Below are 57,671 nucleotides of genomic sequence, written 5' to 3'. Positions count from 1 at the left end.
GCTTAATTGTCCAATTGGTAAAATATTATCTCCAACTTTATACATTAATTGTTCTTCCTGCTTATCATAAAACACTTCGTGACCTTCTGTATCTTCCATAATATCCATAAATTTCGCTACAACCTGTTTTACAGCTTCATACTCAGCAATTTTCTTTTCCTTCTTCCATTCAACCATTTCCATTTTCATACACCAATTTAAAAGCAATTTGGTATTTGATGCATCTATCAATGCATCTGTATAACCGATAGTTCTGAAATATTGTTTTCTAAATATATTTTCAGTTCTTTCTCTTCTTTGAGACCATACTCTACTCGCACTTAAATATACCAATATAGGAAATTCAGTATTACTATCTTCTGACATTTTTTCTGCTTTTTTACATATATCACGAGGTTGTGTTGTACTTCTCGCCGCTTTGATACTACTCTTACCTCTTGTCCATCTATACTCTTCTCCATCTAGAATTGCATCTATTGTTACCTCTAACGGCATAACATTTGTTTTATTATAAGAACCATCTCCGGTTTTTTCATAAATATTTCTAACTTCATCTGCCGAAAAATGTCTTGTTGTAACATCAGGCAAGCCTGCTACAAAACCACCCAGGCCAACAGCAATAGCTTCAAGTATTGATGTTTTTCCTGTACCATTAATACCTTTTATCAAATTGAAACCCGGTTTAAATTTTATTTCTTTTTCTGCTATCCCTTTAAAATTCTTAATACAGACCTTCTCTAGCTGCATGCCATAGCACCTCCTGACCTACTATTTTTATTATATCCAATTTAATTTGAACTTTACGCATCCTTGTTAAAGTATAACTATTATTATTGTATCATATCGCAGCTTATTTTCCAACAGTTGAGTATTTTAATATCTCAAACTTTTCTCATATACTATAAAAATGCTCCACCCATACTTGCATATGAGTGAAGCATTTTCTAGTTTAAATTAATTTAATTACTTTTTAATTCAGGTATTACATCATACCCATTCCTGCACCACCTGCTGGCATTGCAGGAGCATCTTCTTTAATACTTGCAACAACTGATTCTGTTGTTAATAATGTAGATGCAACGCTTGTGGCATTCTGTAATGCACTTCGTGTAACCTTAGCAGGATCAAGGATACCTGCATCAACCATGCTTACATATTCTTCATGTAATGCATCAAAGCCCATTCCGACTTCTGATTCTCTTACTTTATTAACGATAACTGAGCCTTCAAGTCCTGCGTTCTTAGCTATTGTATATAATGGAGCTTCAAGTGCTTTAAGGATAATGTTTGCACCTGTCTTTTCATCGCCTTCAAGTGTTGCAACTAATTTAGCAACTTCTTTAGATGCGTGAATGTATGCAGAACCACCACCTGAGATAATACCCTCTTCAACAGCAGCTCTTGTAGCATTTAAAGCATCTTCCATACGGAGTTTGCCTTCTTTCATCTCTGTTTCTGTTGCAGCACCAACTCTGATTACAGCTACACCACCTGCAAGTTTAGCAAGTCTCTCCTGTAATTTCTCTCTATCGAAATCTGATGTTGTTTCTTCAATCTGTGTTCTAATCTGGGCAACTCTTGCCTGAATATCTTCTTTCTTGCCTTCGCCATCAACGATAACTGTATTCTCTTTCTGAACTTTAACAGATTTAGCTCTGCCAAGCATATCCATTGTTGTATCTTTAAGTTCTAAGCCGAGTTCTTCTGAAATTACCTGACCACCTGTTAATATAGCAATATCTTTAAGCATTTCTTTACGTCTGTCACCGTATCCAGGAGCTTTAACAGCTACTACATTGAATGTACCTCTTAATTTATTAACAATTAATGTTGTAAGGGCTTCACCTTCAACATCTTCAGCGATAATTAATAATTTAGCACCTGACTGTACAATCTGCTCAAGTATAGGTAAAATGTCCTGAATATTTGTTATCTTCTTATCTGTAATAAGAATATATGGATTGTCAAGTTCAGCTTCCATCTTATCCATATCTGTTGCCATATAAGCTGAAATGTAACCACGGTCAAACTGCATACCTTCAACTAAATCTAATTCTGTCATCATAGTCTTAGATTCTTCGATTGTGATTACACCATCATTAGATACTTTTTCCATAGCATCTGCAACCATATTACCTACTTCTTCATCACCTGCTGAAATAGCTGCGACTTTAGCAATCTGGTCTTTGCCATTAACTTTGCTGCTCATCTTAGAAATAGCTTTAACAGCTTCCTCTGTCGCTTTCTTCATACCTTTTCTTAAGATAATTGGATTAGCACCTGCTGCAAGGTTCTTCATACCTTCATTAATCATTGCCTGTGCAAGAACTGTAGCTGTAGTAGTACCATCACCTGCTACATCATTAGTCTTTGTTGCAACTTCTTTAACTAACTGTGCACCCATATTTTCAAATGGATCTTCGAGTTCAATTTCTTTTGCAATTGTAACACCATCATTTGTAATTAATGGTGCACCAAATGATTTATCAAGTACAACGTTTCTTCCTTTTGGTCCAAGTGTAACTTTTACTGTATCTGCTAACTGGTTAACACCTGCTTCTAATGCTTTACGAGCTTCTGCTCCGTATTTAATTTCCTTTGCCATAATCTGATTCCTCCTATTATTCTACTATTGCAAGAATATCATTCTGTCTAACAATTATATATTCTTCTTCGTCAATTTTAACTTCTGTTCCTGAATATTTAGAGTAAATAACTTTATCTCCAACTTTAACTTCCATTTTAACTTCTTTACCATCAACCATTCCGCCAGGTCCTACTGCTACAACCTCTGCCTGCTGTGGCTTTTCTTTTGCCTGACCAGGTAATACGATACCCGATTTTGTAGTTTCTTCAGCTACTAACTGTTTTAATACAACTCTGTCATTTAATGGTACTAATTTCATTATAATTCCTCCATTCTGCTACTATATAATTATGTTTTTATTTCCTTAGTGGTTATTAGCACTCTTTATGCTTGAGTGCTAATTTCTGCCTATTATATTAAGTCTAAGACCTCTATTCTGCAAGTTTAACAGTTTTTCTATTTCTTTCTGTTTTCTTGTATATCTCTTATTTTCTTTAATTTTCTTTAATTTTCTTATTTTTTCATTTTTTTAATATATTTTATAGGTTTAACCTTAAAAGTTTTTTAATTACTAAACTTATCATTTTCCGAGTCCGTTTTCTCTGGCATAATAGAACAGATATTGCTGTGCATACCCACCATATTCACCGAATTTATCTTTTGCAAAGCTCATTATCTCATTATTAGGTGTCTCTTTATGAAAATACATAGATTCCATTATTCGCTTAATCCACACGTCAACTGGAAATGCATTTCTGAAACCTAACGAGAATAAAAGCACGCAGTTTGCAACCTTTTCGCCTACACCTTTTATCTTGATTAACTCGTTTTTAGCATCTCCGTATGACATTTTACTTAGTATTTCATCTGTAAATTTCTCATCACTAGTGATTCTGTCTGCTGCTGATTTCAAATATGCTGCCCTGAAGCCTGTTTTACATTCTCTGTAGTCGTCTTCGCTAATATGTTCCAATGTTCTTTTATCCGGAAATGAATAGAACTTCTTATCACCTATGTTTCCAAGATATTCACCATATTTTTCAGAAATATCACTAACTATCTTCTTTATATGCGGAATCTGCTTATTCTGTGAAATTATAAACGACATCAGTGTCTCTATGAATTCCTGATTAAGTATTCTCACACCATAATTCACATTAATGGCTTCTTTTAGTCTGTTATCAGCAATAATCAGATGTTCTTTTATACTTCCATAATCTCTTTCAAGATCAAAATATCTTACCCATTTTTTTACAAATGTGCTTTCGTCAATGTCAAAACAGGTAATGCAGTCTTTATCCTGCTTTATATGAAGAAGATTTCTGCCATTTACCACTCCATATTCGTCTTCTGCAATTTTATCAAAGTGAAAACACTGCCCACACTCTAATGTCTGTGAAACATTGAAATCTTTGACATCCTCTAATATTATATTCCTGTCCTTAGTTATTATTCTCATTAAAATTGTACCTCGTTAGATTAATCCAAACCTTTCTAATGCATTTTTTATGCCGCCTTTATCGTAATCCTCGGTTGTATACTTCATTTCTTTTTTTAATTTCTCCGAAGCATTCCCCATAGCCACGCCATAATTAACATATTTAAGCATCTCGTAGTCATTCATACTGTCACCAAATGCATAAGTATTCTCCCATGGAATATCTAAATATTTAATCATTTTTTCGATTCCATATGCCTTTGAATATCCCTTAGGAATCATTTCCACATAATCTTCGTCATGATTAACAAGAGTAAATCTATCTGCATATTCCTTTTTAAAATCCTTCATATCACTTACATTAATGGCTGCACCACTTAACTTTGATGCTGATATTTCATCTATATTCTCAATGTTACCTATATGATTTCCTGGTGTCTTAATATATATGTCATATACTGATTTATACTTTTCAGGCATTCTTTCAAGGTCAAAGCATACACATTCAATTCCCTCTGCGATTGCCATTATATTGTGTTTCTTCATTGCATCTACTGTTTCATTAAGTAAATCCTTATCAAGCACATAACGATATATTTCCTCACCGTTATATTCTGCATAAGTGCCGGCACCTGCTATAATTCCATCGAATCCGATGTTCAATATCTCCGAAAATACTATTGATTTGGTTCGTCCTGTACATATAACTGCGATATGCCCATTCTCTCTTAATTGCTTTATTGCCTGTATTGTATCCTTAGGAATTCCTTTATTATACATATATATCGTACCGTCGATATCAAAAAATACTATTTTTCTGTCTTTTGTCATTTCTATTTCTCCATTCTGAATAAGATCCATATATCATATAATAGAATATCATCTTAATTTTTTTTTAACAAGAAGTAACATAAAACTTAATATAAAATTTCTGAATTTTTTATTATTAAGCCTTTATTTTTTGTGCTAAACGTATTACAATATATACATCAATATTGGCCGCTTACAAACTTATAATTATATATTTTTTCTATAATTATGAATTTCGTAACTGCCTGAATTATAATAAATTTTTGAAAGGAGTATTGAACATATGGCTAAAAAATTCGGTAAAGCTCTGATATTTACTGCTGTTGCAGGTGCTATCGCAGCAGGAGGAGTTGCTCTTTATAACAAATATAAGGCTTCATCAGATGATTTTGATGATGATAGTCTTGACTTTGATGATGAAGATGATGATTTCGATGATGACACAGAAGATGATGATTTTGACACAGACGAGGATGATGTAAAATCATCTGACAGAGAATATGTTTCTATTCCAAGAGATAATTCTAAAGAAGAAGCTGCTTCTGATTATAAAGTTAATGTCGATGTATCAATTGATACTACAGGTTTTAAGGCTGATGATGATACTGATTCAGAAGATGATGTTGAAGCTGAAGATACTGTTAATGATGTTGAAGCTAAAGATACTAGTGTTAAAGAAGCTGTTGCTAAGGCTGATACAGAAGAATAATCCGGTATAGAATGAATAAAGAATGTTGCTTGCGACATTCTCCGCTTGCGGCGGAGCGTTTTTTACTTACCAGGACAATTCCAACGAAATTTCCTGGTAAGTAATAACACCTTTCCTTATAGTCAAGGCTTTAAAACCTTATTATAACGGAAAGGTGTTTTTACTACATATTTCCCTCATCTGTAACTGTTTTAGTTATAGCTCTTGGAAGCGCATCTTTAGAATTCTTCCATGGCTCATCCTTATGTCTATAATCAAACTTATCTATGAACCATTCTAAATCATCTGTTACTCTCTTCATGTTCTCCAGATATATTCTATTGGTAGCATCTATAAAACCATCTAAAGCAGCTCCACTAAGATTATCTTTTGCCTGAACTAAAAGTGCCTCATAATGTTTAGTGCAAAATCCTTTTGAACTCTCATATTTTCTTTTGAAACTATCCTCTTTATCCCAGAGATAATGTACAGTTCTAATATATCTTTTGAAAGTTTCTTCAATCTTATTACATACATAGCAGGAATTATTAAGATTATTAAGATAATCTGTTAACGGTGATATGTCCTTTTTCTTAAATAATGTACTTGCCTTACCACCCTGCGACAACTTTTCTATATCTTTATTTGTCTTTACCATATGAGAATGTAGTATAAGCGAAATTCCCAACTTATTCTCCATTTTAAGCAGTTTCTTAACATGTTCAGTACAGAAACCGATTTTATCAGTAACCTCCCTAATATCGTCTTCCATATAACTAGGTCCCATAGTGAATTCCACTGCATTTTTCTCAAGTTCTTTATACATTTCACATATTGGACATTCACAATCCTTTGCAAATGCATCATTTACCGGAATTGTATACAACTGTTCTTTCATACTTTGCTTCTCCTTATATTTTGTTTTTCATTAATTTTTATTATGCCTGAGTCAAAAGTTCTAAGGCCATACAAACATGCTCATAGGCAGGTAAAAGACCTCAGGACACGCCCCGATACTCGCATATCTTACTTAATCAACCATGCTTTTTTTAATTTCTTCACACCTTTTATTATCTCATCTTCGCTCAGGTTTGCAAATCCTAGAATTATTGTTCCTTTATAGAAATGTGGTTTCTCAATATAATATTCCGATAATCCATGCACACATATTCCCTCGTTCCTAGCTCTTGTAATAAGTTTTTCTTCGCTCATTGAATTATTAACATTAATAAGGATATGAAGTCCTGAATTTTCTCCGGAAATCTTTATTACATCTTTATTTTCTTTAAATAATGATATTAATAAATCGTGTTTTGATTTATATACAGAACGCATTTTATTAAGATGTCTTTCAAAATATCCACCTTTAATAAACTCATTTATAATAAGCTGGTCCATTTTCGATACTGTCTGTGAATAAAATGACATATTTCTGTTAAAATCATCTAGTAACTTGTCAGGTAATATCATATAACTCATTCTTATGGACGGTGCAATTGACTTCGAAAATGTTCCCATATATATTACTTTATCCGAACCATCTACACCCTGAAGTGCTGGTATCGGTTTGCCTTTATATCTGAATTCACTGTCATAATCATCTTCTATTATATATCTGTCATCTGTCTCATTAGTCCATTCTAACAATTCTATGCGTCTTTTAATCGGCATAACTGTGCCCATTGGAAACTGATGCGATGGCATAACATACGCAATATTGGCATTTGATTTCCGAAGTTCCCTGGCCATCATGCCATTTTTATCCATTGTTATTGGAATTATCTGGTTACCATTCTTCTTAAATACGCTATATGCCTGTAAGTATGTCGGATTCTCCATTGCTATGACAGGTTTCATTTCCATAAGCTGGTTAAGTAACATTAACAGATATTCATTACCAGCACCTAATATTATCTTATCAGGGCTGCAATGTACACCCCTGGCTTCATATAGATATGAGGCAAGTGTCTTCCTAAGTTCAAATTCTCCTCTCGAATTACCTGCCACAAATAAATTTTTATTATTAGAGCTAAGCAGATTCTTAGATATCTTTCTCCACGTATTAAACGGAAAATTATCTAAATCAATTCCCCATGGTGAGAAATCAATTACATCTGTCTTGTCCTCTTCTTCATCTTTAATATCAATCTTTTCATCTGTACCCCTGAAATTATATAACAGCGATACTTCTGACACATAATATCCCTTGTATGGTACTGATTCTATATAGCCCTCAGATATAAGTTGAGTGTAAGCCATATCGACCGTACTTCTGCTTATCTGTAAATGTTCTGCAAGCGCTCTGGTAGATGGTAATTTGGTCTTACACTCAATTCTTCTGCTCTTTATCTCTTCTTTAATAAATTCATAAATCTGTTCATACAAGGGTGACTTACTGTTTAAATCTATAGTTAATTCATACATCGTTATCTCCATCATAAAAAATTCTATGATTTTATTGATATAATTTGCCACCTTGACTTTATATCTTCATTTATATAACATTTTATATAATTTAATTCTATCTCTTTAATTCCTGCTTAATTAAGTCTCTTACTTCTCTTGCTCTTTCTTTAACTTTAGCTGATGCACCTCTGGAAGTGATTATCTGCGACAATAATTTAGCTGATGTCTCATAATCTTTGCATCTTCTCGCTAAATCAGCCGTAACATATGTGTATGTATATTCATCCATTCCACATATTGGAAACAGCTCCTTACTCATAGCTGAAACAAATCCGTCATATGCGCTTGTGATAAATTCTTTCTCTAAGTCTCTTAATTCAGCTAACTTAGTATCATAATCAATTTCTGACATATCAAGGTTCTCAGCTTCTCCTCTGTATAACCATGCTATCTTAAGACAAGTATAAGCTCTTTCACTTATCCTGCCCTTTTTAATCACTGCATTAGCAAGCGCTAATTGATATCTTAGAACTGCTTCGTCATATGAATAGATGTTTTCATCTTCATATTCTATTGCTTTAAATTTAGATGATATATTTTCCTGAATAGCTTTTCTCTGCTGACTTGTTACACCATTAAAGAATCTGGTCAATGCACTATATCCACATTTATCACACACAACCACATCATATTTTATGCAATCAATCCCTTGATACTTTGGACGTAAATCTGTATCTATAGATACTAACTTAGCCTTACCTGACATCACAGCTTTACTCTTAAACTGTCTGTCACATACCGGACATCTATATGTCTTGTCAAATATCATTTCACTTTCTTCCGGAAAATGTGGAGCCTTAGGTTCTACAATTTTTTTTTCAGTTTTCTCTTCTTCTTTCTCATATATTTCTGTATCTTTCATACCTGTCAGTCCAAATTTCTCCAGACCTGAAAATAAACTACTCATCGTAACCTCGTTTCTGCGTCTACCCGCTTTTACTTCTATATTTATATTAATTTACAGGCTCTAATTTGTTGGTTATAACTTTATACCCTGCAAGTTACCAAGCCTGCAAATTTAAAATACCTTCTGTTTACTATTAGAATATTTCTTACTGTGCAGGAAGCTTAAATGAACTCTTTAACGAAACTATTCTGTTAAATACAAGTTTATCATCTGTTGTATCTTTATAATCCACGCAGAAATATCCCTGTCTTACGAACTGGAAACTATCCTCTTTCTTAGCATTCTTAATACTTTCTTCTATATAGCAATTCTTGAGAACAGTTAATGAATTAGGATTAAGATTGAGTGTTCCATCCTCATTGAGTTTGCCTTTTTCTTCGTCAATAATATTCTCATATAATCTGACTTCTGCATTAACAGCATGGGCTGCACTTACCCAGTGAATGGTTCCTTTAACTTTTCTTCCTGTGAAGCCGCTTCCGCTTCTTGTCTCCGGATCATATGTGCAATGAATCTCTGTTACTTTACCATTCTCATCCTTAATAAAGCTCTCACATTTAACAAAATATGCATTCATAAGTCTTACTTCATTGCCAGGAAATAATCTGAAATATTTCTTAGGTGGTTCTTCCATAAAGTCTTCTCTGTCAATATATAACTCTCTGCTAAATGGTACTTTACGTGTTCCCATCTCTTCATTCTCAGGATTATTTATAACGTCAAAATATTCTACCTGTCCATCAGGATAGTTATCTATTACAAGCTTAATAGGATCTAAAACAGCCATTACTCTTTGTTTCTTCATTTTTAAATCTTCTCTTATACAATATTCAAGCATTGCATAATCAACTGAGCTCTGACTCTTTGATACACCAACCAGGTCAACAAACATCTTTATAGATTCTGGTGTAAAACCTCTTCTTCTAAGTGCTGCTATTGATACAAGTCTTGGATCGTCCCAGCCGTCAACTATTCCGTCCTCAACTAACTTCTTAATATATCTCTTACCTGTAACTACATTTGTAAGATATAACTTAGAGAATTCTATCTGTTTAGGTGGTTTTTCATATTCTAATTCCCTTACAACCCAGTCATATAATGGTCTGTGATCTTCGAATTCTAATGTACATATAGAATGTGTTATACCCTCTATGGCATCCTCGATTGGATGTGCAAAATCGTACATTGGATAAATGCACCATTTATCACCTGTTCTGTGATGTGTCATATGTGCAACACGATATATGATAGGATCTCTCATATTAATATTAGGGGATGCCATATCGATTTTAGCTCTGAGAACTTTCTCTCCATCAGCATATATGCCATTTTTCATATTTTCAAATAATTCTAAATTCTCTTCAACACTTCTGTCTCTGTACGGACTGTTCTTACCAGGCTCTGTTAATGTTCCTCTGTATTCTCTTATCTCTTCAGGAGACAAATCACATACATATGCTTTGCCTTTCTTAATAAGCTTGACTGCTGCCTCATATATCTGTTCAAAATAATCTGATGCAAAGAAAAGTCTGTCTTCCCAATCTGCACCTAACCATTTAATATCTGCCTTGATTGACTCAACGAATTCCTCTTTCTCTTTTGTTGGGTTAGTATCATCAAAACGCATATTAAACTTACCATTATATTTCTTAGCAAGTCCATAGTTAAGTAAAATAGCCTTTGCATGTCCTATATGAAGATATCCGTTTGGTTCAGGTGGAAATCGTGTATGAACCTCATCACAATGTCCCTCGCTTAAATCTTTATCGATAATCATTTCAATAAAATTCTTTGATGTATTTTCATTTTCCATAATGCTGTTTATCCTTTCACATAAAATTCACTATTGTAACTATACTCTATGAATAAAAACCTGTCAAAAACTTTTCTAAATTTTTTTCATCATTTTTGCCCATAAGTTCTCTTGATGAATGCATCGCAAGTAATGGAATACCTATATCTATGGTTCTCATAGGTAATACTGTTGAACTTATCGACCCCAGAGTTCTGCCACCATGCATGTCCGAACGGTTGACAAATATCTGATATTTACAGTCAAATTTCTCGCAAATGCTTTTAACTGCTGATATTCCCTGTGCATCATTAGCATAACTCTGGCTTGCCGATTCCTTAATTACTATACCACCATTGAGACTCACCTTATTAGTTATGTCTGATTTCTCTGGTAAATTAGGATGTGTTGCGTGAGCAACATCAATTGACACCATCATTCCACTAAGTATATCATTAATCATATAGTCTCTGTCATATCCAAGTGCCACATATATTTTCTCTAATATAAGCATAATTACCTGTGATGCAGCCCCCTGCTTTGTTGCGCTGCCTATCTCTTCATTATCATAGAATATTGCCAGATTAATTCCATCATGTCTGTCACAATTAACAATTGCCCTCATCTGTGCAAATACAGAAGTAAGATTATCAAGTCGTGGCGAGCTGTACATTTCATCATATACACCTATTGTACTGCCTCTTTCAGTCTGATATATGAATAACTCATAATCAGATATATCCTCTTTAGCAATATCTCTTCCCTGCTTCTTAATTTCTTCTATTATAAGTTTTTGAACTATATCATCATAATTCTCATTTTCATTAAACAGACCAATTACAGGCAACATATCCTTCTGTCGGTTAAGTTCCACACCTTTATTAACCTCCCTGTTCATATGGATTGCCAGATTGGGTATGGTAAGCACCGGCTTCTTGACATCAATGAAACGTGTTTCACTATCATACCACTCTTTGCCTTTAATCACAACTTTTCCAGCAATTGAAAGCGGTCTGTCTAACCAGGTATTAAGAATCGGACCACCATAGACTTCTGTATTAAGCTTAACATAGCCCTCATCTTTTCCTAATGCTTCTTTAATCATATATTCCGGTTTTACCTTAAAACATGGTGAATCAGTATGTGAAGCTGAACATCTTAGATTGACTTTTCCTTTTGAATTTCTAATATCTGAACCAATATTGAATGCAATTAATGTAGAGTCATAGATATTTATATAATATCTTCTGCCGGCTTCTATCTTAAATGGTTCGTCCACCTTTAACTCTTCATAATTGTTAGCTGACAGATATTCTCTTATGGTATTAACTGTATGAAATGGAGTGACAGAATTATTAATAAAACTGCTTAACTCATTGATGTATTGTTCATCACTCATCTCACTTTTCCTCCTGACTTTTTAAATTCCACACTTTGTAATCATTCTTCGTATTATTCTTAACATAATATAATGCTTCATCTGCACGTTTAAGAATCATGGCAATTCCTGAATAGCCTGAGACATTACCTGAAGATATTCCTATTGAGCAAGTTATTCTGTTCTTCTCACTTATGTTTACTTCCATGTTCTTAAGTTCTTCTATTACCTTTTTAAACCCTTTATTATGACGGAGATTTGCAAATATCTTCTCAGCAATCTCCACTCCATATTCTGTATCTTTATCCGGAATTATAATCACAAATTCATCTCCACCATATCTTATGATGTAGCCGCTGCTTTCCACAATTCCCTCTAACATTCTTGAAAATGCCACTAATACAGCATCTCCTGCTTCGTGTCCGAAATGGTCATTACAATATTTAAAATTATCTAAATCCATATACAGAATCGTAAACTTATGTCTTTCCTTCTCGGAAACAAAACCTCTTGTAACCTTATTTATATACTCTTTCATTCCCTGTCTGTTGTATAATCCGGTAAGTGTGTCAGTTACTGAACGTTTTTCTAGTTCTTTCTTAATACTTACTTTAGATAATGCTTCTATCAATTCCTTAATTGCTGTTCTTAATAAGTCCGCATCGCTCTCTTCAAACATAAATAAGCCTTTAGTGTAATTCATCTTTTTAAATCTGAATGCCACAAATATCTCCGTAAGTTTCTCTCTATTAATGAACGGAATGGCTATCATGGTTGCTACGTCATTTCTATTAAATGCAGACACTAATTCTTCATGATACTGATATGATCTTTTAAATCTTGATAATACTATTCTTCTGCCATTTTTGCTGAAATAATCACAGATATATCTTAACTGATATTTCTTAACTGATATTTCATTATCACTATATTTAACGGCTGGTATGCCATTTCTAATGCTTATATACATAACACTATCTATGTCAAATCTGTTCTTAATCATAAGCATAGAACTGTTAATCATATCATCTGCCTTCTCAAACTCATAGTTTAATGAATCTACCCAGTTTTCAAAAAAGCTCAGCATCTTGTTCTTCTTCTCAATTTCTTTTCTCATTGAGCATCTAATTATCATCTTATCAATCTCTTCTATAAGCTCATTAGAGATTTCATAGTTATCATCAGGTTCCTTTACATCATTTTTATTATCTAATATAGCCTGAAGAATTTCGGCATTATGGATAAGAAGATTCTTCTTGCAGAACTTAATTGTATCTGTTAGTACTTTCTTACGTGCCTCTTCATTACCTGTTTTCTTATAGAATATTGCCTCTTCCTCAACTACCTTTGGCAATATGTAATTCTGTTTCACATGTATACTATACCAGAAATTCTGTACTTTTTCATAATACTCATTAGCTTTATCATAGTCTCCCTCTTTATCAGCTAACATCGCTGTAACCGTATAATAAAGGTACATATCATCTTCCCACATATTATAATCAGGATTGTCCACATCTAAGATATGTTTTAAGGCTGTTTTCATTATATCATAATATAACATTGCATTATATACCTGATTAAGCTTTATATACGCAAAAATAGCCAGACCATATAACTTAGTCTTATTACATACATTTAATCTTGAAAGATTCAATGATTCCATCATCTTCATTGTGAGATTCACATTCTTTACTGCCGATGCATAATCCCCGACAATAATACTTGTTATTCCAAGATTATATACCGCATCAAGAATATACTTAGGCGTATCAACTGTAAGGCCGATATTTATAGCTTTAATGAAATAATCATATGCCAGCTTATATTTCTCATTAATCAGGCATATATAACCTATTCCATTATATATCTGTGCTTCTTCGTGCTTACTGTTATGTCCCTCCATTATCTTAAGGCACTGGTTATAACAGAATATTGTCTCATCTAACTTCCCCTCACTTGATGCCTGTACTGCTGTCTTCTGCCATGCTCTTATCTGTATCTGGGTATTCTCCAGTTCTTTGGCTAATTCTATCCCCTTAAAACATTCTTCTAATTCAGTATTAGCTAATTTGTCTCCGGTCAGCTTAAGCTTATTAGAAATATTGAACCCAAAAATATATGCATATGCTAAATGTAATAACTGGTTATTGTCTCTTGCCATCTCTATAAGATATTCTGATATCCCGGACTTTGGATTCCATAATAAAATCTCTGGTAACTTATCAATATCTATAAGTATTTTTAACATCTCATATTTAACAATATATTTATTATTATTTGTATCAGAAGTCAACTTCATTCCTTCTTCTATAGATGAAATTGCTAAATTCTTCTGTCCACTTTGCAGATTAACAAGTGCAGCAATATAGTAATATTCGATAAGTCTTTCCTTATCATGCCTTAAATATTCAATGTCAGACATCTTCTTACAATATAGATAGGCCATTTTCTCCTCGCCATTATATACGGTAACAAATGAATATATTGCAAGTATATCTATCTTCTGTGCATCTTCTACTTCTAAGTTTCCATTTTCAATTGCTTTATATATAATGTCTAAATAATATTTGGCCTGTTCAAGCTGCAGACATAAGAATAAATCTTTAATATCCTTCAGATATACATCTATCTGTGTATTTACCGGAATAAATACATCATCTGCCATAGCATCCTTATTGTCATCATTATAATCCACTGACATTTCCATGTCCTTAATATATCTTGACAACAGATTCCAGCTATCTTTTGTATATGAATATAAATCTTCTGCCTCATTATATGATGCAATAATAACTATATCAAATAACTCTTTATTCTTCATCATTCCATATAATAATTCTATGGTTGATTCATGTGCTCTTTGCAATCTGTCTAATACTATAACGACCTTATGTTCATTCGTTATATATTGGAAAATATTAATAACAGACTCAATAATCTTTTCTCTTTCAAAAGGAACTTCTCTTGGAATTATGTCCTCATTTCTTTCGCAATATCCATTCATTATATATGAAATTAACATATCTTGTATTACCGGATATACAGATGCCTTTTTAACGAATTCTTTACAGTCCATATACTTATAATATTTCTGGTACAACTCTTTTATAAAATCCAGAAATGGACAGAATGGTCCCTGTATCTTCTTCTCTTCAAATTGATAATAGAACATATCACATTCTAAATTTAATGATGTCATAATGTTAATTATATCTTCTTCATCAATATTAAATGAACTGTAATGCTTAAAAAAGCATACTTTATTATCACGTTCTGAATCACTCTGTTCTACAAGTTTACCTATTATATTTCTAATATGCTCCTTAAATTCCGACCTCATATATTCCTCCATTTCACACTCAATTAGTAACTTCTTATATCATCCGTACCATCATCCATAGTCTGTTCTATTCCCTTTACAACAACATAGTATCCATAATCATCTGACACTTTAATATATATTCTGTCGCCAAGTTTATGTCCTTTTATAGCTTTACCAAGTGGTGAATCAATACTTATAAAGCCTTTCATCGAATCACCTCTTATCGACGTGACAACCTTAACAGTCATTGTCTCGTCATCTTCCTCCATATATAAGTCAACGACACTATAGAGACCTATTTCATCATCTTGTGTATCATCTTCGATTATGGTTGCCGTCTTAATAAGTCTTTCTAAATACCTTATTCTGCTCTCATTTCGATTCTTATCTCTTTTAGCTGCATAATATTCGAAGTTCTCACTCAAGTCTCCCTGTGCTCTGGCTTCCTTAACAGCTTCTATACACTCCTTTCTTACAACAAGTTTTCTATGTTCTATTTCTTCTTCTATCTTCTTAATATCATTTTTAGTCATCTCATTAGACATAATTTACTCCATTCTATTTTAAACTCTATAAATGTTATCTCCTTACTCCACTTAACAAAAAAAAGTGCCAGAATCTAAGTATATTCTAACACTTTTTTATAGTAATTTCTATTATAATTTTATAATATATCTAATATTAATTCTATTACATTTTATGCATCTATGCTGTAGTTAGGTGCTTCTTTTGTAATATGAATATCGTGAGGATGACTTTCTTTAAGAGAAGCTGCTGAAATCTTAACGAATTTACCGTTTTCCTTAAGTGCTTCAATTGTAGGTGCTCCACAATATCCCATACCTGAACGGATACCACCAACTAACTGGAATACTGTATCTTCAACTGTTCCCTTGTATGCAACACGACCTTCAACGCCTTCAGGAACAAGCTTCTTAGCATCTGTCTGGAAGTATCTGTCTTTACTTCCGTTCTCCATTGCTGCGATAGAACCCATTCCTCTGTATACTTTGTATTTTCTACCCTGGAATAATTCGAATGTTCCCGGACTCTCATCACAACCTGCGAATATGCTACCCATCATACATACGTTAGCACCTGCTGCAATTGCCTTAGTCATATCACCTGAGAACTTGATACCACCATCTGCTATAACCGGAATACCATATTCCTTAGCAACCTCATAACAATCCATAATCGCTGTTATCTGTGGTACACCAATACCTGCAACCACACGTGTTGTACAGATAGAACCAGGTCCGATACCAACTTTAACTGCATCAACACCAGCTTCAATAAGTGCCTTTGCTGCTGCACCTGTTGCGATATTACCTGCAATTACCTGTAAATCAGGATATGCTGCTTTAATCTTCTTAACTGTTTCAATAATATTCTTAGAATGTCCATGTGCAGAATCGATAACAATTACGTCAACCTTAGCTTCTACTAATGCAGCAACTCTGTCCATAACATTTGAAGTAATACCAACTGCAGCACCACAAAGAAGTCTTCCCTGCGAATCCTTTGCTGATGATGGATATTTAATCTGTTTCTCTATATCCTTAATTGTTATAAGACCTTTCAATACATAGTTATCATCAACTATTGGAAGCTTTTCTTTTCTTGCTTTAGCAAGCATCTCCTTAGCTTCTGAAAGTGTAATTCCTTCTTTAGCAGTAACAAGACCTTCGCTTGTCATTGATTCTTTAATCTTCTTACTGAAGTCTGTCTCAAATTTCAAATCACGATTAGTAATGATACCAACTAATTTCTTATCTTCTGTAACTATAGGAACGCCTGATATTCTAAATTTAGCCATCAGGTTGTTAGCATCTTCTAATGTATGTTCAGGTGATAAATAAAATGGATCTGTAATTACTCCATTCTCCGAACGTTTAACCTTATCTACTTCATCAGCCTGTGCCTCAATCGACATATTCTTATGAATAATTCCGATACCACCCTGTCTGGCCATAGCAATTGCCATTCTATACTCAGTAACAGTATCCATTCCTGCACTCATCATAGGAATGTTAAGTTTAATCTTCTTCGTAAGATATGTTGATAAATCAACCATATTAGGTGTAACTTCTGAATACGCAGGTACTAAAAGCACATCATCAAATGTTATTCCTTCGCCAACAATCTGTCCCATTTTTCTGTTGTCCTCACTTTCTTTAAATTTCATCAATTTTAACAGATTCAAAAAACAATGTCAATCCGTTATGGCAATAAACCATAAATCTATTAGCTGAATTTATTAATACTTCAACAAAATATATTAAAATTCCATTTTCTTCTCAAAGTATGCTTTTAAATCTTCTATCTTAATTCTATCCTGTTCCATTGTATCTCTGTCACGTACAGTTACACAGCCATCTGTTTCAGAGTCAAAATCATATGTTACACAGAATGGTGTACCGATTTCGTCCTGTCTTCTGTATCTCTTACCAATATTACCTCTGTCATCAAATTCGCAGTTATAATATTTAGATAATTCAGCATAGATTTTCTCTGCGCCCTCATTAAGTTTCTTAGAAAGTGGTAATATTCCAATCTTAACAGGTGCAATTGCAGGATGAAAATGAAGTACAGTTCTCATATCAGGTTTATCTTCTGTTCCAATATTCTCTTCATCATATGCAGCACATAAGAATGCAAGTGTTACTCTGTCTGCACCAAGTGATGGCTCAATAACATATGGAATATATTTCTCTTTAGATTCATCATCAAAGTATGACATATCTTCACCTGATGTGTTCTGGTGCTGTGTAAGGTCATAATCTGTTCTGTCAGCAATTCCCCATAATTCACCCCATCCAAATGGGAATAAAAATTCAATATCTGTAGTTCCTTTACTATAGAAGCATAGTTCTTCAGGTGAATGGTCTCTTGCTCTCATCTCTTCGTCTTTAATTCCTAATTCTTTTAACCAGTTAATACAGAACTCTCTCCAATATTTAAACCACTCTAAGTCTGTTCCTGGTTTACAGAAGAATTCAAGTTCCATCTGTTCAAATTCTCTTGTTCTGAATGTAAAGTTACCTGGTGTAATTTCATTTCTGAATGATTTACCAATCTGACCGATACCAAATGGCATCTTCTTTCTTGATGTTCTCTGAACATTTTTAAAGTTTACAAATATACCCTGTGCTGTTTCAGGTCTTAAATAAACAGTATTCTTAGCATCCTCTGTTACACCCTGGAATGTTTTGAACATAAGATTAAACTGTCTTATATCTGTAAAATTATGCTTACCACAAGATGGGCAGGCAATATTCTTCTCTTCAATGAAATTCTTCATCTGTTCCTGAGACCATGCATCAACTGAACCCTCTATTGTGAAATTATTATCCGCTGCCCAGTCTTCGATTAATTTATCTGCTCTGAATCTTTCATGACATTCTTTACAATCCATTAATGGATCTGCAAATCCACCTAAATGTCCTGAAGCAACCCATGTCTGTGGATTCATTAAAATAGCGCAGTCAACACCTACATTGTAAGAATTTTCCTGTATAAACTTCTTCCACCATGCCTTTTTTACATTATTCTTAAGTTCAACTCCGAGATTACCATAATCCCATGTATTAGCTAATCCGCCATAAATCTCTGAACCTGGATATACAAATCCTCTTGCCTTCGCTAATGCTACAATCTTGTCCATAGTTTTTTCATTATTGTTCATTTCTATCCTCTTTTCTGCGCACACCTTTTAATGAATATCGAGATTGTGTTAAGTGCGCCTATCACAATCTCGTATATATTTTCATCATATTTATTATATTAATAAGATTAATCCGCCAAAATTAACCTTTGACTTATTATTCTTTATAATCATTTTGCAACATAAGCATTTATTTATCACATATCTGCCACATAAATATTTAATATTATTTTTTTACTTTATAGATTACATAGTTATCTTTGCCATCGGCCGTAATTACTGTATTCTTTTCAACCTTAACATATTCTCCTGCTGCAACAATCTTACCAGGAAGTTTTACATCAAGTCCCTCATTTGTATAGAATACATATACATTTTCTATTGCCTTAATCTCATCTACTGTCTTATATTCATATGAATTCTCTGATTTTTCTTCAGATGTACTCTCTGACTCATCTGTCTGTTCTGTTGAGGCACCTTCGGAATTTTCAGATGTCTCTTCTCCTGTCTGTTCTAAAGTCTCGTCTGTAGATTCAGTTTCATTAGAATTTTCATCAGTAGTTGCTTCTTCAGCATCCTTAGATACAGTATCTTCAGTATCTTTTTCTGACTTCTTATCAGATTTCTCATCTAATTTAACTTCTGGTTTCTTATCTAAATCTATAACTTTGTTTGTTAAATCATATCCTGCTGCCACAGCATCTTCATATGTACCTGCAAATAATTTCACATTTTTAGTGATACTGACATAATGTGCACTATATGCCTCATAATCTTTATAACTTGCAAACTTAAGCTTTAATGTAATCTTTTTGTCTTTTAATTTAAGTGACTGCTTTGACATTCCATTAGCTTTATCCTCAGCATAGCTAGAATTAAATTCTTCAATCTCCCTATCAACCTGTGCCTCTAATTCATCTTTGTCATAATAGTCTTCCTTAAACTCTTCTGTATATGTTACCGAAACCGTATTATCCTTATCAATGATAACTGTTGCCTCATCTTCTGATTTCTTTGCTGACTTCTTAGATGCACAACTACATAAACTTGCTAATACAACCGCAAGCATACAGCAAAAGATTATCTTTCTCTTTTTCATATTATTCTCCATTCCGAGCGATTTCTCATCTGCCATATTGCTAATTGCTTTCGCTCATATACAATTAGCGATATGATAAAACTTAGAATATTATACATTATGAAATAATTTATTTCAATATTGTATTAAGAATTTCCAATGAATTAAATTCTTTATCCACATAATTCTTCACATATCGCTTCATTATGAAACCAATCTCATTTAATACCTCTTCATTCACAATAAAAGTATATAATTTTTCTATCTTTGATGTGATTATATATTGCATTGCATAGATGGTCGATGTATCTAAGTGTACTGTATCCCCAGCTTTGCCTGCACATTTATCACATAACATTCCACCCTTTATAACACTAAACATTGATACATCTTCATTCTTACAGCTTACACATTCAAACATATTCGGATATTCTCCGTTTATACATAACATTTTTAATTCATATATATATCTTACTAATTCATTCGGAATCTTGTTATTCTGCAATGCCCTGAGCGACTGATATATAAGTTTGAGTGTCTCTGTACCGCTTATTCCCTCTTTCGTAAAATAATCGGCAAATTCCAAAAAATAACTTCCATAACACATAGCTTCTATATCATTAGAAATCTCTGTAAAATAATTTTCTATGTCAGCTTTCTGCAAAGTATAGGCTTCTCTGCCTTCGTAGAGTATAAATTCACCAAATGCAAATATTCTGGTAACTGCTACAAACATACTCTTAGGTCTCCTTGCACCTCTTGCAAATGCAACGATTTTGCCACGTTCTTTTGTAAGAATAACAAGCCTTTTGTCAAATTCCCCAACATCTGTAGCCTTTATCACCATACCCGTTAATACAAGTGAATCTATCATTTTCTTGTAATATCCTTTTTATCATATCCGAAATTCTTAAGTAAAAAGTCGCTGTCACGCCATTCCTTTTTAACCTTTACCCAGAGTTTTAAGTTTACCTTTGTCTCTACCAGATTCTCAATTTCATACCTTGCCGCACTGCCGATTTTCTTAAGCATTGCCCCGCCTTTACCGATAATTATACCTTTATGTGATTCTCTTTCACATACAATTGTCGCATCGATATCTACTATACTTCCATCTTTTCTGAAATTCATTCTGTCAATTGCAACCGCTATTCCATGTGGAATCTCGTCATCTAAGCATTTTAATGCTTTTTCCCTGATAAGCTCTGCTGCAATCTGTCTCATCGGCTGGTCTGTTACAGTATCTTCATCATAATAAGCAGGACCATAAGGCAGATATTTATAAATCAATTCGATAATTGTGTCTGTATTATCGCCTTTTAAGGCTGATGCCGGAATAATCTCAGCAAAATCATATATTTTTCTGTAAGTATCTATATATTGAAGTAAATCATCTTTCTTAACCGTATCAGTCTTGTTAATAATTAGAAAAACCGGAGTTTTAACATTCTTAAGCTGCTCTACAATATGTCTTTCGCCCGCACCTATGAAATTAGATGGCTCTACTAACCAGAGGATTACATCAACTTCTTTTAAAGTTCTCTCTGCCACATTTACCATATATTCACCTAACTTATTCTTCGCCTTGTGAATACCCGGTGTGTCCAGAAAAATAATCTGTCCCTCATCACTTGTATATACAGTCTGTATTCTGTTTCTTGTTGTCTGTGGTTTGTTAGAAGTTATGGCAATCTTCTGTCCTATGATTTTATTCATAAGAGTAGATTTTCCCACATTAGGTCTTCCTATCAGGGTTACAAAACCTGATTTTATCTGTTTGTCATTGTTTAACAAATTATCAAACTGTGTCATTCGTTTCTCCTTTTATAAACTTTATTAGCCATTTATCTATATTTACTCAAACAGATTAACTGTTGTCTTAAATAAGTCCTTATCTTTCTCAATATTTGCTTCATTTCCGACTACACATATACTGTTACAGCTAAGCACAGCTTCTACAAGGTCAGCAAAGCTTCTGATTGTCTCTTCATTTGCATTAAGCACTTGTAATCTTTCTCTTTGAAGATTCTCAATGTTTTCCTCATTGAAATATGCAGACATTGAACGGCTTCCCTTAGACAATGCTGTAAGTGGAACATCCATACTGCTTATCGTTCCAATGATATATTTAGTCATATTTCTCTCATCTGTCGTGAAGTTTCTGATATATTCAGGTACTCCGTCAAATACTTCATTTGTTTTTCTAAGATTAGGATCTCTGTATGAAGAAAAATATGACTCACCTGATTTTCCAAACATACAATTACAGCCGTACGCACCACCCTGCTCTCGTATATTTTTCCATAAATACTCACTATTCAATATAGTCTTTAGAACTCGTAATGCACCATTGTATTTATATCCTGCTTTAGAGAAATCACCAGTTCTTGTAACGTATTGAACCTGTGCTGAAGTCTTAAAGCCCTCATTCTTCTTATCTATTACAATATCATCTATCGATGCCATAGCTGATCTGTCATTTTTACTTAACTTATCTGCAAGCTTACCAAAACTATCCTTAAAATATGCATAACCATCATCATTAGCTGTATAACTAACTACCAGATTGTCTTTTCTGAACACATATTTCTCAAGAGTTCTTAATTGTTTTACTAAATCTTCTTTATTAGCCTCAAAGTTGCTTTCCAGATTCTCAATAAATTTATAATTTGATATTCCTTTAAGTTGCTCTGTAATTGCACCTATTTTAGAAATATATGAAAAATTTCTTATAACTGCTGCCGCATCTGAAGAACGCATAAGCGAACCCTGCAGGTTAGATTTTCCCTCACAGATAATCTCATATAAACGTTTAGTATCATCTAACTTCGTTCTAAACAGAATTTCTTCAATAAGTTCAATGGCCTTCTCTACTTTCTCGAAGAATACCTTTGCCTTTACTTCAAATTTAATATTATATTTATCAGTATTTGAAGCATTTCTGTATACATTAATTTCCTGATAGATACCACCTGTATGAATACCCATTTCATTACTAAGTTCGGCATATGTGTAATTCTCAGTATCCATATATCCTAATGTGCCTTTTAATACTACAAGATATGAAAGCATCTCATAAGGAATGTCAGTTACATCAAAGCATAAGCTTAAATATCCGATTCCATTTGTAAATATATTATGTCTTACTACTGTAATCCCATCCTCACTAACTACAGTATTATAGAATGGCTCAACTTCTTTTGACAAATCTTCCCTGCTAAGAACAGGTATTGTATCTAACTGTTCCTTAGTCGATGGTGTCTCCTGATATTTCTTAAGATTCTTAGTTTTCTCTACTAATTTATCTATCTCTTCTTCTGTCATCTCTGATTTGATTTTAGCAAGTTTCTGTCTGAGTTCTTCATCTTTTCTTGTAGTAAGTCCTTTTTCAGGCTTAAGAACTACTAATGAAGAATGTGTATTATCTAAGAAATATTTCTTAATAAGCTGCTCATAATAGTCTGTATCAAGCATCTCCCTTAATTTTGCAAACTGTTCATTCTGTTCTAAATGTCTGAATGGTTCAGCATCATCATATAACCAGCTGTCAAATACCTGAAAGCTGAACATAAGTCCCTTAGGATATGAACCAAAATCATTTTCTCTGTATTGGAATTCGAAGAAATTAAGTGCAGCTAAAAGTGAGTCTTTATCAATTCCATTCTTAACAAGCTGCTCTAATTCTTCTCTGATTGTTGCTACAAATTCATCTTTATCTTCGGCATTTGCATTCTTAGCTGTGAAATTGAAATATGGCTGTAAAATATAGTTATTATATCTTCCTGAAATATCTTTACCTATACCCTTTTCTAAAAGTGCCTGTTTAACAGGTGCTCCTGGCATAGAAACAATCGCATATTCTAATATCTGAAGTGCAAGATAAGTCTCTTTATCCAATATGTCCCCGGTTACAACATTGTAAGATAAATAGGTATTATCTCTCTCACTTTCACTTTCTGAGATTGAATAATTCTCTACAACTTCTCTCATCTTCGAAAATGGTTTCTGATATTTTATCTCAGAATCAACCTCAATATAATCGAATTCACTAAGATATCTTTCGTCAATCCATCTAAGTGTCTCCTCCATATCCATATCTCCATAAATATAGATATAACTGTTAGATGGATGATAATATTTCCTATGGAAATCTAAAAATTTCTCATAAGTCAGTTCAGGTATATGGTCAGGGTCTCCACCTGATTCCACGCCATAACAGGTATCAGGGTAAAGTGACTCTGTAATTATTCTGTCAATAACATCATCTGGTGACGAAAATGCACCTTTCATCTCATTATATACGACACCATTGTATTTTAACTCAGCATCCTTATCCTCTAAACTGTATGTTACACCCTCCTGGCTGAATATCTCTTCTTTCTCATATACATTGGGATGAAAAACCGAATCCAGATATATATCCATAAGATTATGAAAATCTTTATCATTAGTGCTGGCAACAGGATATATTGTCTTATCAGGGTATGTCATCGCATTAAGAAATGTATTAAGTGAACCCTTTACTAATTCCATAAAAGGGTCTTTTACAGGGAATTTCTCCGAACCACATAATACGCTATGTTCTGTAATATGTGCTACTCCTGTACTGTCTTCAGGTGGTGTTCTGAAACCAATTGAAAATGTCTTGTTATTATCATCATTTTCAATTAATATAACTCTTGCTCCTGATTTATTGTGTCTCAAAACATATCCTATAGAATCTATGTCTTTTAATTCTTTTTTCTCCTGAAGTGTGTATTCCTTTATATTCTCTATATTCATTGATTTCCTCACTTTATATATTTTTAATAGTAATAATCCAATATAAATGAGATTATACCACAATATATAAGTAAATGTAAATTTTATCTTATGACTCTATATAATCCCTTACACATTTTGGCATATTCTCTACATTACAACCATACTGGCTCAAAAATGCCATAACAAAACGCTCAATTCCATATCCGATACAGCCCGACACAACATTTTCCACTCCCGATACACCTATATTAAATGTATGAGAAAATGTTTTGCCATGCCTGTTAAATGATGCAACCGATATATCTCTATTATTATCATACTCTAATCTCAACTCATATTTTGCCTTATTATGCATTTGGATAAGTTTATACCTGTTCATATTAGGTGTAATAAATAAATCTGTTGCACTCTCAATATCGCCCTTTAATCCAAGCTCTACCATAAATCTGCTCGTCTTGTTAATCATTCTGTTAATTGAAGTGTCAACATATTCTTCACTTCCCACAAACACAATCTCTCTTACATGATAGTCTCTTAAGCGGCCAAATTCATTGTTCTTATCCTTTTCATTTCTAAATACATTCTGTAAAAATGTCAGACTTGTATTATCTTTAAATACCGTATCCTTATATCTTTCATAGACATGAAAGCAGGCAGACGGAGATAATACTGCATTACTATCCTCAACATACATACTGTTACCCGGATAATTATTAAGGTATTTCGTCTTAATCAAAGTATCTTTAGAAAGTAAGACCGGATATCTTTCTTCTATTGCCGAGTTAATTATTGCAAATTTCTTAAATACTTTGTCAAAATAATCAAATAACCTTGCTGAAATTCCATTAAGACATACACCGCCATTTTCAGTCCTAACAATATTTCCCTGCTTAAGTATCTCATCTAATGAATGAAATTCGCAGTTTACCTTATTAATATACAGATATTCCTTTTCATCATTCTTAATACTCTCTAATATATCAGTATTATCATTATTATTCCTGCTTATGGCTTCATTTATAATCTCTAACATATCCTTTATGTATTTAGCCTCACTTATTCTTATAATATATTCATCTAATTCAAAATCACATATATCTTCAACATCAATTATAATGTTCATAATTGTCAATGAATCAAAACCGTTTTCCACACTAACTTCTGTGTCTGGTGTTAATATAATCTCTTTCTCTGAATCTATATTATCTCTGCATATATTTAATATCTCTTCTTCCGTCATACTATCCTCATTTCTGGCAATTTATCACTTATATTATTCTTTAATTATATTTTTAAGTATTCTATTTTCTTCTAATGTAAGTCTCTTCGTTTCTTCAATTACCTGATTAAACAAATCGACATTTCCTTTTATTCCTGCTTTGAACATATTCATTATAAGTTTATCCCAGTGTTTCACTATTTCCTGATACTCCTGGTATTTCTGATTCTGATAATCATGATTCTCAAAATCTGAACCAGAAGTGAAAATATTGTCAAATATAAACTTTTTAGACTGTTCAAAGCCCTCGATTCTAAGCTGTCTGTTACATTCTGCCATAACACCTTTAGTATCAATATTATTGCTAAATATACTCTGCATATCCTCTAATAATGAAATAAAACATCTATAGCCTCTGTATCTTTTCTTATTTGATAACAATGGATTTTTCAAATAATCTTTTAACTGATTATTTCTGGCTGCAATAACCTCTTCTCTAATTCTGTCCTCTTTAAATGCATCTCTTTCATATCTAAGAATCAGATATTCATTGTTATATGTATTCCAGTTATCTAATAAATCTTTATCATCTATTTCACCACTATACACATCTTTATCTGTGACAGGTGGACAGGCATCATATATCATAAAATGATTTTTCTCATAACCAACTACAGTAATATAATGTGATATTTCCTTATCTCTTGAGAATTTCTTATTGTATGGCAATGATGAACTTGATAATCTGATAATAATTCTTTGATATTTTTCTAACATATTGATTAGAAATACTTTCTTATTATCAATGCTATCAATGTCCTCTTCAATATAATTATCCCATACACTGTCAGGTGCATATTTTCTTACAAATCTCTTATTAGCTTCATATTGTTCCGTATATATCATATGAGCGCCATAATTTCCTGTATAATGCATATTGAAACCATTTCCAAGGAAATATATGTCACTCATATTTATGTGTATGTTATCATTTATTAACCAATTATATATACAGGAATTAAGACATTCTATTCCCTGCTTCATAATTAGTCTCTCTTACTTAATTCATTAATTATTTCTGACGAATCATAAATTTTATTTTGGGAAACTATCTCGCCATCTTTATTAACGGTAACGCAATATAAATTCTTCACCGCATACTGATTGTCGATATTCTTCACGCATAACTTGTTATCACCAATAGTCACACAATCGTATGTTCCATCATCAAGCTTTAATCCAGCATATGAAATATTTTCATTACTATCTTCTTTTTCACTAGAAGTATTATAATCTTTCAATAATTTATTCTCTTTCCAATAAAAACTGTATGATTCTTCCGGTGTATATAATTCAATTATCTGACCATTATTATATGTCCTGAAACTGCAGGCATTATCCCCCTGATTCATATCACAATTAATATATTTTACATCTAATGAATTAACTACCTTATTTTCTTTTACAGAATATACAAATAAGCCATAATAATCTTTAAATACCAATATCTCGTCATCACCATATACAAGTTCTGTATTTACAACCTTAAGTTCATCTGTTACATCTGCATTTTTAACTTCTATACTTTCTGTAACACTATCTGATAATTCGATACTTTCCTTTGTATTGTAATTTTTAACATTCTTATCTGATTCATTTTTATCTGAACATGCTGTTATACATACCATTGTTGTCAGCATCGCAGCCATTAAAATTCTCTTTCTCAATGTGATTTCTCCATTTCATTTGCTTAATATATTAAACACTATATAAATTATTTGATATTACTTAGTCTTAAATCTTATTTAACTGTTACAATTTCTCTTCTCCATACCTGTGATTCAGGTTCAAGGAATGTTTCATTGCAATCAACTTTCACATTACTTTCTGTTATTTCCCAATTCTTAAGATATCCATATTCTTTTACACTCTTATTGTTAATAGTTGAACTGGCAAATACATCTTCATATTCACCTGTTTCAACGTTAAATTTTACAGGATACTGCCAGGAATAACCTGTATGTGTGTTATTCTTACATAATAATAAATATGTATCACCTGATGTTGCTTCTGTCACAATATAAACACTAGTATTCTCTTCTGGAGCAATATCCTGCTTATAAAGAAGTCTGTTACCATCTTTGCAATAATACCATTTTATATCATCTTCAAAATCATCTACTGTAATATGTGCTTCTTTGTAATTCTGTTCTAAATCAACATATGTGTTATTCTCCATCTTAACAAATTTGTTCTGATCCGGATTAAAAATTACATTATTCTTATAATCTATACCTTCATTATAATAATCTTTAACCAAGGTATCATTACCCTCTGATAATGACTTATCTATTTTTATATTATCACTGTCTGAATCAGCCTCATTTGTGTCTACACTTTCTACTACATTAACGTCTTTCTTACCGCCTAATTCTTTCTTACCTGAGCATGCTGTTAAGCACACCATTGTTGTTACCATTGCTACCATTAACATTCTTTTTCTCATTGTTTTTCCTCCATTTCACTTTCATAAATTTACATCGATTATAACCGACTCGACATTTTTAATGTCCATTATGTTTTTCAAATAATTAATATCTGTTATTTTTAATTTTTAGTTGTTTCTCCAATTATTGTTCCTCCTGCTTTCTTCTTCTCACCTTTTACTTTGTCTATCTCTTCAGCCATTTTTATAAACTCTTTGTTATTGCATGCTTTACCATTGAATTCCACATATTCGCCATCTCCATATTGTAATACGTACAATTTATATAAAACATTTGTATCATTAACAAAATAAATATTTGACCAGCCACCTACTATACCTTCAGGGCACCCTAAATCATTATATTCCGGTTCAATTAGCGCCATCTTACTTTTAAATTCATCAATAATTTCTTTATCAGTAATAGAATAAACTCCACTATCATCATCTATTCTTATCTCTGTAATCTCATAATTAGTAATATCTTTTATATCTTCCTTCAGATTGTCTTCAGTATTAAGATGTTCTAATTTAGTTGTCTCTTCTGTGCTGGCAGCTTCACCTATAGTTTGATTATCCACATTGTTATTACTTTCTGTTGATTGTTTCAAACTTCCACATGCAGTTAATACTACTGCTACTAATGCTACAAATAAAATTCTCTTTCTCATAAAATCTCTCCTTTACTTTACAACATATGTATATTTTGCTATTTTTTATAAATTGAATTAAATTTTTGGCTTTAGATTTTATTTAAAGTATGCCCTTAAACATTGCATGACTATAATAATAAATATAATCGAACTCACAATATATGGTAAAATAGCCTTTTTATTATTTCTATTTTTGATTAAACATACTATATTAACTATAACCATTAATATTGCTGTTATTACAATCACTTGATTATTTGTTACAATATTAGTAAAATCTAAAATTATATTAATTAACATAATGCTTAAAATTATTAATGAGATTTTTTTTGTCTTTTCATTCATATATTGTACCTTTCTAAACTTTTGTTATAATTTTCTATATTCAAACTATTGCTAGTATACAACATATCCAAAATCCATTTTATTTTTTTATAAATCCTGCAATATTTTATGTATCTATATCATAAGCAGTTCCATTTATATATATTTTTCTAATCTTTTTAATATCTTGAACTTCTTTAAATAAATAATATGCATAATTGGTATCTGTTATTTCTGTATAATCTTTTCTAAAATCTGACTCCGAATATATATCATTAATATTCTTTTTCGAACCATCTGAATATTCAAGTTCTATATCAAAGCCTGCAGCACAATTATACTTATTCTCATCATTACCTGTAATAAATATACCTAATGGCGATAAATATATTCCATTTGCCATTTCATAAGTTTCATTAACTGTATCTTCTAAAGCAAATTCTTCTATACAGGTATTCTTATTAAAATCATACAAATATATATTTCCACCAAAATGTGGTACGTCATAATATAATATTACGGTATTCTGCTTCATAACATAATCCGTCGGTATCATAGGTATTATGTCAGTTTTATCATCTGTAATACCTAACTTATCTTCATTTATTCCAATCATCTTTAGCTTATCTATAAATGCTGTATATTTTAGTTCTTCACCAATTTCCATATATTCTTGTCCAAACTCCGGATTTGTAATTGTTATTTCGATATATGCTATTTTAAGTTCTTTTTCGTAAATGTACGATAATTCTATTGTATATTCATTATATTCTATAAAATTCTTTTTTTCTGATAACAAATCTTTAATTTTTACCTTTTTGTTTTCCTTGAAATATTTATTTATAAAATTATTTCTCTGAAGTTCTATCTGAGCATTATCTATTTGTTTGTCAGTTTTATCATTTGCAAAAGTACAAATAATTGAAATGATATATATTATAATAACTATGCTTAACAAATATCTAATCTTTTTTCTTTCTTTGCACTCAATAATACATATTATACTTGATACTATAATAATTAATGAGGTTACTATATTAAATTCAACAATTGTAATTACATCACTTAAAAATAATAATATATTTAAAATTGCTATTACACTAATAAATATCCAACTTGTTTTTTTTGTATTCACAATATAAATTTCCTTTCTTTATATAATGCTACTTAAACACATATTCAAAACTATTGCTATTATACAGCGTATCCAAAATCTATTTCACTTTTTCATAAATCTTACAATATGCAAATACTTACTATGTATATTGTAAGATTTTATATAGTATTCTATATGATATATACTAACATCTATATGTTATTCAGGAAAATATTCCTTACCATCTACAGTTACGCTTTTTATATCATCTAAAACAAAAAATCTTTTTGATGCTAAATATTTATCATGTATAGTTTGTTCATAACCTACAGCAGTATAACCGCCTATACCTTCTGTAACATCATACAGATCTATACTACTTCCATCTTTATAATTTATTTTAATATTCTCCATTTTACCTCGTCTCTGATTATAAACATATTTGTTATCTACTTTAAAACCTAATGGAGAAATATAAAAACCTTCTATATTCTCATCATCTACTTTTATTTCTATATAATTACTTTCCTGTGGAAGCTCAATATGTAAACATTCTGTATTTTTCGAAAAATATTCAACATTTATACCAAAATCAGTAGCTCTCTCAATGTATGGTCCCCATATACAAATCTCATTGTCACTTATTACTTCATATTCATAATTTTTAAACAATTTTTTTTCATAATGCTGGATTCCACGTACTGCTCCTGATGGTATCATTCCATCAAAAAGTTCTAGTTTAAAATCTTCACATATAAATGCATAAAAGTCAGGTAAATTACTTCGCATAGACGACAAATTAGTGTTTTTACTCTTAATAGTCAATTGATATGCACCCATTCCGGTCGCAGTATCATATATAAGCTCATCAACTGAAAATGTTAAATCATCTGTACTTGTTTCACCTACATTCTTGATTACCAGTGAATTAAGATAGTCTTTTGTTTCTTTATCTTCATCACTAAATAATTTATTAATGATAGTTTCATATTGTGAATCATCTTGTGTTTCTTTTGATTTTCCGCCACTATTTTCGCAAGCTGTCAGTCCAATTAATAATATTAATACTAATTGAACTATCAAAGCCTTTCTTAATTTCATTGGCATTCTCCATTCTGTTATTCATTTTTCTGTTTGCTTTTGTTTTATTATATTTATGATTTTCTATATTTAAGCTATTGCTATCATACATCATATCCAAAATCCACTTTACTTTTTGTAAATCTTATTCTGTTACAGGTTTGTATTCATTTCCATCAATGATAACTGATTCAACATTTTTAATATCCATTATATTTTTAAAAGGGGCAATATACGCATAGTTTCCGGTTTCACCACCTATGCCACCGCCATCTTCTCCACCCAGAAGACTTGTTCCTTCTTTCACAATTACTTTATCTTCAGTTCCATCATTATATTTGAGTATAACAGTATCTGGTTTTATGAATTCATCTCTATTAATTCTTATACCCATAGGTGATAAAATTACAATTTCTTTATCAAATTCAAATTTTTTAGTATTTGAAATACTTATTAAATTAAATTCATATAATGAACCAGCTTTATTCCTTTCTACTAATAGAATTTTATCTTTTGCAGAAGGTGCCCACACAGTATTACTAAGTCCTTTATAGAAATACATTTTATTTCCATCAATAACACTTTCTTCACGACCACTACCACCTGCATAATCTATAAGTGAATATTTTTCAAAGAATTTATTAAGATTATCTGTTTTACCATCGTTCTGTTGAATAACAAATACAAGATATCCTATTCCAACTTCCGAATCATATACACTACTTTCTAATGTGACTGTATAATCGTCTAATTCTATTTTCTCATCATTATATATTGTCATATTTTTAATATATTCTCTACTTTCCGGATCAAAAAACATTTCTGTTATATCCTTCGGTCCGTTACCATATATCCTATATACGGCACCTGCTCCGCAACCACATATAAGGATGAGTGCAATTATAAAATAAATAATTTTTTTCTTCTTCATACATTGCTCCTTTCTAAGCTTTTACTATAATTCTCTATATTCAAACTATTGCTGTTATACAGCATATCCAAAATCCATTTCACTTTTTATAAATCTTACAATATACAAATACTAACTATGTATATTGTAAGATTTTATATAGTATTCTATATGATATATGCTAATATCTATATGTTATTCAGGAAAATATTCCTTACCATCTACAGTTACACTTTTTATATCATCTAAAACAAAAAATCTTTTTGATGCCGCATATAATGAATGATAAACCTCTCCATTGCCGCCACCACCTGCTCCTTCAATTATGTCATATAAATTCACACTATTTCCATCCTTATAATTCACTTCAACATTTTCCATTTTACCTAAACGAAGACCATCAACACATTTTGTATCTATCTTTACACCAATGGGCGAAATATAAAATCCTTCTATGTTCTCATTATCAACTTTTATTTCTATATGATTATCTTCCTGTGGAAGTTCAAGATGCAAACATTTTGTGTTTTCTTGAAAATCTTCAACATTTATATCAAAGGTATTACCTTCTGCATATGGTCCCCATATACAAATTTCGTTGTCATTTATTACTTCATATTCATAATTTTTAAACAATTCTTTTTCATAATCCTGGGTTTCCATTACAGCTCCTAATGGTATCATTCCATCACAAAGTTCTAATTTAAAATCTTCACATACAAATGCATAGTAGTCTGGTAAATGATTTTTCATAGTTGACAGATTAATACTTTTGCTCTTAATAGTTAATTGATATGCACCCATTCCAGTTGCACTATCATATATAAGTTCATCTACTGAAAACGTTAAATCATTGGTACTTGTTTCACCTGCATTTTTAATTACCAGTGAATTAAGATAATCTTTTGTTTCTTTATCTTCATCACTAAATAATTTATTAATGATAGTTTCATATTGTGAATCATCTTGTGAATCATTTGATTTCCTATCAACCGTTCCACATGCTGTAAAACTGACTACTGATATCATTACCAATTGTAACGCAATTAATTTTCTTAGTTTCATTCTCATTCTCCATTCTGTTTATTTAAAGAAATACTTTTTTTCACAGTCACCTTTTTCTCTTACAACAGTTATTTTATCCTTAACACAATCTAAATTTCTTAATATGAATTGTGTAATATTTAATGCATGACTGGTAAATTGATATTTTAATCCTTTAATATCATAAACTTGCTTAGCTCTAGTGTGAAAATAATAGGACCCTATTGTAACATTGTCACTATCATCTACTTTTCTTATATATGTACACATCATTATATTTATACTATTTACTTCGCGTCTATATACCTTTCTTTCATAATCTTTTGGCACCAATGTATCATCCATCAAGTCAACAAACGCATACATTCTATGATTCGTAATTGCAACATTTCCAGAATCAAGGGTTCTATTAAGATCTGGGCTATTTTCATTAACATAATTTTTAATTAATTTTTTTTCTTCTGTTCCATGAGAAGTTGATAACAATTCACCTGTTAGTTGTCTACGTACCGTATCTGTATAATCTGTTGTAACCTTAGCATACGTTTCCCTATAAGCTATATTAGAATTATCATATTTAGCATTATCATCCCACGATACAATAGCCACATCTAACATTCTATTTTCAGGCATTGTAAGCCATGTATAGTTTGTTATTAATTTATAATATTGTTTATTACCCAGTTTTTCAGGAACTATAAGTATAGATTTTTTTAAATATGTTCCTTTCATATTATCACTATTATCAACACTATTTATGGTTTCATATGCATATACATTAACAGGTTTTAAACCTACTGCCTCTAATACATCATCTAATACTGTATTGTCATCTTTTTCTTCCATTTCTGAAATATCAACATCATAATATTTTTCAGCAATAACAGCATTTATTTCATCTTTTGTAAGTTCTACCAGACTACTTTCTGCTATCACTGTATCATCTGAAGATTTTACTGTCTCGTTTTCAGAATTATCATCTGCATCACTATTATCTTCATCAGGCTCTATATATTCATAAAATGAAGTATATACCTGTATATCTTTATTAGAACTTTTCATCAATTCTTCTAATGTCTCATCATCTAATTTTTCTATTTCCTCATCAAATAAACCATTTTCATTAAGATATCTTTCCGTCTTATTATCTAAAAGTTCTGTTTTATTTTTCTTTTCCTCCTCAACTTTCATATTTACATATTTTTCGTCTTTTGCATCTTCAAATATAGTTATTTCATTTTCTTCAACTACTACACTTTCACTGGCATATGCAATATTATTAAACATTACCAAGCTCATCAATGTAGTCATTATCATTGCTTTTGTTCTTCGCATTTTTCTAAAACTCCTTTTTTCTTTCTTCATTCTATACTTCTCTTACAAAGTATCTCAGTTTGCCATTATCCTCATCCGGTAGAAACTCATCATAATACTCAAAATCAAATTCTGTATCATATAATCTCTCTTCAGCGATTGATTTTAAAAACAGGTTTTCAACATCTCTTTCACCTATTCCCGCATCTATGACATCCTCGTCTAACACCAGATAAACTATAAAGTATGCATATTCCTTTTGTACTACTCTGAACTGTAATATTATGTTATCCAACTTAATATTTACTGTTTCTATAGCTCTCACAAATATATATGCATTTATCCTGCTGCCATCACTTAATACAATATAGTCATTAACTCTTCCTGATGACAATTTTAATACAGGACTTTTATTTCCACATTTACATACATCGTGATTGTGGTCTATTACTCCTCTGTCTCCGATTTTATATCGAATAAAAGGCATTGCATGATTATTTAATGTGGTTATAATAATACTTCCATCTTTACCATCTTGTACCTCCTTCCCTTCATTATCCACAATCTCTACATATATGTTATCTTCCATACAATGCAACTTATTATGAGGACATTCAAACGCAATCGAATTAGCTTCATGGCAACCATATTGATTAGCTATTTCACACTTAAATACCTCTTTTAATTTCTGTCTGGTGCTTTCTAGTAACATTTCACCTGTTAATTCTATATACGATAAATTCTGTATTTTATCTATGTTGTTTCTAGTCATTGCCTTTGCTAATAATAGTGCAATACTAGGTTGCAGATTTAACCATCTTGGATTGAATTCTTTTATCTTCATACATATCCAGTCCATATTTTCATCATTAAGATTAGCTTTACTAAAACCAATCCTAAGCTTGTCTTCTTCATACTTAATATTTCCATTGGTCTTGTATCTATCTGTATTACCAATAGTATAGAAATAACACATCTTGTCCCCAGGATTAATTCCATAATATTTCTTTCTGTATATCCATAATGATAAAAGCGATTTATTAAAATCTGTCTTATCCCAATATACATTCAGGCACTTTCCTGTCGATCCTGAAGTCTGTAGCATTATAATGCTACCATCATTTTCCATACCATAATCTAATGAAATGTTAACTCCATCTCTAACTATTTCATCTTTACATATAATAGGCAGATTCTTCATTTTCTCTGTTACATTTTCTTCTGTCATCTCTTCAACAATATCTGACATCTGCTTTTTCATATAGAATGGTACTCTTTCATATGAATACTTTATCATATTTAATAGCTTTTCTTTATTCACTTTCTTTCTCCATTACACTTTATAGTTTTTCCACATATATTCCCATTTTTTAATTTGCACTATAATTTATATGTTTTTTATTTTTTGCTTTTCACTCAACCAGTCTAATAATCCACGATAACTATTAATTATTTCCATTACATTATCTTCTCCAATTAAATCTATGTTGAATTTTTCTTCTACATTCGTCAGAAATATCATTATATGCAAAGAATCAAACTCCAAATCTTTGAATAAATCTATTTCTTCCTTTTCTCTTATTGCTTTCTTCAACGCTTCATCTTCAACCATTTTCTCTAAAATATCTCTTAACTTCTTATCACATTCATACATTTCATTATTCATTACTTCACCTTCTCCTTTTGTGTTTTATATGTTTTTACTGTTGAATTTCTATATATATCATTTGAGAACTTACATTCATCTTCCAACTTATCATGTCAATTATCTTTTTAGTATTCTCTGATGTTTGTACACAATGAATACTTTTATCTCTGTTTTCTAATATAATTTTAATTCTTTTATGTAAACCTGTATCAAGGCATTTTTCTATTTCACATACTACCTTATATTCCGGATAATCTGCTTCAATTTTTTTCTCCATATCTTTTAAATCTATTCTATGTCCATTTATCTTAACAGTTCTGTCACCTCTGCCAATTATATAGAAATAATTATCTTCATCTATATATCCCAAATCTCCGGTATTAAGTATTCCTTTTCTTTCATCACCTTTAGACAAATCAGATAATTCATATGCGTATCCCATAGTTACATTTTTGCCCTGATATATAATTTCACCTTGTGTATAGGGTTTAGAAACTACATTGCCATTAGTATCTTCTAACCACATTCTTCCATTCGGAATCGGAATACCTATGCTTCCTGATTTTTCTTCAGCCATATTCCAGGGTCTGTAACTTATCCTTGCAGTCGCTTCAGTCTGACCATACATAATAATGAATTTCTTTCTATTAGTTTTTGCATATTCAATAAAATATTGTTCTTCTGTAATTCCAATCTTTCCTCCTGCCACAGTCATTGTTCTTAATGTGTCTAATTTCCATTCTTTAAATCCCAGTTTCAAAAGCATTTCATATGTATACGGAACTGCTGCAATTGAAGTTCCACCGTATTTATTAAAGAAATCCCAAAACTGACTCTGGAATGGTCTCAATTCAGTAAGCAATATTGTCCCTCTGCTTTTCAAATGAGTATTAATAACAGATAATCCATATGTATAGTTCATCGGTAATAGAGTAATTGCTCTGTCTGTATCATCTATATTCAGATAATTTATAATATCATTGGTATTAGCCTCTATATTGTCTCTGCTTATCCTTACCAGTTTATTACTTCCAGTTGTACCTGATGTTGTAAGTAATAGTGCTAAATCTTTATGTAATTCAGGTTGTTCTATGTTATTCTCTATAAGACAATATCCGAATTCTCTATATATAATCTTATATTCTGCTACATTCTCTTTAATCCACATATCAGGTACCCATAAGAAATTAAATTTATATTTCTCAATATACACTTTTATGCTTTCAAAATTCATATCTCTGGAAATCATAAGTGGTACATTGCCTGATTTCAAACATGATACATATCCCACCATACAGCCAATTGTATTAGATGCTATTATAAGAATGGTACTTTTAAATATCATTTTTGAGCTGAATATTTCAATATACATTTTTAAATCATCATATGTTATTTTTTCATCTTTATCAGTTATAATTGCAATATTATTCATCTGCTACTACCATATAATCAAATTTAGTATTTAAAATCAAGTCAAAATAGACAACTTGTAACGAACGACACGTTTCACGTAACGAACGACATTTTTTTCGAAAAGTTTCTGTTTTTTTTATAAAATCCAGCCTTTTTGATGTCTATTTATATCGATTTTTATTAGTTTTTATTCTCTTATTTCTGTATTTTTGAAAAGTACTTTCACTTTTGAAGGTTTATTCCATGTTTTACACATCAAACCAACCTCCAGTCCATCATCGGTATTAACTTTCTGGCTAAATATTTGATATTCGTCTTGTTTCACTACTTTTCTGAATATAACTTCAGATTGGGTAATTTCTACTGATATCTCATATTTGTTATTAATGTCCAGATATAGTCCGTCATAACCAACTCTGTCTAAAATCCACTTTTCATTTCCTTCAAAACCACATATATAGTTTCTATTATCTGCGTATGTATGTATATATATTCCGGTCTGAAGCATTCCTTCATATTGCGAAACAGTGTCTCTCACTATCTCTATGCATGTATTAATTTTTATATTACTATTATTTTCTATGTGTCCTGAATAGATTTTAACTTTCGGTGCTTCATCTTCAATCCACCAGTTATATGTCCGCTTACCATTGAAATTGAATATTATTTTCTCATCATTTCCATATATTATTCCATCACCATTATTTATTTTCTCATATGTGATTTCATCTTTTATTTTATTTTTATTCTCATTATCAGATATATTTTCATTCTTATATAAATATTCAATAAATGCTTTTATTTCATTTTGTATATCATTTTCCGCAGCACTTATCTCATTAGAATTACAAGCAATAAATCTCCCCCTTGAAGCCTTTACAAGATTCACCATAATATAATTATCCCATAATTCATATAAGTTTTTTATCCTGCCCTGATATATATACCTCTTTTCAATATCATAATTAAAATCGGCCATTATACTCGCAATTTCTTCAAAGAGAACTTCTCTGTATTTATTAATGTTTATTAACTTCTTTTTAAATTCCTCCCGATAATATTTACCATGTTCACTATTATCTGCTGATACTTCATTTAACATTTCTAAAAGTTGTATCTGTCTGTATTCACTAATATTATCAATCTCTATTGCGTCATATTTCTCTAATATGTGAATCAATGCTCTTTTATAATCAAATTCTTTCTCTTGTTCAAGTGCTAAACATACATATTCATTTCCAAATCTTTTTCTATATTCCTTAGATGCCTGTAACAGAATATCATATGTAATAACAAATTCATCATACCTTTCACCAAGTTTGCCAAACTGTGTATTATCCACTATATTAAATGTTTTATTCTGTTCATCATATCCATTTACAAGAATCCAATGTCCCCAATCCCTTTTCATATAATACTCGCTATAAAATATATTTTTTAAATTTACGCCCACTATTACCGGAATTCCTTTATCGATATTTTTTCTTATTATATCTACTGTTGCTTTCCCATATTCAACCCTATTTATTCCAATTATCTCCCTGATACTCTTAAATATTGTTTCTCTTATATTTTCCCTGCCATCGCCAAAATATATCCCATACATTTTAGCTAAAATAAGATACAGGCTACTGCATTTGCTACTATAATAATTCATTGCAACGGCAATAGGATGTTCAAAACAAGTTACCTCATCAATGTAGTAATTCTTTGGCATATCATATACATCTAATTTTTTCATATGTAACATCCTCCGTTTCAACCTAAACAAAATATATTTTACTATTTTATTAAATATAATAACAATTGGTTTTCGTTGGTTTTTTAAATTTATTTCAGACTTTTTTGTTAGTTTTCGTTGGTTTCCATTGGTTTTCGTTAGAATTCGTTAGATTTTTAACAAAATATTTGTTAAAATATGTCAATTTGTGATGTGAATCTGCTACAAATATGTTATAATTAATATAAAATTGTTTCATCAAGAGAGGGCGAAATAATATGAATAAAATTTTATCAATTTTAATTATTGAAGATGAAGAAGAAGTATGTGACAGATATGTCGATTGCATTAAACCATTAGAATATTTTAATATTGTATCTATTACTAATGATTCTGCAAAAGGTATAGAATTAACCACATCAAGAAAGCCTGATATAGTAATATTAGACTTGGAACTACAAAGAGGCAGTGGTAGCGGGTTATCTTATATGGCATGGTATCGTGACTGCTATATAGAGAATAAGCCTATTGTCGTAATAACAACTCATAATCCAAGTGAACATATTCATAAAGCAGTTCGAAATATGGGTGCTGATTTTATATTTACTAAATTTGCAGATAATTACAGCGAAACATTTGTTATTGAACAATTAAAAATTATTGCAGATAATCTGACAATAAAGAAATCTTCTGAACGAAGCCTTAATGTTGCTATGTCTAAGGAACAGGATATCGAAAGATATAAACACTTATTATTTGATGAATTTAACAAGATAGGATTAAGTCCTAAACTAAACGGATACAAATATCTGGCTGATGCTGTGATTATTTATAAAATGTCTGTCACAAAGAATAGCATCTCTAAAGAATTATCAGACAAATATAAAAAGACGGCTTCTAGCATAGAGCGCGCAATGCAACGTGCAATAGAAACAACCTGGAGTCGATCTTCCATAGATGAATTATTTGAACATTATAAAGGAAGAATCAGTCATGATTCCGGTATTCCTTCAAATTTGGAATTCATTTCTTATTATGCCCGTAAATTGGATTTGTTGTAGAAATGCATTTATTATTTTGTAACAAATGTGTATATTAGTTATTTTTTGTAAATATACACATTTGTCTCTTTAAATTTAAAAATAGCTATTTTCCCCAAATTTTAGATAACATTTTCAAAATGCTTTCCATCATAAAAACATACCTCCTTTGAACTTGATGCTCAAAGGATAGTATTTTTTTATGCATGATATGAATTCATTTACGTCGTATATTTCAGTATAAAAACATTACTTTTTGTCATATTTTAGAATGGAGTTATTTATATGCTTGATGCTTTTATTAAATATTTTACACTTATTATATGTTCATTATATATTGCCCCTAAATTGCTTAACTTCAAGCAAGCCAAACACACAAGATATACTATATATAGTTTGATTTTTTCTTGTTTACTTTCTTGTATATATCTTTTATTTTCACATAAGTATTCTGTAATATATATACCTCTTGTCGGAATATCAATTTATATATTTATAAGATTATTCTATTGTAATATCATATCCACAGCTATATCCTGTACACTATATTCATACGCATTAAGTTATGTATTATTTGCAATTTCTGCGACATTAGTTACCTTTATTGTGGTTCCTCTTGAAAAAATTTTCAAGAATACAATTCCACTATCAATATACTTAATAATTGCTGTTGTGCAAATATCACTTATGATTTTAATTTTTAAAATTCGTCGTTTCAAAAATGGTATGCCATTTTTGAAATCAGAAAAATTTAATTATATTGGAATTTATATAGGACTTACAATTTTAATATGTGCAATCATTTTAAAATTTGCTGATGAAGATACATACAAATATTTTATACTTCCACAAATATTTGTATGTATCAGCTCCATTTTTATATTCATCTGGTGGCGTAGCAGGCTCAAAGCAACTTATATTAAAGCTGTTTATAATCGTGAACTTGAGATTCTAAAAAACGAACTGGCAACACTTAAGAGTGACAATGAAGTTCTATCTTCTCTTCTACATAAAGATAATAAGCTTATTCCCGCTCTCGAACTTACTGTCAGAAATTTTATCTGCTCAGATAATCCATCTGCACAGGATAAAGATAAAATACTTGCACAACTTAATAAGTTATCTATGGAGCGAAAAGGCATTATTAACAATTGCTCGACTTTTAATTCTACTCTTCCCTCAACAGGATATATGGTTATTGATGCACTTCTTAACTATATGATGCAGAAATGTTCTGCTTCTGATATAACTATGAACGTAAACATTATTGGAAATTTAGATACATTTATTGGTAAGATAATAGACGAAAGTGACTTTAACACTATACTTGCTGACCTAATTGAAAATGCATTTATTGCAACTAAATATAATAATGGCAAAAATATTTATATAAATATTAATTCAGAAGTTGAATTTCTAACATTAGACATTTATGATAGTGGCAATACATTTGATGATAATGTACTTATGAATCTCGGAATGAAACGTATAACAACTCATAAAGATAGTGGTGGAACAGGAATCGGACTTTCATCTACTTATGGTCTTTGTAAGAAATATAATGCCAGCTTTGTTATTACTGAAGATATTAATTCCGAAAATACTACTTTCAAGGATACCAATTCTAAAGATTTAATATCCGAAAAATCATCTTCGAATGTCATAACATTTACAAAAAAAGTTTCCATTATATTTGATGATAAATCAGAATATCGTCTCAAAACAAATAACGATTTTCATAATTTACAAAAGCTTGCAAAACGTGTCGATTTAATTATTGAAAATTAATCTCATACTACCGCAAGATACTTATAAATTTATTGACACTACACCAAAAAATTGGCATAATAATTTATGTCAGAAATGTATGTTAATGTATATTAAATATATTTTTGAAATCTTATAATATAGGTATTTCAAATTCATAAACACATTTATCTTTATTACCTATATTAATCTGAATACGAAAGGAATCTGAATATATGCAAAATTATATTATTACAAGTGATACAACATGTGATTTACCACTTTCCTATACAACTGAACATAGTATTGAAATTATACCTTTATACTATAATATGGATGATGTTGTCTATGGCGATGAAGTCAATATGGACCCATCTGAATTTTATAACAAAATGCGTAATGGCAAAATGCCAACAACTATGGCATGTAATCCCGAAGTAGTTGAAAAATGCTTCAGAAAATATTTAGACCAGGGACTAGATGTTTTACACATTTCATTTTCTTCTGCTCTTAGTAGCAGCTATAATACAACTGCTATAATAGCAAGAGAACTCTCAGAGGAATATACGAATAATAAAGTAATTGTAATTGACTCTAAATGTGCCTCTATGGGCGAAGGATTATTCGTATATAAAGCAGTTCAGAATCGTGACAATGGTATGTCAATCGAAGATAATGTCAAATGGTTAGAAGATAACAAGTTACACTTTTGTCATCAGTTTACTGTAGATGATTTACATCATTTACACAGAGGAGGCAGAGTTTCAAAAGCCGCAGCCATAATCGGCACAATGATTAATGTAAAACCTGTACTTCACGTAGATAATGAAGGACGTTTAATTCCTCTTAATAATGTCCGCGGAAGAAAGAAAGCCCTTAATGCCCTTGTTGACAATATGGAGAAAACCTGTAAAGGTTATGATAATGACATCGTATTTATCTCACATGGAGATTGCCTAGAGGATGCCCAGTATGTAGCAGAACAGATTAAGGCCCGTCTTGGTATCCAGAATTTCATGATTAACTATGTATGCCCTACAGTAGGTGCACATTCAGGTCCCGGAACATTAGCATTATTCTTTATGGGAGAGACAAGATAATGAACGTAGATAATACAATATTTTCAGAAAATAAGGCATCTTTTGCACACTTGCAAAAGGTGCTTTCCAAGCAATATGACAATGTTTCTATTCTGGTAGAAAAGACTTCCGGAAGAAATTATCGTTTTTCCAAAAGCGGTACAACTATAAAAGATAACACATTTTCTAATACTGGTGCTGTTATACGCCTTAATTCCTCAATTGGACTATACGAATATTCTTTTAATGATTTTTCATCTGATTTTATGAATACAATTCCATCAATTATTTCAGAAAACATTACTAAATATAATAGTCAGTCTTTAATTAGTGATTTTAAAATTCCAGATTCTTCTGATGAATTTATTTCCTTTAATAAATCTACGACATATGAAATTAATCCTGCTGATATGAACGATTCTGACATAACTTCCAAATTATCAGATATTTATTCAAAAGCTATTCAATATAGTGATTCAATAATTGATTGTGTATGCATTTACCAATACTTAAATATCCATAAAATGTTCTTATCATCCAATAAAGATTTAGAGCAGCATCTTATGTGGTCAAATGGTGTTTTACAGCCACTAGCTACTAAAGATGATAAAACACACTATTTTCTACAGACATTTTCAACACTTGGCGGTGCAGAATTATTAGATGAAATGAACTGTGATGTTTCATATGCCTGCAAATGTGTAACAGAGCTTCTAGACAGCACTCCTCCTGTTCCCGGTGAATATGACGTAATATGTCTGCCTGACGTAACAGGATTAATTGCCCATGAAGCATTCGGACATGGTGTGGAAATGGATATGTTCGTCAAAGACAGAGCCTTAGCTAAATCTTATATGAACAAACAGGTAGCCTCTTCCCTTGTAACTATGCATGATAATGCTGCTACTTGCAATGAATGTGGCTCTTATTTCTTTGATGATGAGGGTATGATTTCTAATGACACTGTTATTATCGAAAAAGGTATCTTGAAATCCGGAATCAATGATTTACAAAGTGCTTACATTTTAAATGTATCATCTACCGGCAACGGAAGACGAGAATCTTATGAACGAAAAGCATACACCCGAATGACTAATACCTATTTTGAACCTGGAACAGATACTCTTGAAGAAATGATTAAAAGCATAAGGTATGGTTTTCTCCTCGAAAATGCAGCCAGCGGTATGGAAGATCCTAAGAACTGGGGCATACAATGTATGGTTAATATAGGCAGAGAGATTAAGGACGGTAAATTAACAGGTAAAATATTCTCTCCTATCTGTCTATCCGGATATGTTCCTGATTTGCTTAAATCGATTACGATGTTTTCTGATAAATTAGAACTTAGTGGTTGTGGTTATTGTGGTAAGGGTTACAAAGAATGGGTAAAAGTCTCTGATGGTGGCAGTGCAATTAAAGCTCGTGTCAAAATCAGTTAAACTATAATATAAATATAAATGGAGATTACAATGAATAACATGATTGATAGAATTATAGAAGTTCTAAGTCAGAATGATATCCAGAACTTCCTAATTAATGAAAATATAATTGAAACTCAGGAATTATTTTATATTAAACATTCACTTAACTTAACACGTAACAAGAATGTCAGCAAATACGAAATAACCCTTTATAGAGATTTCATTTATAATGATACTAATATGCGTGGCAGTGCAAGCTGCCTCCTTAATAGTTCTATGTCAGATATGGAACTTAATGAAAATATCCTTTCTGCCTATGAAGCAGCACTTTCTGTTAGAAACCCATATTATAAACTACCTCATGGAGACGCAACGTTTGTTGAATCAGATAATATTTTCTCAACAAAAAATCACTTCACTGATAGCAGTGCAGATACAGCCGGCAGCTTAGACTTATCTGCAAATAAATCTGTAAATGAAACTGATAACTTATCTGCAACAGATATTGTAAATGCATTATTTGTAAACGATACTATTAGTGAGACAACCAATGCGTTTATAAATTCTACAGAAATATTTATAACAACTTCTACTTATCGTATAATCAACTCTAACGGTGTAAATGCATCATATTCATCAACAACCTATTCGGGTGAATTTGTAGTGCAATGCACTTCTCCTGCCGATGTTGAATTATACAATGATTTTAAATACAGTTCTAAAGACGATAATATACTTAATTCTCTCAGTACCAAAGTTGCCAATGCCCTCATTATGGTTAAAGACCGTTCAATTGCAAAGGCATTTTTAAATGATATGAAATATGATACAGTGATTTTAGAAGGACAATGTGTAGGCGAATTGTTCAACTACTACTTAAAACGTCTTGATGCATCTATGATTTATCCTAAATATTCTTCATTTGATATTGGTAAAAGTGTTATTCCTGAATGTGAATTATCTAACACCCCTGACTCTGATAAATCTATTAATTCAGACGAGACCAGATGTATTGACTCTGATTCGTGCAGGACTTTACCTGATAAACTCAATATCACTCTCACTCCAAAGCTCCCTTATTCCTGTGAGGGTATAGCGCTTAAGAGACTTGAATTAATTAAGAATAACATTGCACAATATATTACAGGTAATGCAAGATTTGCCTTTTATCTGGGAATTAATCCAACAGGAGAGTGCGACTGTTACAAACTTGAATGTGGTAACACATCTATAGAACAGTTAAAATCCGGTCGATATCTTAGAGTGGTGAATTTCTCTGATTTCCAGATGGACTCACTTAGCGGACAAATCGGTGGTGAATATCGTCTCGCTTATTACTGTGATGGCACTAAGGAAATTCCAGTTACCAATGGTTCTATAAGTGCTAATATTAATGATATTGTTAAAAATATTAAATTATCATCTGAAAGCCAAAATTCTTATAATTTCGATGGTCCTCTAGCTATATCCTATTCAGTCTAAATTTACTTTAATAATGTAAATTCTATAATTTTAAATGCCTCTAGCCATATCATATCCTGCACCATCTAAATACTTGTAAAAGCATAAAAGCGATGTATGTATTTCTACATACACCGCTTTTATTTGATTATTGCTCTGATCTATTAATCTAATTTCTTAATGTCTATTATGCTTCCCAGATTTCTTTAGCATACTGAAGAATTGTTCTATCTGATGAGAACTTACCTGCATTTGCTGTATTCATGAAGCATTTTTCTCTGAATTTTAATGTATCAGCATAATCTTTGTTAACCTGTAATTTAGCATCACAGTATGACATTAAGTCTTCTAATAAGTAGTACTTATCAGCTTTTTCCCATGGAAGTGTCTCAAATAATGAATTGTATAAGTTCTGGAATAATCCTGTTCCATCATCACTTAATGTTCCATCGATTAATGTATCTACAACTTTCTTAATTCTTGGGTTATTATTGTAAATCTTCTTAGGATCATATGAATCTTTAATCTTCTCAAGATCTTCTACTCTTGCACCAAAGATGTAGTTGTTTTCTTCGCCTGCTTCTGCAACGATTTCAACATTTGCTCCATCATATGTTCCTAATGTAACAGCACCATTTAACATAAACTTCATATTACCTGTACCTGAAGCTTCTGTACCTGCTGTAGAAATCTGCTCTGAAACATCTGCTGCTGGAGTAATCTTCTCTGCATATGATACACAGTAGTTAGAGATAAATACAACCTGTAATTTATCATTTACTTCTGGATCATTTGCTATCATTTTAGCGATTTCATTTATGAATTTGATGATACCTTTAGCTCTTGCATATCCTGGAGCTGCTTTTGCACCAAAGATAAATACTGTTGGTGTAAAGTCCTTAATTCTACCATCTTTTAATCCGTAATATATATCAAGGATTGAGAATGCATTTAATAACTGACGTTTGTACTCATGTAATCTCTTAACCTGAATATCAAAAATGAAGTTAGGATTTACATCAATTCCTTCTTTTTCTTTAATATATTCAGCGAGCTGCTGTTTCTTAATCTTCTTGATTGCATCAAATTCTTTGATAACATTCTTATCAGATTTGAATTTTTCAAGTTTCTTTAATTCGTCAAGGTTTGTAATCCAGCCATTGCCAATCTTATCATTTATGAAGCCAGCAAGTTCTTCATTAGCAAGTGCAAGCCATCTTCTCTGGGTAATACCATTTGTCTTGTTGTTGAAACGTTCTGGATAGATTTCATACCATTCTTTTAATGCATCATTCTTAAGAATCTCTGTGTGGATTGCAGCAACACCATTTGTTGAATGACTCGCATAGATTGCAAGTCTTGCCATATGGATGATGTACCAAGCTTTGTTATCATCATATGGGTTATCAATAATCTGATATTTTTCAACATCTGTTCCTGTGATTCCCATTTTCTCTAAGTCTTTGATTAATGCATTGTTAATCTTAACAACATATTTGTATACATTTGGAAGTACAGACTTAAATAATTTGATACTCCATTTTTCAAGAGCTTCTGCCATAACTGTATGGTTTGTATAAGCAAATACTTCTTTACAAATCTTTAATGCTTTGTTAAATGAAAGTCCTTCATTTTCAACAAGGATACGACATAATTCAGGTACTGAAACAACTGGATGTGTATCATTAAGCTGGATAGCATATTCTTTAGATAATTTAGAGAAATCATTACCGTATTTAGCTTTGTATTTCTTAAGAATATCCTGAAGAGATGCACTTGAGAAGAAGTACTGCTGTTTTAATCTTAATTTCTTACCAGCATCTGTTGAATCATTTGGATATAATACAGCTGTAATAGCCTCTGCATCATTCTTTTCTTTGAATGCTTTATCATATTTCTGGTCATTAAATAAAGCAAAGTTAAATTCTTCAATTGGTTCTGCCTGCCATAATCTTAATGTATTAATCTTAGCTGCGCCATAACCAATTACTGGAGTATCATATGGTACTGCCCAAACTGACTGTCCCTTGAAGTCGATTCTTACTTTATCTTCTTCTCTTCTGATTGACCATGGATCACCGAATTTTGTCCAATTATCAGCTGTTTCTTTCTGGAATCCATTTTCAAAGTACTGTTTGTAGATACCGTAACGATATCTGATACCATAACCGTTTAATGTAACGTTCTGTGTAGCTGCTGAATCTAAGAAACAAGCTGCAAGACGTCCTAAACCACCATTACCCTGTGCATTATCTTCGATTTCTTCAAATACTCTGATATCGATTCCATTCTCAGCGAATAAATCAGCTAACTGATTCATAAGTCCAAGGTTCATAAGGTTGTTATATACTAATCTACCAATAAGAAACTCTGCAGAAAAGTAACATACTTTTTTGCTATCTGTTTCCCATGACCACTGATTAGCTAAACTCTTCATGGCTGCTTTTGATACTGCATTGTAAAGTTCTACTGTAGATGCTTCCTTAATTGTCTTGTTGTAATCAAGGTCTAAAATAGTTACAATGTTCTCCTTAAATGTACTCATTCCTTCTTTTTCTCCTATCTGCTCAATTATATTATTTTTGTTTTTATATTTACTAAAGTCTAGCATAAAATTCTGCTAATTCTTTAAGTTCTTTCGCTTTCTTCTTCGTAAGGCTTCCTTTTAACATTCTCCATTTCCAGTTATCTCCAACTGTAGATGGTGTATTCATTCTTGCCTCATTTCCGAGTTCTAATATATCCTGGACCTGAAATATTGCTATTGCTGCAACACTTGCATATGCCGCTCTTAATACCGCTGCAGGAATCTCTGATTTCTTGGTAACTCCAAGATACTTGTATGCATATTTAAGATCTGCCGCACTTCTGCTTGAAAAATATCCTACTACTGTTTCATTATCATGTGTACCACCATATACTAATGAATTAGGTTTATAATTATGTGGTAAATGTGAGTTAGTAGGACCTCCATCAAATGCAAACTCAATGATGTTCATTCCAGGATAGCCTGTCTCAGCTAATAATTCTCTTACTGCCGGGCTTACTATTCCTAAATCTTCAGCAATTATCTTAGCATCTCCGATTGCACTGTCTATAGCATCTGTAAGTTTCTTGCCAGGTCCCTGTCTCCAGACACCCTCTTTAGCATTTTCACAGCCTGCTTCAATCGAGTAATAATTTACAACACCAATGAAATGGTCAATTCTAATATAATCATATATTTTAGAATTGCTCGCCATTCTCTGTTTCCACCATTCAAAATCACATTCTTCCATTCTGTTCCAGTTATATAATGGATTACCCCATAACTGTCCATCCTCTGAAAATGCATCTGGTGGAACACCTGCAACATTAATCTGTTCGAAATCTTCATCAAGTTCGAATAAATCTTTATGAGCCCATACATCAGCACTGTCCATAGCCACGTAAATAGGAATATCTCCTATTATCTCTATGCCGCTTTCATTTGCATAAACACGTAATTTATTCCACTGCTCAAAGAACTTGAACTGACAGAATTTCCAGAAAGCAATATCATCTTTAAGCTCTTCTTTATATCTGTCTATTGCTTCAGGCTGTCTGGCTTTAATATCGTAGTCCCATTTTGACCATTCCTGATTGTCAAACTTGAACTTAACAGCCATATATAAACTATAGTCATCTAACCAATATTCATTATCTTTTTCAAACTGTGCATATTCCTTTGTCTCCGCATATGTACTATTATTAAATGCCATTCTTAAAATCTGGAATCTTGAGCCATATACAGTTGCATAATCAATATACTCTGCATTATCTCCCCAAGGGAACTTCTTAATCTGTGCTTTTGTTATTAATCCTTCTTCAACAAGATAATCTAAATCAATAAAGTATGGATTACCAGCAAAAGCTGAAAAAGACTGGTATGGACTATCTCCATAACTTGTAGGTCCTACCGGAAGCACCTGCCAATATTTCTGACCTGCTTCAACTAAATAATCGACGAACTTGTAAGCTTCTTTACCAAGTGTACCAATACCATATGGAGATGGTAAACTACTTATTGGAAGCAATAATCCTGCTCCACGCTTCAATGCTCTGTCTTTTTTTTCATTCATCATTTCAGCCATATTTTCACCTCATTGTTGTTATTCCGAAATACAACCTAATTTTATCATTTGCCAACTATGTAGTCAAGGTAATAAATTATAAATATTACCTTTATTTACTATTTTCGTAATTTTTTCGTATTTTTTCGAAAATTATCGAAATTTCTTATTGCATTTTTCATACTAGTTTGCTATATTATATACATTAATGCTTCTATTTTAAATTCTTAATAATATTTATTATATATCCAGGAGGACTTATATGGTAACAATTAAAGATATTTCTGATTATCTTGGCATTGCCTCAAGTACAGTTTCTAAAGGTCTTAATAATGCAACTGATATAAGCGACGAGACAAGAGATAAAGTCATAGCCGCTGCCATAGAACTTGGCTATTCCCCTAAGAGACGTAAACATTTTACCGGCCTTAATGGTCAATTCGAAAGGAAAGTTTGTGTATTTATAGAGAATATGGATTATGAAAACCGAGAGCAGTTTGGATATGATTTAATTCAGGGTTTTAAGCAATCCGCTGAAATTCGTAATTGGAAAGTTGATATAGTTCCTTCTAATTTGAATGCACAAAGTAAAAATGAATATGATAAATTTATGATTACTAATGGCTATAGTGGTGCATTTATGATTGGTTTCTCTATTCATAATGACTATAGTATGCAAATAAGTAAAACAAGAATGCCAACTGTACTTTTTGATAATTATATATTAAACAATCCTAAAGTAGGCTATGTTGGAACAGATCACTATGAAGGGCTTAAACTTGCAATTCATCATTTACATTCACTCGGACATACTAAGATTGCATTTCTTAATGGTGCAAGAAATACAATGGTATCTTCCCAGCAGACCCAGGCATTTTCTACCATTATGAATGAACTTAATCTTTATGTTGATCCACATTTATTAGAATCCGGATATTACGTTCCTGATTGTGCTAAATATCACGTTCCTAAATTCATTGATCGTGGTGCAACAGCTATTATCTGTGCCAGCGACTTAATTGCATCTGGTGCAATATCAGAAGTTCAGAAACGTGGTCTTAAAGTTCCTGAAGATATAAGCATTATTGGCTTTGATGATCTGCCAATATGTCAGAGTATAACTCCACAACTTACTTCTATTCGTCAGGACAGATTAAGTTTAGGCAAAAGTGCTATGATGTTATTAGACTGCCTGATTAATAATATTCCTATTAGTAAAGCAATCTTAAGAGCTGATTTAATTATAAGGGATTCCACTGCCGTTGTTAAGAACAGAGATTAAAACTATATTTAGTTTACGATTGCGGTCTTTATATAAGGATTCCACTGCCGTTGTTAAGAGCAGAGATTAAAACCTTACAAGATGTTCCCTTTACACCTACCACACCATTACAGCTTTCTAATTCTGAATTTCCTGCCTTTTTATCATTAATATAACATTTAAACACATCATTTTCAGAACCTATCCTAACATCTCTTTCTTTATCATCGGCATTAAAGATTACATAAATCTCTTTATCATCTTCTATCAATTTATATGCAATTACTTTTTCATCATCAGTATCAATAAAGGAATTTTTCTTTTTAATTTCCTTTGCATCTGACATCATGAAAACCTTATGTGACTTTCTAAATGCAATCAGACCTTTATAATATTCATACACATCATAATATTCTTTCTTCTTAAGATTATCCCATTTAATTGAATTAACATAATCAGATGACCTTACGCTATCACTTACATATTCACCATTCTCATCTTCTTTGGTTCTTAACATTTCCTCACCTGCATGCATTAGAGGTATTCCCTGTGACAGCATTACAATTGAAATAGCAAGAAGGTTCTGTTTAACAGCCTGTTCAAATGATATTTCCGCATTACATAAATGTATCTTATCAAATAATGTTTTTCTGTGTAGCTAGCAATACGTCTTTCTTTGTTAATTTAGTATTTAATGTCCATCCCTCACCATACATCATAATATTAGGTCTTATTTTATCAAGTTCCTCTCTGATCTTATTAATTGTATCAATATCAATAAGCCCTACAAGGTCAAATCTAAATCCATCAATGTGATATTCTTTAGCCCAGTATAATACAGAATCCACAAAATATTTGCTGACCATACTTCTCTCAGATGCAGTATCATTACCACATGCAGAACCATCAGACATTACACCATTCTTATCCATTCTGTAAAAATATCCCGGTACTGCTTTATTGATTAATATTCCAACAAACATATAGAATATAACATAGATAAAATTCTTGGGCAAGACAGAAAAAAGGCTCTTTACCTAATAGATACATAAGACATAATTTCTTCATAATCTATTAACATAAAGAACCTTTATTCATATATAATTATTTGATTTTTTAAAATAATTATTGCTATTTCTTATTACATACAAGATATGAAACTCCTGCTAAAACTATAATTGAAATAATGTCAATTATAATTACTGTTCCTGTACCTACTGAATAATCTTTATTCTTAGCATTTGAAACAGTAGCAGTATTTACTGGCTGTGTTTCATTGTTAGCAGTTGCTGTATCAGCAGCAACTGTTGTTTCTTCGCCTGCAGTTGTTTCTTCATTAACTGTTGTTGATTCCTGAGTTGCTGCCTCTGTTGTCTGGGCAGCCTGACTTGTTGATTCCTGAGTTGTCACTTCAATTCCACCAAGTTCATCAAAACCTTTTGTAGAAATCTTTTCTTCTCCGGATTTAATATATACATCAACATTATTTTCTGAAACCTCACTGATATCAACAGTTCTGTTCTTACCATATTCTGCTGTTGAACCATCTTTTGGTTTAACTACAAATGTAACAACTGTTGCCTCACTTGATGAACATGTGTAACTAACTGTTGCTTCATTACCACTTACTTTAAAGTCGTAATCAGTTCCCTGATTATATTCATCCCAGATAGCTAAAACATATCCACTATAATTTGCATCATCTCTATGATAATGTATTGTTATAGTTTTTTCATTATCTGCATATGCAACATTATTATTAATAAATGTCATTCCTACGACTGCCACAAAAGTGACAGCCATAAGTATTATCTTTTTAACTCTTTCCATAATAAATAACACACCCCTGAAACTAATTTAATTCTTTTTTTCTTTTTACAACGAGTACTGTTACTACTGCTAACGCAACTACACCAATACCGATAAACATTACTGTTCTTGTTGAAGAATCACCTGTCTTAACGATTGCTGCATTATCATCTTTAGGTGTATTACCATTTGAACCTGTATTTGCTTTATTATTTTTTACAAGAATTGTACAAGATACTGCACCAACTGAAACACTACCTGTTGCTGTTCCTAATAATTCATTACCAGCTTTGTCACCCTGAACATAAATGCCCCATTCACCATCTGGTAAATCTACACTTATAGGTGCATTGCTTGGGTTATAAACTACAACGATACCATCAGAAGCTTCACCATTTGCTCCACCTGCTATCTGGTATGCTATTGCTCTATCATCTCTTTCACCCTCAAGTAAGAATGTAAGGTTTTTATCGATATCTGTATCAGATGTCATTCTTAAGCCTGCATGTGCTTTTCTGAATGCTATAAGTCCCTTATAATAATCATGTGTTGTTGCATATGCTGCTTCATTTAATGTATCCCATTTAATAGAGTTAACTGCATCTGGTGAGCAATAACTGTTCTCTTCATATGTTCCATCACCATTTGGTTTAGTTCTTAAGATTTCTTCACCAGCCTGAATAAAAGGAACACCCTGTGAAGAAAATACGAATGCTGCTGCTAAGTTGTTCTGTTTAACTCTGTCTGCAAAGCTTGTCTCTGTATTTCCATCAGTAATTGTAATTCTATCAAATAATGTATAATTATCGTGACAAGAATTGTAGTTAACTACCTGATTTGGATTCCACTGCCAACCTGGATTAGCAATGATTGAAGATAATACTGTACTTAATTTTTCGAAACCACCTGTTACGTAACCTGGTGTTGTATTAAATACTGAACCTTTTAATGCATCACGTATAGCATCACTGAAGTATCCTGAACCTTGTGTTATATCAGCAGCAGTCTGGCTTGCTAATTTTACATCTTTTGTTGTAACTGTTGATGACATACTCCATCCTTCACCATATACAATGATATTAGGATTGATTGCACGAAGTGCATCTATCATAGCATTAATTGTATCTGTATCAAATAAACCTTCCTGGTCAATTCTGAAACCATCAATGTGATATTCTGTTGCCCAGTAAACTACTGAATCAACAATATATTTACTATTCATAGCACGCTCTGTTGCTGTATCATTACCACAACCTGAAGCATTTGAATTTGGTCTTGAATAATAATTTGGTGTAAGTTTGTTAATACTGAAATCTGATGCACTGTTAACATGTCCGTATACAACGTCCATTACAACGCTGATTCCTGCATTATGTAATGACTGTACCATCTGTTTGAATTCATTTACTCTGACTGCTCCGTTGTAAGGATCTGTTGAATAAGAACCCTCTGGAATGTTGAAGTTCTGTGGATCATATCCCCAGTTGTACTGTGGTGTATCTAACTTTGTTTCATCAACTGAAGCATAGTCAAATGTTGGTAATAAATGAACATGTGTAACACCTAAGTCTTTTAAGTAATCAACACCTGTTGACTGTCCGTATGAGTTAACTGTTCCTTTTTCTGTAAATGCTAAGTATTTACCTTTGTTCTTCATACCAGAAGATGCATCAATAGAGAAATCTCTGATATGTAATTCATAAAGTACATCATCAACATAATTAGGTGATGTTGCTGGACTCTTATCATTTGCCCAACCTTCAGGATCTGTAGAATCAAGGTCAATAATCATACCTCTGTTACCGTTAACACCTGAAGTTCTTGCATATGGATCAATGATATCTTCAACAACATTTCCATTAACTGTTGCTGTATATGTGTAATATACACCATTTAGGTCTCCATCAATAGAAGCTACCCATGTACCATTTACATCAGCTGTCATAGGAGTTGTCGAAATCTTATCGTCTGTTCCTGCTGTTCCTGACTGATATAAGTTAATAGAAACTTCTGTTGCTAATGGAGCCCAGACTCTGAAATCTGTTTTAGAAGCTGACCATGTAGCACCTAAGTCATTACCTGCATAAGTATATTTTTCATCAAATCCACCATTTGAATATACATCTGGTAATCCTATCATAAATGTCATACCTCCAAGGTATTCAATCTCGTAGCTCTTTAAGATATTTAACTTCTCAGCAACTGTGATTGTAAATGATGTTCCATTACCTTTAACACTCTTGATTGTCTCATATGTGTCATCTGTTGTATTTTTGATTTTAAGATTAAGTGCATCTACATCTGCTATATCAACTGCTGATGTAAATGTGATATTCTCTAAATCTTCTGTCTTAGCAGATGTAAGCTTGAGTCCTGTTACAGCTTTTGAATCATCAATTTTAACAGCTCCTACTTTTGAAGTAATATAAACTTCAACTGTACCTGAAACATATTTTGAAAGGTCAACAAATCTGTCTTCACTATAATCTTTTCCTTCCCAGCCTTCACCTTTCTTAACAACGTAACCAATCTTTAATGTAGATGTCTCGGTCTGCATTGCATATGTTGCTTCATTAGCACCGGCTGTCATCTTAGCCTCCCAGCCATCGCCAATTGTCCACAACCACAATCTGTAATCATCATAACTGCTTGCCCCTGTGAAATGGAAATTAACTGTTATTCCATCATTTTCTGCATTAGCAACAATGTAATCACCATTAATTGAAATTACTGATGTTACCAAAAGCACTAACGCAATAAGTAACGCTTTTAATCTTTTTTTCATAGTATCCTCCTTTTTATTTTAATGGCTAAATTTTATTATAACATAACAATCATAAAATTAGAAGTGGATTTTTATACAATTTCACTAAAATTATTATGTGTTATGCGATAATTTTTCTTATACTTTCTATATTTCCATCTTTTATAATATATTTCGCCTGTACATTTTCAATAATAGTTTTCTTTGGTGATATATTAGTATGTAAATATACTGAATCAAGACCTGCTTTCTTTGCCCCCTCAATATCTGATATCCAGTCATTTCCTATCATTACTGATTCTTCTTTTTTCAAATTATATCGGTTCAATAATATATTATAAAATGTCTTTGATGGCTTTCTGCATTTTTCATCCGACGAAAATACTATTCCGTCAAAATATTTATAGATATCTAAATATTTCATCTCATATTCTGAAATAATCTGTTGTGCATTTGATAAAAGATATATTTTCTTATTCTTCTTCTTCAATAGTTCTAACATTTCAACTACACCATCATATAATCTTATATATTCAGTAGATATAATTCTAAAAAATTGTCCTGCCACAATGCATGTATTCATATCTATATCTATCCCCTTGTTCTGAAATAATTTCATAAATACATTCTCAACCTTTATTTCCGGATAGTCATATTTATCTGACATTTTCTTTTCTTCTTCTTCACATATTCTGAAATATTCTCTTTTCAAGTCCACTGTTTTATACACTGCTCCATGAAATGCATAGAATTCCTGCATTTTCTTCCATAAATTAGCATTCCATTCATTAGTATTGATGTCAATTAGTGTTCCGTATAAATCAAAAATATAGTTTTTATACATAAATTCCTCCTGTAAATGCATTAAATTATAACAACATATTATATTATAGCATATATAATCCTCTATAACATCATATTTATTATAATGTTTCATCTTAATATATTTCTACACAATAAAGGAATAAAGAATGCCGCTTGCGACATTCCCCGCCTGCGGCGGGTTGATATAGCAACATTTTCTGCTCCGCCTCAGTGCGATCCTCGCGGAGCGTTTTTGCTTACCAGGACAATTTCAACGAATTTTCCTGGTAAGCAAAAAAAGAGAACATCATCTGTTCTCTTTTTCTTCTTTATATATCCTTCTGTACCTTCAAAACTACACATTAACTTATCTTCCAATTCTTAACTTC

46 protein-coding genes (1 of these 46 running past the window's edge) are annotated in these 57,671 nt (G+C 31.7%); 7 read left to right on the top strand and 39 right to left on the bottom strand.

The genetic code is table 11. The features are described 5' to 3' along the window. The 5 genes from OCV48_RS11690 to OCV48_RS11670 form a co-directional block, all read right to left on the bottom strand. On the bottom strand, positions 1-747 hold the 5' portion of the coding sequence (locus OCV48_RS11690) for an AAA family ATPase (RefSeq protein WP_147592022.1). Its footprint begins 510 nt before the window's first position; 747 of the gene's 1,257 nt are visible here — the first part of the coding sequence; it begins with the start codon at positions 745-747; its stop codon lies beyond the left edge, outside the window. Between the two features lie 235 nt (positions 748-982). Beyond that, a complete protein-coding gene (gene groL / locus OCV48_RS11685) occupies positions 983-2,605 on the bottom strand; it encodes a chaperonin GroEL (RefSeq protein WP_021983914.1) in 1,623 nt (540 codons plus the stop codon). 16 nt (positions 2,606-2,621) lie between these two features. Next, a complete protein-coding gene (locus tag OCV48_RS11680) occupies positions 2,622-2,906 on the bottom strand; it encodes a co-chaperone GroES (RefSeq protein WP_021983915.1) in 285 nt (94 codons plus the stop codon). 261 nt (positions 2,907-3,167) lie between these two features. Then, positions 3,168-4,046, bottom strand: a complete 879-nt coding sequence (locus OCV48_RS11675; protein ID WP_021983916.1) for a DNA-3-methyladenine glycosylase family protein — start codon at positions 4,044-4,046, stop codon at positions 3,168-3,170. A 15-nt stretch (positions 4,047-4,061) separates the two neighbouring features. Then, on the bottom strand, positions 4,062-4,856 hold the full coding sequence (locus tag OCV48_RS11670) for a Cof-type HAD-IIB family hydrolase (protein ID WP_021983917.1): 795 nt from the start codon (positions 4,854-4,856) through the stop codon (positions 4,062-4,064). Between the two features lie 262 nt (positions 4,857-5,118). On the opposite strand from OCV48_RS11670, the gene OCV48_RS11665 reads away from it, so the two are divergent. Next, entirely contained in the window at positions 5,119-5,544 is a 426-nt protein-coding gene (locus tag OCV48_RS11665) for a hypothetical protein (protein WP_147592020.1), read from the top strand. 163 nt (positions 5,545-5,707) lie between these two features. On the opposite strand, the gene OCV48_RS11660 is transcribed toward OCV48_RS11665, so the two are convergent. The 27 genes from OCV48_RS11660 to OCV48_RS11530 form a co-directional block, all read right to left on the bottom strand. After that, complete coding sequence (locus tag OCV48_RS11660) at positions 5,708-6,421, bottom strand: DUF6062 family protein (RefSeq protein WP_021983919.1); 714 nt, start codon at positions 6,419-6,421, stop codon at positions 5,708-5,710. A gap of 128 nt (positions 6,422-6,549) precedes the next feature. Further along, complete coding sequence (gene pdxR, locus OCV48_RS11655; RefSeq protein ID WP_021983920.1) at positions 6,550-7,947, bottom strand: MocR-like pyridoxine biosynthesis transcription factor PdxR; 1,398 nt, start codon at positions 7,945-7,947, stop codon at positions 6,550-6,552. 97 nt (positions 7,948-8,044) lie between these two features. Beyond that, entirely contained in the window at positions 8,045-8,896 is an 852-nt protein-coding gene (locus tag OCV48_RS11650) for a DUF2225 domain-containing protein (protein ID WP_021983921.1), read from the bottom strand. Between the two features lie 145 nt (positions 8,897-9,041). After that, on the bottom strand, positions 9,042-10,709 hold the full coding sequence (locus OCV48_RS11645) for a glutamine--tRNA ligase/YqeY domain fusion protein (RefSeq protein ID WP_147592019.1): 1,668 nt from the start codon (positions 10,707-10,709) through the stop codon (positions 9,042-9,044). Between the two features lie 46 nt (positions 10,710-10,755). Then, positions 10,756-12,087 (bottom strand): M18 family aminopeptidase, encoded by a 1,332-nt coding sequence (locus OCV48_RS11640; protein WP_021983923.1) that lies wholly within the window; start codon positions 12,085-12,087, stop codon positions 10,756-10,758. Position 12,088: 1 nt separating this feature from the next. Continuing rightward, positions 12,089-15,409 carry a diguanylate cyclase gene (locus OCV48_RS11635; RefSeq protein ID WP_262559735.1) on the bottom strand — a complete coding sequence of 1,107 codons (3,321 nt, stop codon included), beginning with the start codon at positions 15,407-15,409 and terminating at the stop codon, positions 12,089-12,091. A 23-nt stretch (positions 15,410-15,432) separates the two neighbouring features. Beyond that, complete coding sequence (locus tag OCV48_RS11630) at positions 15,433-15,936, bottom strand: GreA/GreB family elongation factor (RefSeq protein WP_021983925.1); 504 nt, start codon at positions 15,934-15,936, stop codon at positions 15,433-15,435. Positions 15,937-16,088: 152 nt separating this feature from the next. Beyond that, complete coding sequence (gene guaB / locus OCV48_RS11625) at positions 16,089-17,546, bottom strand: IMP dehydrogenase (protein ID WP_021983926.1); 1,458 nt, start codon at positions 17,544-17,546, stop codon at positions 16,089-16,091. A gap of 126 nt (positions 17,547-17,672) precedes the next feature. Beyond that, positions 17,673-19,079: a glycine--tRNA ligase gene (locus OCV48_RS11620; protein ID WP_147592017.1), complete on the bottom strand. Its 1,407-nt coding sequence runs from the start codon at positions 19,077-19,079 to the stop codon at positions 17,673-17,675. Positions 19,080-19,284: 205 nt separating this feature from the next. Further along, on the bottom strand, positions 19,285-20,157 hold the full coding sequence (locus tag OCV48_RS11615; RefSeq protein ID WP_147592016.1) for a hypothetical protein: 873 nt from the start codon (positions 20,155-20,157) through the stop codon (positions 19,285-19,287). Between the two features lie 109 nt (positions 20,158-20,266). Further along, positions 20,267-21,010 (bottom strand): DNA repair protein RecO, encoded by a 744-nt coding sequence (recO, locus tag OCV48_RS11610; protein WP_021983929.1) that lies wholly within the window; start codon positions 21,008-21,010, stop codon positions 20,267-20,269. Beyond that, entirely contained in the window at positions 21,007-21,948 is a 942-nt protein-coding gene (era, locus tag OCV48_RS11605) for a GTPase Era (protein ID WP_021983930.1), read from the bottom strand. The genes recO and era overlap by 4 nt, the downstream gene beginning before the upstream one ends. 42 nt (positions 21,949-21,990) lie before the next feature. Then, entirely contained in the window at positions 21,991-24,918 is a 2,928-nt protein-coding gene (locus tag OCV48_RS11600) for an insulinase family protein (RefSeq protein WP_147592015.1), read from the bottom strand. Between the two features lie 88 nt (positions 24,919-25,006). Next, entirely contained in the window at positions 25,007-26,140 is a 1,134-nt protein-coding gene (locus OCV48_RS11595; RefSeq protein WP_021983138.1) for an aminoacyl--tRNA ligase-related protein, read from the bottom strand. Positions 26,141-26,173: 33 nt separating this feature from the next. After that, the gene (locus OCV48_RS11590; RefSeq protein WP_147592014.1) at positions 26,174-27,163 is read right to left on the bottom strand and encodes a BtrH N-terminal domain-containing protein; all 990 of its coding nucleotides are present in this window, start codon (positions 27,161-27,163) and stop codon (positions 26,174-26,176) included. Between the two features lie 2 nt (positions 27,164-27,165). After that, positions 27,166-27,846: a hypothetical protein gene (locus OCV48_RS11585; protein WP_147592013.1), complete on the bottom strand. Its 681-nt coding sequence runs from the start codon at positions 27,844-27,846 to the stop codon at positions 27,166-27,168. Positions 27,847-27,920: 74 nt separating this feature from the next. Beyond that, positions 27,921-28,625, bottom strand: coding sequence for a hypothetical protein (locus OCV48_RS11580; RefSeq protein WP_147592012.1), 705 nt, complete (start codon positions 28,623-28,625; stop codon positions 27,921-27,923). A gap of 101 nt (positions 28,626-28,726) precedes the next feature. Then, positions 28,727-29,275, bottom strand: coding sequence for a hypothetical protein (locus OCV48_RS11575; RefSeq protein ID WP_147592011.1), 549 nt, complete (start codon positions 29,273-29,275; stop codon positions 28,727-28,729). A gap of 433 nt (positions 29,276-29,708) precedes the next feature. Continuing rightward, positions 29,709-30,716 (bottom strand): hypothetical protein, encoded by a 1,008-nt coding sequence (locus OCV48_RS11570; RefSeq protein WP_147592010.1) that lies wholly within the window; start codon positions 30,714-30,716, stop codon positions 29,709-29,711. 180 nt (positions 30,717-30,896) lie between these two features. After that, complete coding sequence (locus tag OCV48_RS11565; protein ID WP_147592009.1) at positions 30,897-31,778, bottom strand: hypothetical protein; 882 nt, start codon at positions 31,776-31,778, stop codon at positions 30,897-30,899. Between the two features lie 124 nt (positions 31,779-31,902). After that, a complete protein-coding gene (locus OCV48_RS11560) occupies positions 31,903-32,688 on the bottom strand; it encodes a hypothetical protein (RefSeq protein ID WP_147592008.1) in 786 nt (261 codons plus the stop codon). A 174-nt stretch (positions 32,689-32,862) separates the two neighbouring features. Beyond that, a complete protein-coding gene (locus OCV48_RS11555) occupies positions 32,863-33,732 on the bottom strand; it encodes a hypothetical protein (protein WP_147592007.1) in 870 nt (289 codons plus the stop codon). Positions 33,733-33,750: 18 nt separating this feature from the next. After that, a complete protein-coding gene (locus OCV48_RS11550; RefSeq protein ID WP_147592006.1) occupies positions 33,751-35,076 on the bottom strand; it encodes a hypothetical protein in 1,326 nt (441 codons plus the stop codon). A gap of 1 nt (position 35,077) precedes the next feature. Continuing rightward, on the bottom strand, positions 35,078-36,346 hold the full coding sequence (locus OCV48_RS11545) for a phenylacetate--CoA ligase family protein (RefSeq protein ID WP_147592005.1): 1,269 nt from the start codon (positions 36,344-36,346) through the stop codon (positions 35,078-35,080). 66 nt (positions 36,347-36,412) lie between these two features. Then, complete coding sequence (locus tag OCV48_RS11540; RefSeq protein ID WP_147592004.1) at positions 36,413-36,691, bottom strand: phosphopantetheine-binding protein; 279 nt, start codon at positions 36,689-36,691, stop codon at positions 36,413-36,415. A gap of 34 nt (positions 36,692-36,725) precedes the next feature. Further along, positions 36,726-38,105 (bottom strand): AMP-binding protein, encoded by a 1,380-nt coding sequence (locus tag OCV48_RS11535; protein WP_147592003.1) that lies wholly within the window; start codon positions 38,103-38,105, stop codon positions 36,726-36,728. Between the two features lie 168 nt (positions 38,106-38,273). Further along, positions 38,274-39,827: a BtrH N-terminal domain-containing protein gene (locus OCV48_RS11530; protein WP_262559729.1), complete on the bottom strand. Its 1,554-nt coding sequence runs from the start codon at positions 39,825-39,827 to the stop codon at positions 38,274-38,276. 257 nt (positions 39,828-40,084) lie between these two features. Between OCV48_RS11530 and OCV48_RS11525 the strand changes: the two genes are divergently transcribed. The 5 genes from OCV48_RS11525 (at position 40,085) to OCV48_RS11505 (ending at position 46,574) form a co-directional block, all read left to right on the top strand. Continuing rightward, the gene (locus OCV48_RS11525) at positions 40,085-40,867 is read left to right on the top strand and encodes a sporulation initiation factor Spo0A C-terminal domain-containing protein (RefSeq protein ID WP_021983151.1); all 783 of its coding nucleotides are present in this window, start codon (positions 40,085-40,087) and stop codon (positions 40,865-40,867) included. Positions 40,868-41,533: 666 nt separating this feature from the next. After that, on the top strand, positions 41,534-42,634 hold the full coding sequence (locus OCV48_RS11520) for an ATP-binding protein (protein ID WP_262559727.1): 1,101 nt from the start codon (positions 41,534-41,536) through the stop codon (positions 42,632-42,634). A gap of 194 nt (positions 42,635-42,828) precedes the next feature. Next, a complete protein-coding gene (locus OCV48_RS11515) occupies positions 42,829-43,692 on the top strand; it encodes a DegV family protein (protein ID WP_147592001.1) in 864 nt (287 codons plus the stop codon). Continuing rightward, positions 43,692-45,110, top strand: a complete 1,419-nt coding sequence (locus OCV48_RS11510) for a TldD/PmbA family protein (RefSeq protein ID WP_021983154.1) — start codon at positions 43,692-43,694, stop codon at positions 45,108-45,110. Before OCV48_RS11515 ends, OCV48_RS11510 begins: the two co-directional genes overlap by 1 nt. 30 nt (positions 45,111-45,140) lie before the next feature. Beyond that, entirely contained in the window at positions 45,141-46,574 is a 1,434-nt protein-coding gene (locus OCV48_RS11505; protein ID WP_021983155.1) for a metallopeptidase TldD-related protein, read from the top strand. 166 nt (positions 46,575-46,740) lie between these two features. Here the strand turns inward: OCV48_RS11505 and OCV48_RS11500 are convergent, their stop codons facing one another. Next, a complete protein-coding gene (locus tag OCV48_RS11500) occupies positions 46,741-49,098 on the bottom strand; it encodes a glycogen/starch/alpha-glucan phosphorylase (protein WP_147591999.1) in 2,358 nt (785 codons plus the stop codon). A gap of 52 nt (positions 49,099-49,150) precedes the next feature. Next, positions 49,151-50,665: a 4-alpha-glucanotransferase gene (malQ, locus tag OCV48_RS11495; protein ID WP_262559724.1), complete on the bottom strand. Its 1,515-nt coding sequence runs from the start codon at positions 50,663-50,665 to the stop codon at positions 49,151-49,153. 241 nt (positions 50,666-50,906) lie between these two features. Between malQ and OCV48_RS11490 the strand changes: the two genes are divergently transcribed. After that, positions 50,907-51,926: a LacI family DNA-binding transcriptional regulator gene (locus tag OCV48_RS11490; RefSeq protein ID WP_021983158.1), complete on the top strand. Its 1,020-nt coding sequence runs from the start codon at positions 50,907-50,909 to the stop codon at positions 51,924-51,926. A gap of 28 nt (positions 51,927-51,954) precedes the next feature. On the opposite strand, the gene OCV48_RS11485 is transcribed toward OCV48_RS11490, so the two are convergent. From OCV48_RS11485 to OCV48_RS11465, 5 genes are all read right to left on the bottom strand, one after another. Further along, positions 51,955-52,422: a hypothetical protein gene (locus OCV48_RS11485; RefSeq protein WP_147591998.1), complete on the bottom strand. Its 468-nt coding sequence runs from the start codon at positions 52,420-52,422 to the stop codon at positions 51,955-51,957. A gap of 118 nt (positions 52,423-52,540) precedes the next feature. Next, on the bottom strand, positions 52,541-52,921 hold the full coding sequence (locus OCV48_RS11480) for an alpha-amylase family protein (RefSeq protein ID WP_021983160.1): 381 nt from the start codon (positions 52,919-52,921) through the stop codon (positions 52,541-52,543). 115 nt (positions 52,922-53,036) lie between these two features. Next, positions 53,037-53,735 (bottom strand): pullulanase-associated domain-containing protein, encoded by a 699-nt coding sequence (locus OCV48_RS11475; protein ID WP_021983161.1) that lies wholly within the window; start codon positions 53,733-53,735, stop codon positions 53,037-53,039. A 22-nt stretch (positions 53,736-53,757) separates the two neighbouring features. After that, positions 53,758-56,499, bottom strand: a complete 2,742-nt coding sequence (gene pulA / locus OCV48_RS11470; RefSeq protein WP_021983162.1) for a type I pullulanase — start codon at positions 56,497-56,499, stop codon at positions 53,758-53,760. A 100-nt stretch (positions 56,500-56,599) separates the two neighbouring features. Continuing rightward, positions 56,600-57,322: an HAD family hydrolase gene (locus OCV48_RS11465; protein ID WP_147591997.1), complete on the bottom strand. Its 723-nt coding sequence runs from the start codon at positions 57,320-57,322 to the stop codon at positions 56,600-56,602. Between the last annotated feature and the right edge of the window lie 349 nt (positions 57,323-57,671).

It is taken from the genome of Bovifimicola ammoniilytica (assembly GCF_025567085.1).
Classification (GTDB): Bacteria; Bacillota; Clostridia; order Lachnospirales; family Lachnospiraceae; genus Bovifimicola; species Bovifimicola ammoniilytica.
Note: the sequence above shows the minus strand (reverse complement) of the source record. Positions and strands in the feature narration are given on the sequence as shown.

Coding starts and splice junctions, on each gene's coding strand:
- OCV48_RS11650 (WP_021983921.1), bottom strand. CDS start 8,896: ATGAGTAGTTTATTTTCAGGTCTGGAGAAATTTGGACTGACAGGTATG.
- OCV48_RS11510 (WP_021983154.1), top strand. CDS start 43,692: ATGAACGTAGATAATACAATATTTTCAGAAAATAAGGCATCTTTTGCA.
- OCV48_RS11590 (WP_147592014.1), bottom strand. CDS start 27,163: ATGAAGCAGGGAATAGAATGTCTTAATTCCTGTATATATAATTGGTTA.
- OCV48_RS11525 (WP_021983151.1), top strand. CDS start 40,085: ATGAATAAAATTTTATCAATTTTAATTATTGAAGATGAAGAAGAAGTA.
- pulA (WP_021983162.1), bottom strand. CDS start 56,499: ATGAAAAAAAGATTAAAAGCGTTACTTATTGCGTTAGTGCTTTTGGTA.
- malQ (WP_262559724.1), bottom strand. CDS start 50,665: ATGGCTGAAATGATGAATGAAAAAAAAGACAGAGCATTGAAGCGTGGA.
- guaB (WP_021983926.1), bottom strand. CDS start 17,546: ATGGGACAGATTGTTGGCGAAGGAATAACATTTGATGATGTGCTTTTA.
- OCV48_RS11465 (WP_147591997.1), bottom strand. CDS start 57,322: ATGTATAAAAACTATATTTTTGATTTATACGGAACACTAATTGACATC.
- OCV48_RS11520 (WP_262559727.1), top strand. CDS start 41,534: ATGATTTTAATTTTTAAAATTCGTCGTTTCAAAAATGGTATGCCATTT.
- OCV48_RS11505 (WP_021983155.1), top strand. CDS start 45,141: ATGAATAACATGATTGATAGAATTATAGAAGTTCTAAGTCAGAATGAT.
- OCV48_RS11665 (WP_147592020.1), top strand. CDS start 5,119: ATGGCTAAAAAATTCGGTAAAGCTCTGATATTTACTGCTGTTGCAGGT.
- OCV48_RS11595 (WP_021983138.1), bottom strand. CDS start 26,140: ATGACGGAAGAAGAGATATTAAATATATGCAGAGATAATATAGATTCA.
- era (WP_021983930.1), bottom strand. CDS start 21,948: ATGACACAGTTTGATAATTTGTTAAACAATGACAAACAGATAAAATCA.
- OCV48_RS11515 (WP_147592001.1), top strand. CDS start 42,829: ATGCAAAATTATATTATTACAAGTGATACAACATGTGATTTACCACTT.
- OCV48_RS11675 (WP_021983916.1), bottom strand. CDS start 4,046: ATGAGAATAATAACTAAGGACAGGAATATAATATTAGAGGATGTCAAA.
- OCV48_RS11475 (WP_021983161.1), bottom strand. CDS start 53,735: ATGGAAAGAGTTAAAAAGATAATACTTATGGCTGTCACTTTTGTGGCA.
- OCV48_RS11640 (WP_021983923.1), bottom strand. CDS start 12,087: ATGAGTGATGAACAATACATCAATGAGTTAAGCAGTTTTATTAATAAT.
- OCV48_RS11485 (WP_147591998.1), bottom strand. CDS start 52,422: ATGTTAAGAACCAAAGAAGATGAGAATGGTGAATATGTAAGTGATAGC.
- OCV48_RS11550 (WP_147592006.1), bottom strand. CDS start 35,076: ATGAAGAAAGAAAAAAGGAGTTTTAGAAAAATGCGAAGAACAAAAGCA.
- OCV48_RS11540 (WP_147592004.1), bottom strand. CDS start 36,691: ATGAATAATGAAATGTATGAATGTGATAAGAAGTTAAGAGATATTTTA.
- OCV48_RS11635 (WP_262559735.1), bottom strand. CDS start 15,409: ATGAGGTCGGAATTTAAGGAGCATATTAGAAATATAATAGGTAAACTT.
- OCV48_RS11680 (WP_021983915.1), bottom strand. CDS start 2,906: ATGAAATTAGTACCATTAAATGACAGAGTTGTATTAAAACAGTTAGTA.
- OCV48_RS11600 (WP_147592015.1), bottom strand. CDS start 24,918: ATGAATATAGAGAATATAAAGGAATACACACTTCAGGAGAAAAAAGAA.
- OCV48_RS11620 (WP_147592017.1), bottom strand. CDS start 19,079: ATGAACAATAATGAAAAAACTATGGACAAGATTGTAGCATTAGCGAAG.
- OCV48_RS11580 (WP_147592012.1), bottom strand. CDS start 28,625: ATGAGAAAAAGAATGTTAATGGTAGCAATGGTAACAACAATGGTGTGC.
- OCV48_RS11500 (WP_147591999.1), bottom strand. CDS start 49,098: ATGAGTACATTTAAGGAGAACATTGTAACTATTTTAGACCTTGATTAC.
- OCV48_RS11630 (WP_021983925.1), bottom strand. CDS start 15,936: ATGTCTAATGAGATGACTAAAAATGATATTAAGAAGATAGAAGAAGAA.
- OCV48_RS11490 (WP_021983158.1), top strand. CDS start 50,907: ATGGTAACAATTAAAGATATTTCTGATTATCTTGGCATTGCCTCAAGT.
- OCV48_RS11670 (WP_021983917.1), bottom strand. CDS start 4,856: ATGACAAAAGACAGAAAAATAGTATTTTTTGATATCGACGGTACGATA.
- OCV48_RS11615 (WP_147592016.1), bottom strand. CDS start 20,157: ATGAAAAAGAGAAAGATAATCTTTTGCTGTATGCTTGCGGTTGTATTA.
- pdxR (WP_021983920.1), bottom strand. CDS start 7,947: ATGTATGAATTAACTATAGATTTAAACAGTAAGTCACCCTTGTATGAA.
- OCV48_RS11530 (WP_262559729.1), bottom strand. CDS start 39,827: ATGAAAAAATTAGATGTATATGATATGCCAAAGAATTACTACATTGAT.
- OCV48_RS11555 (WP_147592007.1), bottom strand. CDS start 33,732: ATGAAACTAAGAAAATTAATTGCGTTACAATTGGTAATGATATCAGTA.
- OCV48_RS11660 (WP_021983919.1), bottom strand. CDS start 6,421: ATGAAAGAACAGTTGTATACAATTCCGGTAAATGATGCATTTGCAAAG.
- OCV48_RS11645 (WP_147592019.1), bottom strand. CDS start 10,709: ATGGAAAATGAAAATACATCAAAGAATTTTATTGAAATGATTATCGAT.
- OCV48_RS11535 (WP_147592003.1), bottom strand. CDS start 38,105: ATGAATAATATTGCAATTATAACTGATAAAGATGAAAAAATAACATAT.
- recO (WP_021983929.1), bottom strand. CDS start 21,010: ATGATAGATTCACTTGTATTAACGGGTATGGTGATAAAGGCTACAGAT.
- OCV48_RS11565 (WP_147592009.1), bottom strand. CDS start 31,778: ATGAAATTAAGAAAGGCTTTGATAGTTCAATTAGTATTAATATTATTA.
- OCV48_RS11575 (WP_147592011.1), bottom strand. CDS start 29,275: ATGAGAAAGAGAATTTTATTTGTAGCATTAGTAGCAGTAGTATTAACT.
- groL (WP_021983914.1), bottom strand. CDS start 2,605: ATGGCAAAGGAAATTAAATACGGAGCAGAAGCTCGTAAAGCATTAGAA.
- OCV48_RS11560 (WP_147592008.1), bottom strand. CDS start 32,688: ATGAAGAAGAAAAAAATTATTTATTTTATAATTGCACTCATCCTTATA.